The organism is Pseudomonas sp. 43A (assembly GCF_013363935.1).
Taxonomy (GTDB): domain Bacteria; phylum Pseudomonadota; class Gammaproteobacteria; order Pseudomonadales; family Pseudomonadaceae; genus Aquipseudomonas; species Aquipseudomonas crudilactis.
On record NZ_CP054880.1, the window covers coordinates 1,710,344 to 1,767,398 of the forward strand.

Below are 57,055 nucleotides of genomic sequence, written 5' to 3' on the forward strand. Positions count from 1 at the left end.
TTTCCGCAGTTCATCACGCCTGAGCACGGTTCCGTATTCATGCAAAGCATCCTCCTCGGCCTGACGCAGATCAGTGTCAGTTTCAGCGTCAACCTGCTGATCGCGTTGTTCGCGGCGGGCATAGCGTCGTGGTTCGTGCGTAACCCGACATGGCTGGCGTTGCAGCGTTACTTCATGGGCTTGGTCCTCGGCGGCCTCGCCGTACGGCTGATGCTTGAGCAACGCAGGACGGCCTGAACATGTGGATCGAACGGCTGGACGCCAGCCATGCGCTGGCCTACCGGGAACTGATGCTTGAAGCCTATGACCGTCATCCGCAGGCCTTCACCTCCAGCGTACGCGAGCGTGCGGTGATGCCGCTGAGTTGGTGGGAAGGGCGTCTGACCGGCAAGCTCGACGTGGTGCTTGGCGCGTTTGAGGCCGGCACGTTGGCCGGTATCGTTGGCCTGGCCTTCGAACCGCGTGAAAAGGCCCGCCATAAGGCCACGTTATTCGGCATGTACGTCTCGGCGGATTTTCGCCAGCACGGTATGGGCCATGAACTGGTGCAGGCGGCCATTGCCGAAGCGCAAAACCATCCGACGCTGAAACTGCTCCAGCTCACCGTCACCGCCGGCAATGACGCCGCGTTCAATCTCTACCAGCGCTGCGGCTTCATCCAGTTTGGCCTCGAACCGCTGGCGGTGCGGGTGGGCGAAGATTATTTCGACAAGATCCACATGTGGCGCGAGATCTGATATCACCCCGCCCTTGTGGGAGCGAGCTTGCTCGCGAATGCGGTAGAACATTCAACAACCAGATTGACTGAGCCGACGCCTTCGCGAGCAAGCTTGCTCCCACAGGGATCAGCGAACGGCGCTGACCCCGTCCAGGGTCGAGAACGACGTGTCCTTCGCTGTCAGCAGAAAATCCCGCATGTACGGTGCATCGAGCATGTCGGTGCGAATCGCCGCGTACAACGTTGCGAACAAGCCTTTTTCCCCCAAGCGTTTGCCCTTCACATAACCGCGCGAGCTGTATTCGTGCAGTGCCCAGTGCGGCATGCCGCAGACGCCACGGCCGCTGGCGACCAGTTGCATCATCATCACCGTCAGTTCTGAGGTGCGCACCTGCGCCGGCTCGATGTCGGCTGGTTCCAGGAAGCGCGTGAAGATGTCGAGACGGTCACGTTCCACCGGGTAGGTGATCAATGTTTCCGTCAGCAAATCTTCGGGAACGATGTACGGTTTGCTTGCCAGTGCATGCTGGTTGGCCACTGCCAGCATCGCTTCGTAGGTGAACAGCGGTACATAGGTAATGCCGGCGATTTCCAGTGGGTCGGAGGTCACCACCAGATCCAGGTCGCCACGGGCCAGGGCCGGCAGCGGTGCGAAAGAGAAACCCGAAGCGAGGTCGAGTTCAACCTCCGGCCAGGCATCGCGGAACTGGTCGATGGTTGGCATCAGCCACTGGAAACAGCTGTGGCATTCGATGGCCATGTGCAAACGACCGGCGGTGCCACCGGCCAGTCGAGCGATGTCACGCTCGGCGGCGCGCAGCAGTGGCAGTGTCGCGTCGGCCAGTTGCAACAGACGCAGACCGGCGCTGGTGAAACGTACCGGTTTGGTTTTGCGCACGAACAATTGCATGCCCATGCGCTCTTCCAGTTCCTTGAACTGGTGGGACAGCGCCGATTGGGTCAGGTGCAAACGGTCGGCAGCATCCACCAGACTGTCGGCTTCGCGCAGTGCGTGCAGGGTTTTCAGGTGACGTATTTCAAGCACCGATTGGCTCCATGAGTAAAACTTGTGATCAACACGAAAAGGTTGAGTTTGTCTCATGTTGGCTTGGCTGTCGACAATGGCGCCATCTTTTACTCAATGGAGCACATTCGACATGGCCGTGGCCCACACCCTTGGTTTCCCGCGCATTGGCGCCGACCGCGAACTGAAAAAAGCCCTCGAAGCCTTCTGGAAAGGCGATCTCGACCAGACTGCCTTGAACAAGGTCGGCCGTGATCTGCGCGCCACTCACTGGCAATTGCAAAAGGATGCGGGCATCGATTTGATGCCGGTCGGCGACTTCGCCTGGTATGACCAGGTGCTGACCCACTCGCTGACCTTCGGCGTGATCCCTGAGCGTTTCGCCAGCGTGCGCGACGAGCATGGTCAGCCGAGCCTCGACACCCTGTTCGCCATGGCTCGAGGCGCGACGACCAGCTGCTGCGGTGGCGAGCACGTCCAGACGCAATATGCGCAAGAGCTGACCAAATGGTTCGACACCAACTACCACTACCTGGTCCCGGAGTTCAGTGCTGACCAACAGTTCAAGCTGAGTTGGGAGCAGTTGTTCGACGAAGTCGAAGAAGCCAGGGCGCTGGGCCACAACGTCAAACCGGTGATCATCGGCCCGCTGACTTACCTGTGGCTGGGCAAGGCGAAAGGCGAAGATTTCGACAAACTCGATCTGCTTGAGCGCTTGCTGCCGGTCTACAACGAAATCCTTGTTCGTCTTGCCGGGCAAGGCGTGGAATGGGTGCAGATCGACGAGCCGATCCTCACTCTGGATCTGCCTCAGGCATGGAAAAATGCCTTTGAACGCGCCTATCACATCCTGCAGTACTCGCCGTTGAAAAAACTGGTAGCGACGTATTTCAGTGGCCTTGAAGACAACCTCGGCCTGGCTGTAGGTCTGCCGGTGCAGGGGCTGCATATCGACGCGGTGCGGGCGCCGGAGCAATTGGGGCAGGTGCTTGATCGTCTGCCTGCTTACAAGATTCTCTCGGTCGGTCTGGTCAATGGGCGCAACGTCTGGCGCTGCGAACTGGAGCAGGCGCTGGCGCAATTGCAACCGGCGCAAGAGCGGTTCGGCGACAACCTGTGGGTCAGCAGTTCCTGTTCGTTGCTGCACAGCCCGGTGGATGTCGAGCGTGAAGACAAACTCGATCCGGAACTGAAAAGCTGGCTGGCCTTTGCCGTGCAGAAGTGCGGCGAAATCGCCGTTCTGCGTGATGCGCTGAATGATCCGCAAGCGGCCACCGTACGCACCGCGCTGGAGGCCAGTCGCACCATTGCGCGCAACCGTGCGCAATCGCCACGCATTCATAAAGCCCAGGTGCAGGCCCGCATCAACGCAGTCAATGCCAGTGACAGTCAGCGTCATTCACCGTTTGCCACACGCATCGCCCAACAACAGGCGCGTCTGCAATTGCCGACGTTTCCGACCACAACCATTGGCTCGTTCCCGCAGACCGGTTCCATCCGTCTGGCGCGTCAGGCGTTCAGGCAGGGCAAGCTGTCGGCCAACGATTACCAGGACGCCATGCGCAGTGAAATCCGCCACGCCGTACAGGTGCAGGAACGTCTGGGGCTGGACGTGCTGGTGCATGGTGAAGCCGAGCGCAACGACATGGTCGAGTATTTCGCCGAACAGCTCGATGGTTACCTGTTCACCCGGTTCGGCTGGGTGCAAAGCTACGGTTCGCGCTGTGTCAAACCGGCAGTGATTTACGGTGACCTGAGCCGTCCGCAGGCGATGACGGTGGACTGGATCACCTACGCACAGAGCCTGACCGAGAAGGTCATGAAAGGCATGCTCACCGGCCCTGTGACCATGCTGATGTGGTCGTTCCCCCGCGAAGACGTCTCGCGCCAAGTCCAGGCGCAACAACTGGCGCTGGCCCTGCGTGACGAAGTGGTGGATCTGGAGCGCGCCGGAATCAAGATCGTGCAGATCGACGAAGCCGCGTTCCGCGAAGGCTTGCCGCTGCGCCGCGCGCAATGGCAGGAATACCTGGACTGGGCGGTCGAGGCGTTCCGCCTGACGGCATCCGGTGTCAAGGACGACACCCAGATCCACACCCACATGTGCTACAGCGAATTCAACGACGTGATCAAGGCGATTGCCGACATGGACGCCGACGTCATCACCATTGAAACCTCGCGTTCGGACATGGAGCTGCTCGATGCGTTCGAGGCGTTCGACTACCCGAACGACATCGGCCCCGGCGTCTATGACATCCACTCGCCACGGGTGCCGGACACTGCCGAGATGGTCAAGCTGATGAGCAAAGCGGTCAAACGGATTCCAGCCGGGCGACTGTGGGTCAACCCCGATTGCGGCTTGAAGACTCGGGCATGGCCGGAGACGGAGGCGGCATTGGTCAACATGGTGGCGGCGGCGCGGCAGTTGCGCAGTCAGTTGGCCTAACGCCTGCAAAAAAGCCAGCCTCACGAGTGAGGCTGGCTTTTTTAGTGGTTGATGAGGCAGGGTTTAGATCGCTTCGTTAGCCAGGATCGCCTCGAAGTGCACAAGCACCGCCGACTGCGTGCCAATATCGGCATAGGGCAGGGTGGCGTCGTCCGCGTGGGTCAGGAAGCGGTGGCCAGGCAGTTTCAAATGGGCTTTCTCGAAACCCCTGAACGTTCGGGTCGCGCTGCGGTAATGGAAGTGGGCATACCAAAGCAGCTCTGCCGGCGACAGCGTTACATCCCAGATCTCATACTCTTGCAGGTAATCAGTGCGGCCGTGGCGTTTGCCGAGGTTTTTCAGCGGACTGGTCTTACGGATCTCCACGGCCTTCTGCGTGATCAGGTCTTCGAGCATGCCATCGGTGGGTCTTTGGCTGGTCAGCGATTGGCGGGTACGCAGAGCCCGGCCGGTAAGGGTCAGTTCGCTGGCCTTGTTGCGCAACTGCGCAATGATCGGGTTTTGCGCTGCCAGCGTCTCGATGCGGGCGGCGCGCCGATTGAGCTCGGTCGCTTCGCTGTCCATCATGTGCTGAAGGTCGACCGGCAGCATGTCCTGCTCGGCGTAGGACTCGACCCTGATCTGGTAATCCGTCTGGGCATCCAGGCGCCGTTGCGCATCGACCATTAACGCGGCCAGGCTGATTGATGCGGGGGCCGGTGGCTCTGTGTTTCGCGGGTTCAACAGTCGGTAGCTGCCATCGCTGCCTTGCTCCCAGACTTCCTCGTAGCCGCCGCGCGTGGTCGAAACGTATTGATGTTTGTGCGTTGTCGGTTCCCAGCGTTCGGCACCGTGCAGCAGTTGGTTGTCGGCGGTGGTGAACACGCTTGGTACCGCCTGCCCTACCGGCACGGGCGCGGGCTCTTCGATGATGCCTTTGCGGGCCCGTTCCGCGAGCCATTCGATCCCGCTCAGCAACGCCGGCACTTCCTCCAGGTGAAAGTGTTGCGGATACGTGGAGGTCCAGATCTTCATCTCGCGAAGGAAGCGGGTGTACAGCTCAACGCAGTTCTGCAGAATCTGACTGCGCTGAACCCGGCTCGCGTTGCTGTTGCGCAGGTTGTATTGCGTGTACAGGGCCCGATCGACATTGGCACGAAGCTCGTGAGCCTGCTCCATCAGGTAAAACCAGGAAACATCGTCGGTTCGGCCATGTCGCTTGATGATTTCCAGGCGTTGCCCGGTTTTCAGATACAGCAGGTTGGCATAACTGTGCTTGGTGTTGATGTCTTCGATCAGTGCTGTTCTGGTTTCTTTGTGCGCTTTGACGCGGATGCGTTCATACCAGTAATTGGCATCGGCCTTGAGCTGTTCCATTTGATTGAGCTGACGCAGGTAATCGACACGCAATGAGCGAATGCCTTCGAGCATTTCCAACTGCTGGACGAGCGTATCGCTCGGCAGGTTGTCGAGCGCCTGCATCAGCTCGTCAATCCGGTTGATCACATCGACGCTGCTTTGGGAGAGGTGGTAGGCGCGGCGCCAGTAGCGATCGGTCAGCAACGAAGCGCACTTGCTTTGTATTTCGAGCAGGGTTCGTTTTTTGTTGCCCTTGGTCAGGGGCATCAACTCCGCCAGTTTTTCGTATTGTCGGGTAGCCAACTGGATATCGCCGGCACAGGCGGCTTCGGACGCCGGCAACCTGGCCCGCCTGTCCTGCGGCGAGGCACTGCCATAGCGGTTGATAGCGGCATCGCTCGCCACGCCCCTGGCCTGGAGCTGATCGGCCAGGTTGTCGGCTTCGCGGGTCAAGCGCAGCTGACGAGCCGTGTCACTGGCCACCAACCAGCGAGGCAATCGCTGCCGGATCGCCTGCGGCCAGAATGAATCAGCGGTATCGACCAGATACCCGGCGACATTTCCGCCACCAGGCAACCCGCCGACAGCGGTGCCGTAGACGCCGAACCAGGTATCCCACTGCCCGTTTTCATCCAGAGCAATGGGTTGTTTATAGGTCTTGGTACTTGTGCCGCGTAAACGCCATTCGTCGGCTTTGTGGTTGCGGTGAACTTCGAAGATCCGCCCGTGACTCAGGATGAAGTCGCCGTCGGCATGCCGGTAGATGCCGCGATAGGGCCCATCGGCGGCGGGTTCCTGCCCGGACAGCGAAATCGGCTTTTCGTATTCGTAGCCGGAGAAGCGCGCCGCCAGATTCTGCGCCTGACGTCGGTTGGGCACATGCAGTGCGCCGGCACTTCGTGCCAGCGTGCGCAGTTGGCGGGCACGGGTCAGCGAGCGGGCCGTTCGGGACACCGCCGAGACCGCTGCTTCGCCCGGCAGCAGGTCCATGGCCGCGTCGATCAGTGACAACAGTACGGACTCAACCTCCGCCAGGCCATCTCCTACATCGCCGCGCAAAAAAGCCGCCACGGCCTGATTGGCGCTGCTCCAGGCATCGTAAAGGGCAAACGCGGTGCCGATGAGGGGCAGTAATCCCAGCGCCATTTTCAAGTAGTTGAAGGCCCTGGGTCCCTTGAGCGCGTAGCGCTCCATGTATAGCGCATCGTTGGAGCGCGACGTGCCCCGATGCGCCTCGATCAGCCGTCCCATGTGGACGTTGAGCAGGTGCTGGGTCAATGACGTGGTTGAAGGCCACGGTATGCCGACACCAATCATGGCGTTATTTTTCTTCTCGATCGCCTGACCGAGGCGCAGTGCATGGGCGCGCACATCACCCTGCAGGGCCCGGCCGGACAGATAGCTGATCCATGAGTCTTGCTCGTACAGTCTGAACAGTCCGATGCGGGCATCTTCCAGACTGTCGTAACGACGCAAGACCTGGTCGTCGGGACCGTCCGGCAAATACAGCAAGGTTGTCCCGCTGATCTGCTCCTGGATAAAGGTTACACCGGACAACGTCACGGGACCTTGATTGGGCGTGTCGTTGCCACCGGCTCTGAGGAAGGCCGGCAACAACACAATGCGCCTGGTGCCGTTGTTCCAGGCCTGTGTGGTGTCGGCGGTAATGGCGATGTTGAATATTTGCCACTCGTGGTCGTTGATCCGCTGTTGCAGGCGTGCGCATTCGCCCTGCATCTTGAGCATCAGTTGCCATGGTTCGAGCAGGCATTCGCGGCGATGTTCGCGTACGAATGTGGCTTCGCCGGGCCCGCCCATGAAGGCGTCACGGATCGTTTGCTCGTAGGCTTTGGGCAAGTCCATATCCGGCAGGATCGTGCGCAGGTATTCATGGGTAATGCCGCTTTTCAAGGCTTCTCGTGTGTGGTCATTGGCAGCGTTGACCTCGACCTTCATGAACAGCAGGCGCAAGGACTCCGATCCCAGGCGCATGGAGGGGGTGTTGTCGATGTTCGATTGCGCCAGCTCTTCAAGGGGGATCTTGCTGCGAGTTGCGCTGGGGACCGCCACCAGTTTTTGCGGGGTGGTCATGGTGGAGCCATCGCTCAGTTGCTTTTGCAGCCTGGCTGAGTCCGGCAGATCGATCAGCACCGAGAAGGTCCCCTCAACCGAGAAGTCCTCACGCAGGCGTTGGTACAGATGCTGACGGGTGAAGTCATCACGCGGCGGCACGGCCAGCGTCAGCAACGAGTGGCTGCGGTGCATGGCAGCGATATAGGCCTGTATCTGTGCCTTCAGGTGGCTGCGCTCGTCAGTGGACATCTTGCGTTGCCAGGCCGGCAGAAGGGTAGCCAGCGTGCCGCTGCGGTGCTGCTCCAGCAGGTGGGCAAAAGCCAGGTTTCGTGCGGCGTGTAATGGCACCTGCAGCAGGCCCCTGAAGCGTGTACGCAAGGCCTGTAGTTGGCTGCTGCGCTCGGAGGACGCTGTCGACTCGGGATAGCGCACACGGATTTCGCCGGCCTGCACTTCGAACTCACTGGTCAGTTGATCCAACGCGTAGTGCAGTGGGTCACCACTGATTTTTTTCAAGCGCAGAGTCAGCGATGTGGCCGACTCGGTAATCGCGAACATCTGGCTTTCCAGCGCCCGACGATTGGCAAAGTGCTGCAGTCCTCCACCTGTGCCGGGCCAGTAAAGCAACAGGCTGTGGGGCGACGTCGGATCGAGCAACGTAGCGGCGCGGGTCAGGACAAACGGGCCGTTGAGGGTCTCGTTCATGCTGCCGTCAGCCGCTTCGGCCATTGAAAGTTCCAGGCTGGCCGCCACACAGTCGCTGCGCAGGGCGGTGGCAGGGTCGAGCAGAACCTTGAGCAGTTGGTGGTCTTCGCTGCTGATCTGTTCAAGCTCTCGTTGCAAGTCGGCTTCGGCTTGCAGGCCGGTCTTGTGCGCCTGATGCAAAGCGGTGAACTGACGATTAAACGTCAGCAGGTCAAGGGGCCGTGTGCGCCCCAACAGGGCTATTGCGGCGTTGTCTGCTGCTTGCTCGGCGGTTTCCAGCGTCAGTTGCAACGCCTCGATCGATTGCAGGGCGGCGCTGTCGCCCGATGCACCCAGTCGCGCTTCCAGGGCATCACGCTGGCGATTGAGAGCGGCCTGACGCAGGGCCAAGGGAATGTCGGCATAAAGACTGCCGAACAGCGACTGTTCAGCGTCCTCGACCATGACGGCGTCAGTAACGGCGGGAGAACCGAACACGGCAGCGGTTTGGCGCTGGCGATCTGCGCGGTCGGCGAAATCAAGGGCGTTGCTGGCGTGTTCGGCGAATCCGGACTTGCCCGCGCTACCGTTACGCAGGGCATCGACTCGGGCCTGGCGAAAGTGCGTCAGCAGGTCGCTCATGCCGGTGGACAGTGGCAAGTCTCTACGGGCGTATTCAAAGCTCAGACCGGTTTGCGGCAAACCGCTGGGAATCAGCGACTGAGCGGACATCCACGCCTCAAGGTCGCTGCGTTGGGTAAAACCTTTGAATGCTTCGGGGCGCAGCGGCAGGTACAGCCAGTGCAATGGCGGCTGGTCACCAAAGCTGATGACCCAGGCCGCAGGGAATTTCACTTTGCTGCCGTTGCTCAGCACCAGCGAAACCTGTTCACAGGTGACCGTCGCCTCATGGCTGGTCGCATCCATCAACGCGAACAGCGAAATGCGCTGTTCAGCCGTCACACGACGCTGGGCAACGGCGCTCAGGACGGTCGCCTCGAAATGCTGGCGATACAGTTGGTTGGCGCGTTCGCGCCGCGATACCGGAGTACCGGTTGCCCGCGCCTGCCAATATTGATTCCAGTCCTCGTCCAGCGCCTTGACCAGGTCCAGACCCTTGAGCCGTTCAAGCAATTGCAGTGGCGTGAGGGCAAACAGTCGATGGCTGGCGGGCAGGCCTGTCACACGGCATTGCTGGTCAAGCGTGTCCGCCGGTAACGGCTGCTGAAAAACGAAGGCACAGGCCTGCACAATCGCCATGAAATGTTCGGGACGTTGCGGGGGCGCCGCAAAGTGGAAACCGATATCAGGCTCGCCCAGATCCAGCTTCTGCTCGAGCAACCGAGTGAGGGCCTCTCGAGTGGTCGGCACCCCGGCGACCAGTTCACGCAGTGCCTGGCTACTGTCGCGCCATCGGTTCGCGGCACTCAGCGCCAGCGCGCTGTCAGGATTGCCGGGCAGATGAGCCCAGGGCGATGAGGCCGTCGGGCCGGGATCTAAGAGTTCGGACAAAAAACGGTCGGGCATGGCAACGATGGCTCGAGTTGTGAAGCGGCGGATCCGCTTCTTGGTGCCACCATTGAACTGAAAACCCGGCAACCCATGGCGGTACATAGTTATCGCCGCACGACCGCTCGGCACTCTTCATCAAACTGTCATCGAACTGTGGCAGCGCACTTGTACAAACTTCATCAGACTCGCGCTCTACTGGGGTTCTGCGTTTCGGTGTTTTTCATGGCTAAGGGTTTTTTATCGGTCGCGGCTTTGTTGGCCGCGATTTTTTTCGGATCGTCGGCATGGGCGGCGGCGCGCTGCGATGTGAATGTGCCGACCGAGCATGCCGACCTGCCACAGGTGAGCCTGGCTTACCAGAGCATCGGTCGTGCGTCGGATCCTGCGTTGTTACTGGTCATGGGCCTGGGTGGGCAGTTGATCCACTGGCCGGACGAAGTGGTGGTCGCGCTATGTCAGCAAGGCTTTCGGGTGATTCGCTATGACAACCGCGATGTCGGCCTGTCAACCTGGCGTCAGGCGCCGGTGGAAGCCAATCTGACGTTCGAAGTGCTGCGCTACAAGCTCGGTCTGCCGGTGGCGGCACCGTACAGCCTGACGGACATGGCCGACGACGCACTGGGTTTGATGGACGCGTTGCACATCGAGCAGTTCCACGTCCTGGGCGCGAGCATGGGCGGGATGATCGCCCAGCACATGGCGGCCATGGCGCCGCAGCGGGTCGAGAGCCTGACGTTGATCATGACCACCTCTGGCGCCGAAGGTTTGCCGGCACCGAGTGCGGCGCTGGTGCAGCTTTTATCGCGACGCGGCGCACCGAATCGTCAGGTGGCGCTGGAGCAACAGGCTGATCTGCTGGCGGCACTGGGCAGCCCGGCGGTTACCGATGATCGCCAGGCCTTGCTGCATCAGGCGGCGCTGTCGTATGACCGAGCGTTCAACCCGGAAGGTGTGAAGCGCCAGATCATGGCGATCCTCGCCGAGCCAAGTCGGGTGGCGTTGCTCAACCAATTGCGCGTGCCGACGCTGGTGGTGCATGGCACGGCAGATCCATTGTTGCCGGTGATGCACGGTGTGCATCTGGCGGCGCATATTCGCGGCAGCCAGTTGAAGTTGATTCCTGGCCTGGCGCATCGTTTTCAGGAAGCGTTCAAAGAGCCGTTACTGGCGGCGGTGTTGCCGTATTTGCAGGCGCATCGTGAAGACACTTCGCACTGGGCGCAGATTGAGCCGGCGGTGGGCGGGAACCTGCTGTAACCGAGGTCTTTGTGTTGTCTGAGCGGGCCTCTTCGCGAGCAGGCTCGCCCCCACAGGAGAACGCATTCCAAGGGTGGTAGCGAGCCTGCTCGCGAAGGGGCCGTTATGGTCACCAAAAAATCTGGAGCAGGTGTATCGTGCAAACTTTCCCGCACGATTTCCCCTGCGAGGTATTTGATGAGTTCCGCTCTGAAAATCGACTTTGTCAGCGACGTGTCCTGCCCTTGGTGCGTCGTCGGTTTGTATGGCTTGCTCGAAGCGTTGGAGATCCTGCGCAACGAAGTGCAGGCCGAGATCCGTTTCCAGCCGTTTGAGCTGAATCCGAAGATGGGCGCCGAAGGGCAAAACATCACCGAGCATATTCAAGAGAAATACGGCTCGACGCCGGAGCAGTCGCAGAAGAATCGCGAAGCCATTCGTGCCCGTGGTGCTGAATTGGGTTTTGCCTTTCGCACCGATGGCAACAGCCGCATCTACAACACCTTTGATGCACACCGCTTGCTGCATTGGGCGGGGCTTGAAGGTGTGCAGCTACCGTTGAAAGAGGCGCTGTTCAAGGCGTATTTCAGTGATGGCGGCAATCCGTCGGATCACCGGCAACTGGTGCAGATTGCGGAAAACGTCGGCCTGGATCGCCAGCGGGCCGAGGCCGTTCTGGCGTCCGACGAGTTTGCCGATGAGGTGCGCGAAGAAGAGCAGCAGTGGCTACAGCGTGGGGTGAGTTCGGTGCCGACGGTAGTGTTCAACGGGCAGTATGCGGTGACGGGTGGGCAACCGGTGGAAACGTTTGTCGGGGCGATTCGGCAGATTATGGCGGAGTCCAAGGGCGGTACCGTCAACTGAAGAGCAAAAGCCCCTCACCCTAGCCCTCTCCCAGAGGGAGAGGGGACTGATTGGGGGGTTGTTGGAGTGATACGCCGACCTGAGCGTGTTGTACCGAATCCATAATCGACTCGGTTTTTCAGGTCGATGTCAGACGCGAGACACTGCGGTCGGCCCCCTCTCCCTCCGGGAGAGGGCTGGGGTGAGGGTGGCTTTTGCACTTAGCTGTGGATGCGCACCCAAACAGTCACCAAAACAGTGGCAGCCATCAACCAGGCCACCGCCGCGACGGCGAGCGAAGCCTCCAGCCGCAACCGATCCACCATCACATACAACGTCGCCAGATACACAAAGTACGGAATGATCGACCACATGCCGAACACGATCGTGGTCTTCAAATCCTCAATCGAACGCCCCTTGCCGACGATGTAATGCGCAATCAGCGCAAACGTCGGAAACAGCGGCACCAGCCCGGCGATGTAATAGTTTCTGGTTTTCGACAGCGCCGCGATGATCAGTACTACCGCGGCGCCCAACAGGGCTTTGAAAAACAGATCCATCAGTGGCTCAACCCGTACTTTTTCACTTTGTCGAACAGCGTGGTCTTGGCCATGCCCAGCTCAAGACTCGCCTGAGTCAGGTTGCCACCGCTGCGTTGCAGGGCGTCGCTGAGCAGGTTGCGTTCGAACGCTTCCACCGCTTCGGCAAACGCCAGGCCTTGGCCAGCGCTGCCGGCGCCGGACTTTTTGAACGCCGGCAGACCGAGGGCAAACCGTTCGGCAACGTTGCGCAGTTCACGCACGTTGCCCGGCCAGTCGTGGCTCATCAGGTTCGACAGGGTCTGGTTGTCCAGTTCCGGCAGTGCGCGGTCGAAGCGCAGGGCTGACTGTTGGGTGAAGTGTTCGAACAGTTGCAGGATGTCTTCACGGCGCTCGCGCAGTGGCGGCAATTCCAGGGTCACCACGTTGAGGCGGTAGTACAAGTCGCTGCGAAATTCGCCGGCCTTGCTCGCTTCGTCGAGGTCGGACTTGGTCGCCGCGATCACTCGGCAATCCACCGCCACGCTCTGGTTCGAGCCGAGGCGTTCGAGGGTACGTTCCTGCAACACACGCAGCAGTTTGATCTGCAACGGCAGCGGCATGCTTTCCACTTCATCGAGGAACAATGTGCCGCCATCAGCGTGTTCGATCTTGCCGATCCGGCGTTTACCGGCGCCGGTGAAGGCGTTGGCCTCATGGCCGAAGATCTCGCTTTCGAAGAGGTTTTCCGGCAGGCCGCCGCAGTTCAGCGCAACAAATTGTTTGCTGTGGCGGCGACTGAAGTCGTGCAGGCAACGGGCGACCAGTTCCTTACCGGTGCCGGTCTCGCCTTCGATCAACACGTTGGCCGAGGTATCGGCGACGTTGGCGATCAGTTCACGCAGGTTCTGCATCGCCGACGAGCGACCGATGATCCGTCCTTCGAGGGAATCTCGTTCGGCCAGTTGGCGGCGCAGCGACGACACTTCGCGGGCGAGGCTGCGTTGCTCCAGCGCCCGACGCGCGACGTCGACCAGACGTTCCGGCGAGAACGGTTTTTCCATGAAGTCATAAGCGCCTTTCTGCATCGCGCCCACGGCCATGGAAATGTCGCCGTGGCCGGTGATCAACACCACCGGCAGGCTGCGATCGCGCTGCTTGAGGCGGGTCAGCAGTTCCAGGCCATCGATGCCCGGCAAGCGAATGTCGCTGATGACGATGCCGGCAAAATTGTCGCCGACACGCTCCAGCGCTTCCTCGGCACTGCCGACGCCGACGCAGGGAATGTCTTCCAGGGTCAGCGCCTGTTGGCAGCCGAGCAGCACATGGGGGTCGTCTTCGACGATCAGCACACTAAGGTCGTGGTTCATATTGGCTCGGCAGGAGTAGGGCTTACCAACGGTAAACTGAGGACGAAGGTGGTGCCACCGCTGGCCGGGTGTTCGACACCCAGATGCCCGCCGGTGGCGGCCGCGAGGCTGGCGGAAAGGGTCAGGCCCAGGCCCAGGCCTTGTTCGCCGGGCTTGGTGGTGAAGAACGGCTCGAACAGATGCTTGCGCGCTTCGGCGTCGATGCCGTGGCCGTTGTCGCGTACGCGCAGGCGATACTTGGCGTTGAACTCTTCGCCCTCCAGCCACAGTTCGGGCTGTGGTTGCGCCTGCATGGCGTCGAGGGCGTTGCCGATCAGGTTGACCAGAATCTGTTCGAGGCGGGTCTGGTCGATCTGCACCTGTACGTCGACGAACTGACGATGCACGTCCAGCCCCGAGGTTTCCACCCGCGCGCCGAGCACTTGCAACGCGGCATCGACCGCTTTGCCAAGACTGGCCTGGCCCTGATCGTCCCCACGGCGGGCGAACGAGCGCAGGCTGGCGGTGATCCGGCCCATGCGGTCGATCAGGTCATTGATAGTCTTCAGGTTGGTGCTGGCGACGTCGAGCTGACCGCGTTCGAGGAAGCGTATGGTGTTGCCCGACAGCGTGCGCATCGCGGCCAGCGGCTGGTTCAATTCATGGGCAATGCTGGTCGACATCTGCCCGATGGCTGCGAGTTTTCCGGCCTGGACCAGTTCATCCTGGGCACGACGCAAGGTCTCTTCGGCCTGACGGCGCTCGCGTATCTGACTTTTCAACCGATCATTACTGGCGCGCAGATCAGTGGTGCGTTCGGTAATCCGACGCTCCAGTTGATTGTTGGCTTCCTGCAAGGCTTCGCGGGCGGCGAGGCGAGTGGCGATGACCTTGCGCCGCTCGTTCCAGGCGATCAGCAGGAAGGCCACCAACGCGAATGCGACGGCGACGAGAATTCCCTGGTTGATCGCTTCGCGGCGCAGGTCCTGCAATGGTGTGAGCAGAGTGAAATTCCACGGTGTGTCGCTCAGCGGTCGGGTCTGCGCCAGATAGCTGATGTCATCCTCGCCGGACTGCACTTCGCTGTTGGCCGGGAAGGTGAGTTTCTCCACGCCTTCGGACAAGGTTTCGCGAGCCAACGGTTGCAGTTCGTTGAGCGGGAACCAGTAGTACTGCAGGCTGCGGGCGAGTTTTTCCTTGGTGGCTTCACTCAAGGGAATCACTGCTTTCAGGCGCCGGGCCGGATCGCTGGAGAGAATGATGATGCCGTTTTCATCGCTGACGAAGGCTTCCAGACGCGCCCGTTGCCAGCGTTCTTCCATGGCTTCCAGGCGCACTTTGACCACGGCGACGCCAATGATCTTGCCATGCTCTTCGAGCCCATGAGCGAGGTAGTAACCGGGTTCGCCGTTGGTGCTGCCGATGCCGTAGAAACGCCCGGGTTCGCCGCGTACGGCTTTCTGGAAATAGGCGCGGAAGGACAGGTCTTCACCGAGGTAACTGTCGACATCGCGCCAGTTGCTGGTGGCCATGACGCGGCCGGTGGTGTCCATGACGTAGATGGCCCGACTGCGACTGCGCCGGTTCAGGCCTTCGAGGTAAGCGTTGACCGTTTCCCGGTATTCCGGAGTCGGGTCGGCCAGCAACTGCGACACACTCGTTTCGAGTTCCAGCAGGCTAGGCAGGTAGGTGTATTTGCTGATCTCGCTTTCGACCGCGCGGGCATGCAGTTCCAGCTGACGCTGGCCGTTTTCGCCGAGGCTGCGAATGCCGAAATGCTCACTGGTCCAGAAGCCGATAAAACCCAAGCCGATCATCAGGATGATGACCAGCGGCGGCAGGAACAAATGACGAATCAGACGAGGCTTCACGGCAAGTGATGGCGGCGCGGCGCGATAGAGATTGGGGTCGCATTTCATCACAGTTGCCTTGGGTCAACCACCACACTTGCAGGCTCACCGCTGCCCCTGTGGGAGCGAGCTTGCTCGCGAAGAGGTTGGATCAGTCAACATTGATGTTGAATGTCAGTCCGCTTTCGCGAGCAAGCTCGCTCCCACAGGGATCAGTGTGATGGCGCAAGTACTCGGTTTTAGTGCTGCAGGATTTTCTCGAGGAAGTGCTGCGCGCGTTCGGAGCGGGCGCTGATATCGCCGAAGAATTCCTCTTTCGGGCAGTCTTCGATGATCTTGCCGGCGTCCATGAAGATTACGCGGTCGGCCACTTTGCGGGCGAAGCCCATTTCGTGGGTCACGCACATCATGGTCATGCCTTCGTGGGCCAGTTGCACCATCACGTCGAGCACTTCGTTGACCATCTCCGGGTCAAGCGCCGAAGTCGGTTCGTCGAACAGCATGACGATCGGGTCCATCGCCAGCGCCCGGGCAATCGCCACACGCTGTTGCTGGCCACCGGAGAGTTGCCCCGGATGCTTGTGGGCGTGCGCCGACAGACCGACGCGCTCGAGCAGTTGCAGACCTTTCTTGGTCGCCTCTTCCTTGCTGCGGCCCAACACCTTGATCTGCGCGATGGTCAGGTTTTCGGTGATGGTCAGGTGCGGGAACAGTTCGAAGTGCTGGAATACCATGCCGACGCGCGAACGCAGTTTCGGCAGGTTGGTCTTCGAGTCGGCAATCGAGGTGCCGTCGACGACGATGTCGCCTTTCTGGAACGGCTCCAGCGCGTTGACGCATTTGATCAGGGTCGATTTGCCGGAACCCGAGGGGCCGCAGACCACGATCACTTCACCTTTTTTGACCTCGGTGCTGCAATCAGTCAGCACCTGGAAGTCCCCATACCACTTGTTGATGTTCTTGATAGAGATCATACGGCGAACCTTTTTTGCAGACGCTTGACCAGCAGCGAGGCGGAAAAGCTGATGATGAAGTAGACGACACCGGCGAAGATCAGGAACTCGTTGGAACGACCGATGATGTCGCCGCTGGAGCGGGCGGAGTTGAGGAAGTCCACCAGGCCCACGGTGTAAACCAGCGAGGTGTCCTGGAACAGGATGATCGACTGTTGCAGCAGCAACGGCGTCATCTTGCGGAACGCCTGGGGCAGGATGATCAGGCGCATGGTCTGGCCATAGGTCATGCCCATCGCCTGTGCGGCGGCCATCTGACCTTTGGGGATCGACTGCACACCGGCGCGGACGATTTCGCAGAAGTACGCCGCCTCGAACATCATGAACGCCACGACGCAGGAGGTGAACGCACCGATCGGCGTGTCTTCGCCGGTGATCCAGCGCAGCACGAACGGCACCGCCAGATAGAACCAGGTGATCACCAGCAGCAGCGGGATCGAACGGAAGTAGTTCACATAGGCGCCGGCCACCCGCGACAGCAGTTTGCTCGACGACAGGCGCATCAGCGCGAGGATCGTCCCCAGCACGATGCCGCCGACCACACCCATGACCATCAACTGCAAGGTCATGACCATGCCGTTCCACAGTCCCGGGATGGCGGGGATGATGCCGCTGAAATCGAAGTCCATTATTTACCCCCCACGGAGATCAGGCCGGGCACCGCGACTTTCTTCTCGACCATGCGCATCAGCAACATCAGGCTCATGTTCAGGGTGAAGTAGATCAGCGTGGCCAGGGTGAAGGCTTCAAACAGGTTGGCCGAGAACTCAGCGGTCTGTTTGGTCTGCGCCAGCAATTCCATCAAACCGATCAAGGACGCCACGGAGGAGTTCTTGAAGACGTTGAGGAATTCCGAGGTGAGCGGTGGAATGATGATGCGGTAGGCCTGGGGCAGCAGCACGTTCCAGTAGATCTGCGGCAGCTTGAAACCCATGGCGCGAGCGGCGGATTCCTGGCCGCGTGGCAACGCCTGGATGCCGGTGCGCACTTGTTCGCAAACGCGGGCGGCGGTGAACAGGCCCAGGCAGACGACAACGCTCAGGTAAGCCGAGGTGGTCGGGTTGAGGTCCTGTTTGTACCAGTCCTGCAGGTTTTGCGGCAGCAGGTCGGGTACCAGGAAGTACCAGATGAACAGCTGAACCAGCAGCGGCACGTTGCGAAACAGTTCCACGTAGCAGGTGGCGATGCCCGATACGATGCGGTTCGGCACCGTGCGCATGACCCCCAGAATGGAGCCCAGCAGCAAAGCGATGATCCAGGCCACGATGGCGATGGCAATGGTCCAGCCCAAACCGGTGACGTACCAGTCGAGATAAGTCTCGCTGCCGACGCCGGTGGACTTGAAGAACACGCCCCAGTCCCAGTTGTAATTCATTAGGGTCTCCCCTCGAGATCGATCGATGTACAAGCACCCGCTTGGGGAAGATCCTTTCCCGCCTGACGTTGAACGTCAGGCACACGCGATCGGCTCGAAAACCGCCAGGTCGAGTGTTCCACAGTAAAGCCCGCAGGTAGTAACAGACGCCTGAGGGAGGGTCGCCCCCTCAGGCAGTAAGGTTAGTCAGGAATCAGATTTTTACGTCAGGCGCCGGCTTGTCGCTCGGGGTGGCGATCAGATCTTTTACCTTGTCGCTCATCGGGAAGTTCAGGTTCAGGCCTTTTGGTGGAATCGGGCTCTCGAACCACTTGCTGTAGATCTTGTTGATCTCGCCAGACTTGTACAGGGCGACGATGGCGTCATCGACAGCCTTCTTGAAGGCTGGATCGTCTTTGCGAACCATGCACGCGTAGGCTTCGAACGACTGTGGCGTACCGGTGATGATCCAGTCAGTCGGCTTTTTGGCCTTGGCTTCTTCGCCGGCCAGCAGGGCGTCGTCCATCATGAAGGCAACGGCGCGACCGCTTTCCAGCATGTTGAAGGATTCGCCGTGGTCTTTGGCGGAGATGATGTTCATGCCCATCTGCTTGTCGGCGTTCATCGCTTTGATGATGCGCTCGGACGTGGTGCCAGCGGTGGTCACGACGTTTTTGCCTTTCAGGTCGGCAAAGTCAGCGTAGGACGGCTTGCCATCCTTGTCTTTCTTGACCAGCAGACGGGTGCCGATTTCGAAGATGTTGACGGTGAAGTCGACTTGCTGGGCGCGTTCGGCGTTGTTGGTGGTCGAGCCGCACTCGATATCCGCGGTGCCGTTCTGGATCAGCGGGATACGGGTTTGCGAGGTCACCAGGTTGTATTTGACCTGCAGGTCTGGCTTGTTCAGGTCTTTTTTCAGGGCTTCAACGATGGCCACTTGAATGTCGTGGGAGTAGCCCACTGGCTTGCCGGAAGCATCGGCAATGTAGGAAAACGGAATGGAGCTGTCGCGGTGAGCGAGCGTGATGGTGCCCGAATCGTTGATCTTCTTCAGGGTGCCGGTGAGTTCGGCGGCGAAAACTGGCGTGCTGATCAGAGCGGCCGCAATGGCTGCGCCCAGGATATGGGGAACGATGCGCATCAAATTTTCCTCGAATTGTTTTTTTTATGGAGCCAGTTCGTCGGCCCTTTTGTGCTTCGAATGCCTGACGGCTCCTGAAGTGTTGGCACAACAGGCATTCGTCGAGAGAGTGTAGAGCATGAGTCGTGCCAGACCAGTCGCTGATAGCTAACCTGATGATTTATAACGTTATTAAAGTTTTGTGGCGGTATTTTCCTCCCTGATTGATCCGGTTAACCGAATCGACCGTGAAGTCGCATTCGGAAAACCGAACACGATGCTTCAGCGCCACACCGGCAAACAATCAAATACGAACAATAAATGGGACACCGCGCAAAGCACTCCGAAAAACAGCACCAGCGCGATCATCGGCGTGCCGCCCCACACGCGATAGCGCGGGCTGCCAAAGCGTTTGCGCGAAGCGCGTGCCAGCAGCGCCGGGGTGATCACCGCCCACAACGTCGCCGCCAGACCGGCAAAGCCGATGGCATGCAGAAAGCCTTCCGGCCAGAGAAAGCCGCAAAGCATCGGCGGCACGAAGGTCACGACGGCGGTTTGCAAGCGACCGAGGGGGCTGTCATCGAAACCCAGCACATCGGCCAGGTAATCGAACAGGCCAAGGGTCACCCCGAGAAACGAACAGGCTACTGCGAAATTGGAGAAAAACGTCAGCAGCAGATCGACGTTGGCGCTGTTGAGTCGTGAACCCAGCGCGCTGATCAGCACATCGATGTTGCCACCGCGCTGAGCGATGTCCTTGAACGTGTCGCGGGGAATATTGCCCATGCTGCACAGCATCCATACCAGGTACAGAGCCAGCGCAAGCAGGGTGCCACCGAGCAGACAGGCACGGATCCGCTGCGGGTCCTTGCCGTAATGCTTCATCAGGCTCGGCACGTTGCCGTGAAAACCGAACGAGGTCAGGCAGAAGGGTAGGGTCACCAGCAGATAAGGCCAGTAATGGCTGTCCGCGGCATCAAGGTTGAACAGTGTGGGGCCTTGCACATGCCCGAGCAGGCCGCCGAAGGTCAGAAAGAACGCGAGGATTTTTGCCCCGAACACCAGCGTGGTCATGCGGCTCACCGCCGTGGTGCTGAGCCAGACGATGAACGCCACCACCAGGGTGAAATACAAACCGCCGGCTCGCGACGACAGTGCAAATCCGAGTGATTGTGCTGTGTGATGAATCACCGAACCGCTGGCCGAAATGTACGCGTAGGTCAGGATGTAGAGCACGAACACGATGCTCAAGCCATTGATCCGGCTCCAGTGACGGCCGAGCAGATCCCGGGTGATGGTGGAAAAACTCGCGCCTTCACGGTAGTTCAGATTGGCTTCGAGGATCATCAGGCCCGAGTGCAAGGTGCAGAACCAGGCGAACAGCAGCACGGCGACCGAGCCGTAGAACCACAGCCCGGACATGACCACTGGCAGCGAGAACATGCCGGCACCGACGATGGTACCGCCGATGATCATGGCGCCGCCGAGGATCGACGGCGAGCGTTCGACCGCGGGAATGGAGGATATTGAGGTGACGCGCATGGCAAGGCCTGCAATCTGAATTGTTGTAGGTGCATCGACTCAGAGCCCTTGTGAGAGCGAGTCTGCTCGCGATAGCGGTGTGGCAGACAAAGCTGATGTCGACTGACACGACGCCTTCGCGAGCAGGCTCGCTCCCACAGGGATCGTGGTTAACCGATGTTGAGCAGGTGCGTCAGATGCCGCACATTCGCCAGCAAAAAGCTGTCCTGCCCGGGCAACGCATCGAACGACAAGCCCACTGGCAACTCACCCGCCGCAGCCACCGGAACGCTGATGCTCGGCGCCGCCAGGTTGCTCGCCGGGTCGGTATTGCGCACGAAGGTTTCAAAGTTGCTCTCATCCGCGCAAGCGCTGAGCAGTGGCGCGCTGCAAGTCACTGTCGGGTAAGCCAGCAGATCCAGTTGATGGTGGCTGAAGAGGGCGCGGTATTCCTTCTCCAGACGCAGTTTGCTCATCAATGCCTGCACGTAATCCGTGTAGGAAATCGCCGGACTTTCCAGTTGCGCAGTGAGGATTTTCTTGATCGCCGGATCGCGAATTTGCGCGAGGATGTCGAGGAACTGCTCGCCACGTCCTGCTTTCATCAGGAAGCGTGGAAAGTCGATAAAGAACTCATAGATCGGCAGCGGAAACTGGATGCTCTCGTTGATCTCGCCAATCATTGCATCGTCGACCGGCACAATGATCATTCCGCGATCGGCCAGGCCATCGACGGCCGCGCGGCAATCTCGCTGCACATTGTCGGCGAGGTCGGCCCAGAGAAAACGCTCGGGAATGCCAATGCGCAACGGCCTGGTTTCAGGCTGATGCAGGATGCCGGTCAGTTGCGCGTGAACGAACTGACAATCTTCCACGGTGCGGGTCAGCAGGCCCGGGGTGTCTTTGGTTTGTGACACCGGGACGATGCCATCGGCGGGGTACACGCCCGTGGTCGGACGAAACCCGACGATGCCGCAGAACGCCGCCGGTATCCGCACCGAACCACCGGTGTCGGTGCCGACTGCGCAGGGCACCAGCCCGGCGGCGACGGCCGCTGCGCAACCACCGCTGCTGCCGCCGGCACTGTAGCGTTCGTTGGCGGGGTTGATCACGGCGCCATGAGAATGGTTGGCCGAGGTCACGCCGAACGACAATTCGTGCATGTTGTTCTTGCCGACAATCTGCGCGCCCAATTGCCGAAAGCGCTCGACGATGCCGGCATCGAACTGCGGCACATAGTCGGCCAGGCCGGGGGTGCCGGCGGTGGTCGGCATGCCGCTGACGTTGATGTTGTCCTTGAACGACACCGGCAGGCCATACAGCGCGCTCTCGCGTTCGGCGGCATTTGCCTTGAACGCTGACGGGTCGAAAGTGATGAAACTGTTCAGGTGCTGCATCTGCACATGACGCTCGCACAGGGCGTGCTGCCAGGTGTCCGGGCAGTGTTGACCACTGCGAAAGCCGTTGACGAGCTGTTCAATTGAAAGCTGGCTGTACATGGATGATTCTCGGCGTGGAAAGGGACTGGGTCAGCAGTAGCGGTACTGCGAGTGCAGGTCGTCGAGCGGGTTGCCGGCAATCAGGTCGCCGCCCAGACTGCTGATCACCGCGCACGCACCATTCAGCGCGGTTTGAATCGCGCCTTCGGCCCAGCCGCCAGTGAACGAGGCGCCGCAACCGGCCAGGTATAAACCGGTGTCCTGTTTCGGGTCGAGTGCGGTGCGGAACTGATAGAACAGGCGCTCGGAGTAAATATCGTCGCCGGGGAAATTCAGCTTGAAAGCGCCCAACGCATGCTTGTCGGTCAGCCAGTCGTATTCCAGAACGTAGCGCTGGTAGTCGCCGTCCAGCGGCAGCAGATGGCTGGCAAATTCCGGGGCGCTCATTGCCAGTTCGTCGACCAGCCGCAGGCAGCGCTGCACCTTGTCGGTCATCGAAACCATCTTGTGCGAGTCGTCTTCCCAGGTGTAACTGATCAGCACCACGCCCCAGGAATCCGCATCGTGCGGTGCGTAGTCGAGGCAATACACACCCTTGACCAGGGTGTCGGTCTGGATGTTTTGCGCCAGGCCATGTTTGAGCCAGAACTTGTCCTTGGTCAGGATGAACAGCTTGGATGAGCCGACCATGTGCGTTTCATTGATCGCCCGCGCGACGTCGCGATTGACGAAGGCCTGGTTCTGCGTGAGCTTGAGGTTCACTTGCAGGGCGCGGGTCGTGGTGGTGGTGATCACCCGGTCGCAGGCGTAGGTTTCGCCATTGCTGCCAGCGAGCAGAATCTCGCCCTTCGCCCCTTTGTTGATCGATTCGATGCGCGTGCGGCAAATCATGTCGCGCACCTGAATACCGTTGAACTCGGTCTCGGCAATCCGTTCGGCCAGCGAGGAAATACCGTTGGGCACCAGACGCTGATTGACCTCCAGCGCATTCACCACCAGGCGCAGGATCTCGGTGAACGAGGCGCGGTACACCGACTGGAAACCACCCGAGCCAATGCCCAACGAGCCAAACAGGTGGAAGTCTTCGGGCTTGCGCCACGGTTTGCCACCCGGCGGTTTTTTGCCGGTGAAGATGCGCACCATCGCCGAGTAAAACGAGCTGTCACCGAAGCAGTCCAGATAGCGTTGCCACTCGGGCTGCACTTCGCAGTAATTGTGCTGCTTGAGCAATTCGGTGATCAGCAGTGGCGGTGCCAGGCATGTGCCGTCATCAAGGGTCACGCCTTCGCTGAGAAAGGCGATCCAGCCCTGGTGCACGGTGCTGAACAACGCCGGTGGCGGCTGCATGGCTGCCCAGTGATGGGCCTCGCCACGGTAGTGGATTTCGGTGTCGACGACGCCCGGGTCGGGAAATGCTTCGGTGGTCTGGATGCCGAAACGATTGAGGTAGTGAAACAGCCCAACCTCACTCGGCGGAAAGCGCATGGCGCCCATTTCGGCAATGAATTGCGGCTGCTCTTCGTCAAAACATTGGGTCAGCAGGCGCCCGCCGACATGCTCAGGTTCGGCTTCAAACAACGTCACGCGACGCGCACCGGCGCGCAGCAATTCGTAAGCGGCGACCAGCCCGCTGAGGCCGGCGCCAACGATGCCGATGTGTTTCTCGGCGGTTTCCGCCGGCAGGTAACCGATGGCTTCATCGGCACTGCGCAGGAACTGGCCGTAGTCATACAGCAGATCGACGTAGGGAAAAGACAGGCACGCGGACGCCTGACTGCAATCAAGGGAAATAGGCTTCACAGGGGGGAATTCTCGATCGATCAGATAATGAGCTGCAGGCTTTCAAGGGCGCGTGCGGGGTTGAGCAACAGGATCTTCTTGCCGTGGATTTTCCACGTGCCATCGATGTTGATCAGTTGATGTTCGACGGTCACCGGGTAGTGCCATTCGTTGTCGCCGCGCGCTTCGCAATAGAGCATGTTGGAGCTGGCGAAGGCGCTGAACGAGGCTGCGTCGAGGGTGATGCGCGGGCGCTGGGCGATGTGCAGGCCGCGACTTTTGGGCTGCTGGGAAAAGTTGCGTGCGTTGGCCAGCCGGTTGATCCGCAGCGTGGTCAGAAAGCGGTCTTCATACACCAGCGACGATTCGTGCAACGGGCTGACCTGCTCCCGGGTCCTGGGAATCCAGTAGTGGTAGTCATCGCTGAGCAGCTGTTGCCAGGCGTCGAAATCCTGCTGGTCGAGCAAGTGCAGTTCGGTCTCGATCAGTTGCTCGATGGCGTGGTGATTAGATTGGTCGTGTTGCATGGTCGTCCCGCATCAAGTGCTGCCAACTGTTATAGAAATTACGCATGGCCATTTCGCTGGTGCCGGACACCACTTGGGTCTGCGCATAGGATTCGTTCGGGCTGAACAGGCGGGCGACGTTGATCCATTCGTTGGCGTCGCTGCCCAGGCCTTCCATGGCCCGTTCGTACATTTCCACGTCGTCGTGGGCGACCATCGAGCACGGCGAGTTGATCAGGTTGTTGTACTGCACGGTTCTTTCCAGCAACTGCACGGGGGCGCCCTGCAGTTCGAAGATCCACGACTCGACGATGGTTTCGCGGGCGCTGACCGGTTTGATCACACGCAAGGTCTGGATCGGCCCCTTGACCATCAGGTTGGGGAAATACACGGTGTTGTGGCGGGTGTCGTCGAGGATCGCCCGGGCCTGCTCTTCACCGTAGCTTTCGACCATCAAGTCCCAGTAACCGGGGATGTCGGTGTAGGCCTTGTGGATCGAATTGCTGACCCCGGTGTGCCCGTGGCCATTGGGCCAGACCCGAATGCCCATGCCGGCGAAAAACTCGTAGGAGGCCATGAACGGCGAGAACAGTTCGACCGCCATCGGTGGCTTGCCCTGAGCGCCGGTTTCCTGCCACAGGCGTATGGCTTCGCCGGCCGAAGACTCGTGGGCGATCATCGGGTGGCAGGTGTCGGTCTGGTTGTCGACGACCATTTTCCAGTTGCAGCGATGGCGGTGCAGCAGTGGCTGGCCGATCACTTTCAGCTGGCCTTGCGGCGAGCGCATGACCATGTTGTCAAGGGTCGACAGCGACTCACCAAAAAACGCCTCGAAGCCGATGCCTTCTTCCGTCAAACGAACAAAGACGAAGCCGCGATAGTTGTGCACCGCGTTCACCGGGCGCATGCCTTTGTGCGCAGAACAACTGCTGAGGTCGCAGTCGTCGTATTCCTTTTTCACCGGAATGCTCAGCAGTTCGCCGTCAGTCTTGAACGTCCAGGCGTGATACGGGCAACGCATGAAGCGGCCGACATTGCCGCGGGCTTCGGCCAGCACTTTCACGCCTTTGTGCGGGCAGCGGTTGTGCAGGACGACGATGGCGCCATTCTTCTGCCGCACCATCGCCAGCGGCTGTTGGGCGAGGGTGGTGGTGAAGTAGTCACCGGTCTCGGGGATCAGGCTGTCATGACCCAGGTAGCACCAGCTCGCGGCAAATACGCGCTGCTGTTCCTGTTCGAAAAGCGCCTGATCAAGGAACAGAGATTTATGCACTTCTCTGCCATTGAAATAGTTGTCCAACGGGGTGTCCTCTCTCAGATCGCCAGTTTCAGGCGCGGGCTTTTCGCCCGTGAAACGCAGGGGTAGATTCGTGCGCTGCAGGCAGCTTCCTGTTCGCTCATGATGAAATCGCGGTGGTCGACTTCGCCTTCCAGTACGTCCAGCGCACAGACTCCGCATTCACCGCGACGGCAGTCGTAGAGGGGGTCGAGTCCGGCCGCTTCGAGGGCTTCGAGCAGCGATTGCTCAGCGCTGACGGTGACGCTGACGCCAGAGTCGGCTGCCTCGATGACAAAGCCTTGCGCGGCGTCATCGCGGGCAACGTTGAACACTTCCAGATGGATCTGCTCCCGCGCCAGGCCAACGCTTTCGGCGTGGCTGAGTACCGCGCTGAGCATCGCCGCCGGGCCACAGACATACAGACGGTCATCCACGCTCAGGTCGGCAAGCACTTCGCTGATTGTCGGGCGACTGCCGGAGAGGTGCAGTTGCAGGCGTTCTTGCAGCTGTTCTTGCAGGTGCCGGGCGTAGACCGCGTCGTCGGCGCTCTTGGCGAAGTAATGCAGGTGCGCAGGGCGGTTCAACGCGTCGAGGTGGCGCAGGATGCCGGTCAGCGGCGTGATGCCGATGCCACCGGCAATCGCGATATCACGTCCGCTGTCCGCGTCGAGCGGGTAGTTGAAGGTGTTCAGCGGGCCTTCGAGTTCCACGCTGTCATTGACCGCCAAGGTGCGGATGTACTGGCTGCTGACGGAGTCTGGCGAGAGGCGGATAGCGAAGGTGAACCGGCCATCCGCAATCTCGTCCACGTGCACCGTCGAGTAATGCCGACAGTCGTCCAGCCCCGGAATCAGCCATTTGAAGTGCGCACCGGCATGGGTCATGTCCGACAGGGAGGCCGGACCGCTGACGGTGACTTCCTTGATCGATGCCGAGAGCATCCGGCAGTGGGTGACGGTGAATTTCATGCAGGTTTTTCCTGGCTCAACGGTGTTTCGTGCAGGTACAACCACTGGACGTCGTGGTGCTGGACGCGAAGGATCGCCACCGACAGGCGCGAGGTTTCGCTCTGATTCAGGCGATGGGTTTCCTTGTAGCGCAGGGCCACGGTCGAGCCTTCGTGCCAGACCGTGTGCAGGTCGCTGATCAGAATCTCCAGACCTTTGCGGGCACCGACAGCGCCGCTGAACAGTTGCTCGACTTGTGCCCGACCGACCACGGCGGCCGACGTGGTGACCATGCTGAAGTGTTCGGCGAACACCGCCATCAGCGGGGCGATGGCGTCTGCGCCGGCACCGTCGGCATCGGTGAAGACGCGGTGAATCAGTTCGTGCACGTGGTGAATACTGTGTTGCGCTCGTTCAACCAGGTTGTTGTTCATGGCATTCCTTTGGAGGGTTCAATTGACTCATCTGAAACAGCGGGAACAGCCCGACCAGTGCCGCAATCGCGAACGTCGCGTGGTAGGCCTGCGTGGTGTCGAACTGCTTGAGCAGCACATTGAAGATCATCAGAAACAACGCGGCACCGAGGCTGAACGACATCTGCCGATTGATGTTCCAGATCACGCTGGCCTTGTGCGTATCGCCACCGGCGAAATCCATCAGCGAGGTGGTTTGCGCGGTGTTGGCGCCGATGCCTCCGCCGATGCCCATCAAGCTGTAGGCGATGACGATCACCCACAGGTCAGTCGGCGCGTTGACCAGCATCAGCGTGGCGATGCCGGCGCTGTGCAGCAGCATGCCGAGGGTGAACAGGCGTTTGGCGCCGACGCGGTTGTAGACCCGGCCGCATATCGTCATCGCAATGAACGCGCCGATGGCGTAGAGGATCATGAACATCCCGGTCAGCCGGGCGCTGAAGTGCAGGGTGTTCTGCAGGAAGAAAATGCTCATCAGGTTGACCCCGGTGAACACGCCGGGAATCGCGTAATAGATGAGGATCGAGGTGCTGAGCTTTTTGCTTTTGAGCAGGCTCAATTCGATGATCGCGTTGCTGCAGCGGCGGTAGTGCCGCAGGTACAGCACGATGAACAGCAAGCCCGCCGCGACACAGCTCAACGCGGCCAGCGCCGGGTAGTCGCCGCCGTACAGCGACATGCCCATCAGCAGGCTGGCGAGTGCGGCACTGACCAGCAACAAGCCTTTGATGTCCGGACGTGGCAGGTCCGCTGGTTTGCTTTCCTTGATCCACAACCACGACAGCCCGGCGGCGATCAGCGAGAACGGAATGTTGCTGTAGAACACCCAGCGCCAGGAACTGCTGTCGACGATGATGCCGCCGACCGTCGGCGAAATGGCCGGGGCAATCAGCGCGACCGCCATCACCAGTGTGGAGATCTTGGCCCGTTGCTCGCCCTGAAACAGATTGAAGGTCAGCGCCTGACCGACCGGAATCAGCAGTCCGCCACCGACGCCTTGAACGAACCGCCAGATCACCAGTTCGTGGAAACTGTCGGCCATGCCGCACATCCACACCGAGCCGGTGAACACCAGCATCGAAGCGGTGAGAATCTCGCGACTGCCAAAACGCCCGGCCAGCCAGGTGCTGACCGGAATAATCAGGGTCAGGCCAAGAATATAAGCATTGGCGACCCACGCCACCGATGAAGTACTGACCTGCAAAGTTGCCGATATACTCGGCAAAGCCACAGCCGACATAAATATATTTATACAGTCAATAAAAAAGCCGATCAGAAAGATCAGCGCGATCTTATAGCGATAGTTCATGTTGTATCCCCTTTGCCGCGCAGCATAGGGGCGATGGACTTGAAGTGTCGATACGACTATGCTTAAAACAATGTTTGACAGGATTTAACAGTGAGCCACAGCGCCATGCATTCTCATCTTAATCGGGTTCAGACGTTCCTTGCGGTGGTGGATTTTGGTTCTTACACCAAGGCTGCGAATTATCTGAGTATCAGCAAAGCCATGGCCAGCCTGCATGTCAAGGCACTGGAAGAAGTTTTGTCGGCGACGCTGTTGATCCGCAATACCCGTAATATATCGCTGACCGAAATAGGTCAGGAGTTTTATGAAGAGTTCAAGGGTATTGTCGCGGACATCGACAATGCCTTTGATAATGTCCTCAAGGGTAATAATCGGGTATCCGGAAAGTTACGAATTAGTTCAACCAGTGAATACGGTGAAAAGTATATTCTGCCGTTGATTCCACTGTTCTCCGAGCGTTATCCGGAAATTCGCCTGTGCTACAACTTCAACTCTTCATTGAATGATCTGGTGGCGGAGAAGCTTGATTTGGTGATTCGTCTGGGCAACTTGGCGGATTCGGCATTCAAGAGCCGCAAGTTGGCCGATTATGAAATCGTGCTGGTCGCCAGCAAGGCCTTTCTCGCCCGGCATCCGGTGCGGGAACCGCAGGATCTGAACAGCGTGCCGTGGATCGCCAACAGCAATTTGCAGGCGCCGACCCAGTGGACATTGCGCCTTGGGCAAGGGCAGGGCGTTGAGGTCGGCGGCACCAGCCACTTCGAATCGAACTCGTCGACGGCCATTCGCTCGATGACGTTGTCGTCGCTGGGCGTGTCGGTTCTGCCTGCATGGGTGGTGGCCGATGACATTGCCGCCGGGCGTCTGGTGCGCTTGCTGCCGGAGTATTCGCTGCCTTCGCAGTCGATCAATGTGGTATTTCCCAACACCCCGCATCTACCGCACAAGTCGCGGGCGTTCATTGATTTTCTGTTGTTGCACCTGGCGCAGTGATGCCGGCCCAAAAGCCCCTCACCCTAGCCCTCTCCCGGAGGGAGAGGGGAATTGATCGCGTGGTCCTTGCGAGTGACGCCGACCTGAAATATCGAGTCGAGCTCAGAGTTTGAACAGCCCCGGATCAGCTCTCCCTTTCCCTGCGCGGTATTTGAACGCCCCCCGATCTGCTCCCTCGCCCCCCTTGGGGGGAGAGGCCTGGGGTGAGGGGGCTGGATTTCATTGGCACAACAAAAAGCCCCTGAATCTCACAATTCAGGGGCTTTCGTTTAAGCGTTGATCCGAAGATCAGGCCGCTTCGATCTTGCGGTTCTGTTCAACCTTACCCAGATAAGCCGCCAGTTTTTCCTGCTCGACCGGGGTGGTGAACAAGCCCAGTTTGCTGCGGCGCCACAGAATGTCGTGCGCCGTGGTCGCCCACTCTTCGCTGCACAGGTAATCAACCTCACGGGTGTAAAGCCCGCCGCCCAGGTGTTCGCCCATGTCGGCCAGGGTTTCCACGCCTTCAAGCATGCGCCAGGTGCGGCTGCCGTAGGTGGTGGCCCAGCGGCGCGCGATTTCCGTCGGCACGAAATCGAACTTGTCGCGAATCTGCGCGCACAAGGCTTGTGGGGTGGTCATGTCTTCGCCACCGGGCAGCGTGGCCGTAGCTGTCCAGCTCGGGCGCATCTGCGTGAAGAACGGCATCAGTTGCGCCATCGCCGATTCAGCCAGTTTGCGGTAGGTAGTCAGCTTGCCGCCGAACACTGACAGCAATGGCGCTTCTTCGCCGCCAGCCGACAACGCCAGGGTGTAATCGCGGGTCACCGCCGAAGGATTGTCGGATTCGTCGTTGCACAGCGGACGCACACCGGAATAGCTGTGCTGGATGTCGTCGCGACTGATCTGCTTTTTGAAGTGAGCATTGACCACTTTCAACAGGTAATCGGTTTCGCCTTCAGTGATGGCGACTTTCGCCGGATCGCCGGTGTACTCGCGGTCGGTGGTGCCGATCAGGGTGAAGTGATTCAGGTACGGAATGGTGAAAACGATGCGCTGATCTTCGTTTTGCAGAATGTGCGCATGATCACCTTCGTACAGCTTCGGCACGATGATGTGGCTACCCTGAATCAAACGGATGCCGTATGGCGATTCCATCTTCAGGTCGTCACGGATGAACTTGGCCACCCATGGGCCGGCGGCGTTCACCAGTGCTTTGGCGGTGATCGAAAACAGGCTGCCGTCGGCGCGCTCCAGATTCAGGTGCCACAAGCCTTTGGCACGACGGGCGCTGACGCAACGGGTCTGGGTGTGCACGTGGGCGCCTTTTTCGCGGGCGGCCATGGCGTTGAGCACCACGAGGCGGGCGTCGTCGACCCAGCAGTCGGAGTATTCGAAGCCATTCTTTATTTCGCTTTTCAGCGCGCTGTCGGCGCCGAACTTCAGACTTTTCGAGCCTGGCAGTTTTTCGCGTTTGCCGAGGTTGTCATAGAGGAACAGGCCTGCGCGGATCATCCACGCCGGACGCAGGTGCGGACGGTGCGGCAGCACGAAGCGCATCGGTTTGACGATGTGCGGCGCCTTGGCCAGCAGTACTTCGCGTTCTGCCAGCGCTTCACGCACCAGACGGAACTCGTAATGCTCGAGGTAGCGCAGGCCGCCGTGGATCAGTTTGCTGCTGGCCGACGAGGTGTGGCTGGCCAGATCGTCTTTTTCACAAAGGAACACCGAAAGCCCGCGACCGGCGGCATCCGCTGCGATCCCCACGCCATTGATCCCGCCGCCAATAACGGCGAGGTCGTAGATCTCGGAGAGAGGGGGCGTACGCAAGGTAGAGGTGGACATCGGCTGGCCTCGGGTTCTTTTGATTTTCTATATTGGAAATCGAACATGAATGTTCATTTGCGAAAATGGTAGCCCATAAAGACGCGCACAGCCAGTCACGTTCGATTGAAAAAACTCATCGAAGGGCAGAGAAAGGAAAATTTTCGAACATTACAAGCAAAAGATCGCAGCCTTCGGCAGCTCCTACAGGTCAGATGAACCCATGTAGGAGCTGCTGAAGGTTGCGATCTTTTGATGTTTGGGGGGTTAAACGACTTCCAGGCGAATCTTGTGCTGACTCAACAACTGCGCCAGCGCCGGCACCGGCTGCTGATCGGTCACCAGGCAATCAATCAGACTGATCGGCCCCAACCGAATCATGGCGTTACGCCCGAACTTGCTCGAGTCCGCCGCCAGAATCACTTGCCGCGCATTGGCAATGATCGCCTGCGAAACCCGCACTTCCTGATAATCAAAATCCAGCAAACTGCCGTCTTCATCGATGCCGCTGATCCCGACGAGGGCGAAATCAACCTTGAACTGATTGATGAAATCCACACTGGCCTGACCGACCACACCGCCATCACGACGCACGTTGCCACCGGTTAGCAGCACATCGAAATCATCCTTGGCACTGAGCATCGACGCTACGTGCAGGTTGTTGGTGATGATCTTCAGATGATTGTGATTGAGCAGGGCGCGGGCAATCGATTCGGTCGTGGTACCGATATTGATAAACAGCGAGGCGTGATCGGGAATCTGTGCGGCGATGGCTTCACCGATGCGTTGTTTTTCATCGCGCATCTGATCGGCGCGCATCGCATAGGCAGTGTTTTCGACGCTGGAATCGTAGGCAGCACCGCCATGGTAGCGACGCAGCAGATTGGCTTCCGCGAGCTGATTGATATCGCGGCGGATGGTTTGCGGGGTAACAACGAACAGCGTGGCCATTTCCTCGATGCTCACATAGCCGCGTTCGCGGACCAGTTCGAGGATTTGCTGCTGACGGGGAGGCAGATTCATGGGGCTTCCTTTGGGCTGCCGTGCAAAATTTGCCCATGATGCCGCAGGAATCCGCTCCCGACCAGTTAGATGCCTATCTGGATCTGAAGGTTGGCTTATTCAGCGTCTTCACGCGCCCAGTCACGAGTGCGGCTGACGGCTTTTTTCCAGCCTTTGTACAGCTTCTCTTTCTCCACTTCGTCCAGGCTCGGTTCGAACTCGCGCTCGATCACCGCTTTACCGCGCAGTTCGTCCAGGCTGCCCCAGAAACCGCACGCCAGACCGGCCAGATACGCCGCGCCGAGTGCGGTGGTTTCGCGCATTTGCGGACGCTCGACCTGCGTGCCAAGGATGTCGGCCTGGAACTGCATGAGGAAGTTGTTCGCCACCGCACCGCCGTCCACGCGCAGAGCCTTGAGGCGTTCGCCGGAGTCCTGCTGCATGGCGTCGAGTACGTCGCGGGTCTGGTAGGCGATCGATTCCAGCGCGGCGCGGATGATGTGATCCACGCGCACGCCGCGCGTCAGGCCGAACAGCGCGCCACGGGCATACGGGTCCCAGTACGGAGCACCGAGACCGGTGAATGCCGGCACCAGGTATACGCCGTTGCTGTCCTTCACTTTATTGGCGAAGTACTCGGTGTCGTGGGCGTCGTTGATGATCTTCAGTTCATCACGCAGCCATTGCACGGTGGAACCGCCGTTGAACACCGCGCCTTCCAGTGCATAAGCGACTTCGCCGCGCGGGCCGCAAGCGATGGTGGTGAGCATGCCGTGCTGGGATTTCACCGCTTTGTCGCCGGTGTTCATCAGCAGGAAGCAGCCAGTGCCGTAAGTGTTTTTCGCCTGGCCCGGCTCGACGCACATCTGCCCGAACAACGCCGCTTGCTGGTCGCCGGCAATACCGCCGATGGCGATGCCGCTCTTGGTGCGACCGTAGATTTCCGAAGAAGCTTTGACTTCCGGGAGCATCTCGCGCGGGATGTCGAGGATCTCGAGCATCTTCGAATCCCACTCCAGCGAGTGGATGTTGAAGAGCATGGTGCGCGAGGCGTTGGTGTAGTCGGTGACGTGTACTTTGCCGCCGGTGAATTTCCAGATCAGCCAGCTATCGACGGTGCCGAACAGCAGTTCGCCGTTTCGCGCACGCTCGCGGCTGCCTTCGACGTTGTCGAGGATCCACTTGAGTTTGGTGCCGGAGAAGTACGGGTCGGTAACCAGACCGGTGTTGTCGCGGATGTAGTCTTCGTGGCCATCACGCTTGAGCTGCTGGCAGATCTCGGTGCTGCGGCGGCACTGCCAGACGATGGCGTTGTACACCGGACGGCCGGTGGTCTTGTCCCAGACCACGGTGGTTTCGCGCTGGTTGGTGATGCCGATGGCGGCAACCTGGTCGTGATGCAGACCGGCCTGGGCCAGGGCTTCAACCATCACCGCGCTCTGGGTGGCGAAGATTTCCATCGGATCGTGTTCGACCCAACCGGCCTGTGGGTAATGCTGGGCGAATTCGCGCTGCGCGGTGCAGACCACGTTCGCATCGCGGTCGAAAATGATCGCGCGGGAGCTGGTCGTACCCTGATCAAGGGCAATGATGTAGTTCTTATTCTGAATGTCGGTCATGTCGATTGCCTTGGACGAAATAAGGGAGAGTGGGCCGTGGCGCAGGCTCTAAAGGGCAGGAACCCGCGCCGACTGTTTCAAGAAGTTCTTGGTTTGCCGTCAATGGCCGGTTCTGCATCCTTTGTAGCAGGTGTGGCGCCGGTCAGGTGACGGGCAATGAGCCCGCGATACCCGGCAGCGCCGAGGCAGGCACCGACAATCGGTGCAAAAATCGGAATCAGGAAGTACGGAATATCGCGGCCGCCAGTGAAGGAAATTTCACCCCAGCCGGCGAAGAAAGTCATCAGTTTCGGACCGAAGTCACGCGCCGGGTTCATCGCAAAACCGGTCAACGGCCCCATCGAGCTGCCAATCACCGCGATCAGCAAACCGATCAACAGTGGTGCCAGCGGGCCTTTCGGCAGGCCGTTATTGTCGTCGGTCAGCGACATGATCACGCCCATCAGGATCGCGGTAATGATCATCTCGACCAGGAACGCCTGCGCGGTCGACAGTACCGGGTTCGGGAAGGTCGAGAACACCGAGGCCAACTCAAGGCTGGCGGCTGAGCCACGAACCATTTGATGAGTTTGTTCGTAATCGAAGAAAAGATTGCTGTACAGCGTGTAAACCAGCAGCGCTCCGCAGAAGGCGCCGGCGATCTGGGCAAGAATATAGAACGGCAGTTTGCGCTTTTCGAAGTCGGCGAAGATCGCCAACGCGATGCTCACGGCCGGGTTCAGGTGCGCGCCGGAAACCCCGGCAGTGAGGTAGATCGCCATGCTCACGCCGACGCCCCAGATGATGCTGATTTCCCACAGGCCGAAGCTGGCGCCCGCGACTTTGAGCGCGGCGACACAACCGGTGCCGAAAAAAATCAGGAGGGCAGTACCCAGAAACTCGGCCATGCATTGGCTTGAGAGCGTTGGTTGCTGTAAAGCAGTTGTCATTGAAAACCTCGGTTTTTGTTGTTGTCTGGCGCGCTGCCGTCAGGGCAGGGCGCGATTTTCCCCGATTAGGAATCCCCATTCCGGTCTCGGTTTACTGCTGGGTGCTGCGATGATGATAATTCTTACATTATTCAGATTCGAAAAAATATAGACAAGAAACAAACCTGTCAAAGGTCGAAAGTGAACCGTCGGTCACAATAAAACTATTCGCTGTGTGAATGATCCTTCGCGGTTCTCGCAGACTGGATCGCTTGAAACGGCTGTAAGCCACGGCAATCGCGGCTTGGACTAGAGCCTTTTGAGATGTGATCGCCTAGAATCCGACGCAGTGTTTTTCTGTCACAGCCGAGCCTGGAGCTGCCATGACCCCTGCGTTGGACTTGTTGAAAAAAGTTCGTGCCGAACATCGCGTGCACAGTTACGAACATGACCCAAAGGCCGCGTCGTATGGGCTGGAGGCCGCAGAGAAACTGGCACTGGAACCGGCGCAGGTGTTTAAAACCCTGCTGGCGGCCAGTGAAAAAGGCGAGTTGCTGGTGGCGGTGGTGCCGGTCGTCGGAAGCCTCGACCTCAAAGGTCTGGCGCATGCGGCAGCCGTGAAAAAAGTCGAGATGGCTGACCCGGCGGCCGCACAGCGCTCCACCGGTTATCTGTTGGGTGGTATCAGTCCGTTGGGGCAGAAGAAGCGCCTGCGCACCTTCATCGATAACTCGGCTCAGGGTTTTGCGACTATTTATGTCAGCGCCGGCCGGCGAGGCCTTGAGGTGGAACTGGCACCCGCCGTGCTCGCCGAACACACCCAGGCGAAATTTGCCGATATTGGCCGTGCGTAATCGTTATCGCTGTATGCAGAAAATTGCCCGGTTCTGTCACTGGCGCTGATCGTGTCGTGGCGGCATGCTCTGCCGACTGACTTAGGGAGAAGGTTATGCAGCTCGAGTTTCATCAGGTCGACGCGTTCAGTGATCGGCCGTTCAGTGGCAATCCGGCAATGGTTTATCGGCTGGATGCGTGGCTTGCGGATGAGCTGATGCAGAAGATTGCCGCCGAGCACAATCTGGCGGAAACCGCGTTTCTGGTGCGCGAGGGTCAGGCCTGGCATATCCGCTGGTTTACGCCGACCACTGAAGTACCGTTGTGCGGACACGCCACGTTAGCCAGCGCTTATGTACTGTTCGACATCTACAAGGAAAGCGCTGAGCGTATCGACTTCACTTGTAAGTCCGGCGCGCTGAGCGTCACTCGAGAAGGTGATCGGTTGTGGCTGGATTTCCCGTCGATCGTACCGTCAGAGATTGGTGTGACGCTGGACGTCGAGCGGGCGCTGGGTGTTGAGGCGGTGGATGTGCTCGGCTCAAATGAACTGTTCGTGGTGCTGGAATCAGAACAGGCGGTGCTCGATTGCAAGCCGGACATGGTCGCGTTGGCCAAGCTGCCGTGGCTCGGTGCGATCGTTACGGCGCGGGGCAATCAGCACGATTTCGTTTCGCGCTATTTCGCTCCGGCGATTGGCATCAATGAGGATCCGGTCACCGGGTCGACGCATTGCAGCCTGATTCCGTATTGGTCGAAACGACTGGGCAAGACGAGCCTGACCGCTTGCCAGCGCTCGGCACGGGGTGGGGAGTTGTTTTGTCGGTTGGAGGGTGAGCGAGTGAAGATTGGCGGCAATGCGACGCTGGTTGCGAGCGGTACATTGTTGTTGGGCTAGCCCAAAAACACTGTGGGAGCGAGCCTGCTCGCGAATACGGTCGGTCAGTCAAATCATCTGTGACTGATACATTGCATTCGCGAGCAGGCTCGCTCCCACAGTTTTGATCCAGAGCGGATCAGAGGGCGGCGCTGTAACGGCGCACGCCGCTTTCCACTGCCGGGATCTGTGCGGCGGTGCTGCCGGAGGCCTGGAAAAGTACCAAGTGTTCGGCAACTACACGAATCCCCACTTCCGCACCGACCTGATGATCCGCATGGCTTGGGAAGATCGATTCCAGCTGCGCCCCCGTCGGCAATTGCAGACGATACAGCGTCGACGCGCCCAGGAACGTCTTGCCGACAATCCGTGCTTTCAAGCCACTGTCCGGTGCATAAACGATGTCATCCGGGCGCAGCAATACATCCACGGCGCCGCCAATCGGCCATGTATAAGCACGATTGCCACGCAACTCGCCCAGCTCGGTCTGCACCGATTCCGGGCTGCCGAGTTGGCCGCGAATGAAATAACCCTGGCCGATGAAGCTGGCCACATACGGCGTTGCGGGTTCGTGATACAGGTTGTACGGCGTGTCCCACTGCTCCAGTCGACCTTCCTTGAACACGCCGACGTGATCGCTGACGGCGAAGGCTTCTTCCTGGTCGTGGGTCACCAGAATCGCGCTGGTGCCACGGGCCTTGAGGATGTCGCGCACTTCATGGCTGAGCTTGCGCCGCAGTTCGCCATCAAGGTTGGAGAACGGCTCGTCGAGCAGCAGCAATTGCGGTTCCGGCGCCAAGGCGCGGGCGAGGGCGACACGTTGCTGCTGGCCGCCGGACAACTCGTGGGGGAAACGCTTGCCGAGATTTTTCAGGTTGACCAGTTCGAGCAGCTCTTCGGTGACGCGCTCCTTGTTCGGATGCTTGCGGATACCGAAGGCAATATTGTCGGCGACGCTCAGGTGCGGGAACAACGCGTAATCCTGGAACACCATGCCGATCCGGCGTTTTTCCGGCGCCAGGGTGAAGCCGGCGCTGGAAATGGTCTCACCGCCGAGGGTGATCTCTCCTTCATGCACCGGTTCGAAACCGGCGATGGCGCGCAGGGTGGTGGTCTTGCCGCAGCCGGACGAGCCGAGCAGGCAGCCGATGTCACCGGCGTTGAGGTGCAGATTGAGGTTCTGCACCACGCGTTGATCTTGATAGCCGCAAGCGAGGTTGCGCAGGTTCAGCAGTAATTCATGGCTCATGCGTGGTGATATGCCGGTTCAACGAGGAACTCGAGCAGGGCCTTCTGTGCGTGGAGACGGTTTTCTGCCTGATCCCAGGCGACGGAGCGCGGGTCATCAAGCAGGTCGAGGCTGATTTCTTCGCCACGGTGCGCCGGCAGGCAATGCATGAACAGCACGTCCTCGGCAGCGAGGTCGAGCAGGGCACGGTTGACCTGGAACGGCGCGAACAGCTTGAGGCGCTTGGCAGTTTCCTCTTCCTGGCCCATCGAAGTCCAGACATCGGTGCTCACCAGGTGCGCGCCGCGCACGGCGTCCAGCGGGTCGCGAACGATGGTCACGCGATCACCGGCCTTGGCGACGAATTCAGGGTTTGGCTCGTAGCCTTCCGGGCAGGCAACGCGCAACTGGAAGTCGAACTGCATCGCCGCTTCTATATAGCTGTTGCACATGTTGTTGCCGTCACCGATCCAGGCCACGGTCTTGCCCTGAATCGAGCCACGGTGCTCAAGGAACGTCTGCATGTCGGCCAGCAACTGGCACGGGTGCAGGTCATCGGACAGGCCGTTGATCACCGGCACGCGCGAGTTGGCGGCGAATTCGGTCAGGGTGCTGTGGGCAAAGGTACGGATCATCACCGCATCGAGCATGCTCGACATGACGATGGCGCAGTCGCCGATCGGCTCGCCACGGCCCAGCTGGGTGTCGCGTGGCGACAGAAAGATCGCCTGGCCGCCGAGCTGGATCATGCCGGCCTCGAAGGAGATCCTCGTGCGGGTCGAGGACTTTTCGAAGATCATGCCCAGCACGCGGTTTTTCAGAGGCTCGAACAGTACGCCGCGGTTACGCAGGTCCTTGAGCTCAACGCCTCGACGGATCACGCTGACCAGCTCTTCGGGCGTGCAATCCATCAGGGAGAGAAAGTGCCTTGCGCTCATCATTGACTACCTTTTTGCTACAAACCGCAGATGCTCAAAGCCTTGTTTAACGGAACAACGGGCGAGACCTGCGGCGTAAGCCGCACGGGGCGACGAAATAGGGGAAGGCGCGATATTGACATTAAATGTCGCGTTTTTCCAATAGGCTACGGTTTTTGTGGGATTCGGAGGACGCACTGGCGTTGCAGTCGCGTATTTGAAGCCGGGTTCAGGACAGCAGCGAGCCTCTTTGTACACTGGCCTCGCAGGGGTTGGCAATGCGGCGTGGCGGGGATCGCATCGCTTGGGTCGGTTTACCACCGTGGCGCCATGCCATCACTTGGTCGGATGCTCAGGCTGAAACATTTGCTAAAGCAAAGTGCTGGGTTATAAATAAGTTTCGAGCGACGCAGGAAGCCTCCGCATGGAATCGAAAGAAAAACTGTTAATGGAATTGCTGGGCCACACGGCTCGCTCTCTGACTCACCTCACTGCATCGGTCACCTCAATGTCCTTCGAACTGCTGCGCAGCGAAGACGAAGTGGTGAAGAGCGCTGGCCGCCACATGATCGACCGCATGGCGACCATCAGCGCCGGGCTCGATGAGCATTGGCGTCTCATCGGTGAACTCACCGGCGTGCACGTCGCCCACGAGCAGATCGAAACCATCCAGGAAATTCAGCTGGCCGCGCCGCCGCAGTTGCCGTCGAACTGATCATGGCGGTTTATCGGCTCGCCTGATAACCGTCGATTCACAAGACGAACGTCGCTGGCGCCTGACCTGCGCCGGGGCCATAGTTTTGTTCCCGCGGGCCTGATTGCCTGCCCAGAACAAGACAGAGACTGGCCATGACCAAGACTCTCCATCACCGTGCCTGCCACCTGTGTGAAGCCATCTGCGGTCTGACCATCGAAACCACTGAAACGGATGGCAATGTCGCGATCACCTCAATCAAGGGCGATGCGCTCGACACCTTCAGTCGTGGCCACATCTGCCCCAAGGCTGTGGCCCTGCAAGATATCCAGAACGATCCGGATCGCCTGCGCCAGCCAATGCGCCGTGTGGGCAGTGAATGGCTGCCGATCGAGTGGGACGAAGCGTTTGCGCTGGTTGCCGAGAAGCTGGCGGCGATTCAGGAGCGTCATGGCCAGAACGCCGTCGCGGTCTATCAGGGCAACCCGAGTGTGCATAACTACGGGCTGATGACCCACAGCAATTATTTCCTCGGTTTGCTGAAGACGCGCAATCGCTTCTCGGCGACCTCGGTCGATCAGTTGCCGCATCACCTGAGCAGTTATCTGATGTACGGCCATGGTTTGCTGCTGCCGATCCCGGACATCGATCACACCGACTTCATGCTGATCCTCGGCGGCAATCCGCTGGCCTCCAACGGCAGCATCATGACCGTGCCGGATGTCGAAAAACGTTTAAAAGCTATTCAGGCTCGCGGTGGTAAGGTCGTGGTGGTCGATCCACGGCGCAGCGAAACGGCGGCCATGGCTGACCAGCACCTGTTCGTTCGTCCCGGTGGCGATGCAGCCCTGTTGTTTGGCATGCTCAACACGTTGTTCAGTGAAGGCCTGACCCGCGACAGTCATCTGCCGGTCGATGGTCTGGACGAAGTGCGCGCGGCAGTCGCCGCGTTTACCGCTGAAACCATGAGTCCGTTGTGCGCCGTGCCTGCCGAGCAGATCCGCCAACTGGCGCGAGACTTCGCCGCAGCGCCAAGTGCGGTTTGCTATGGTCGGATGGGCGTTTCAACCCAGGCCTTCGGTACCCTTTGCCACTGGGTGGTGCAGTTGATCAATCTGGTCACCGGCAACCTTGACCGGGTTGGCGGCGCGCTGTGCACCGAACCTGCGGTAGATCTGGTGGCGTCGACCTCGGGCGGGCATTTCAACAAATGGCAGAGCCGTGTCTCGGGACGTCCTGAATACGGCGGCGAGTTACCGGTCTCGGCGCTGGCCGAAGAGATGCTTACTGAAGGTGAGGGCCAGATCCGTGCACTGATCACCGTCGCAGGCAACCCGGTGCTGTCGACGCCGAACGGGCGGCAACTGGAGCAGGCGCTGGACGGTCTCGAGTTCATGGTCAGCATCGACCTGTACATCAACGAAACCACGCGCTATGCCGACCTGATCCTGCCGTCGACCTCGGCGCTGGAGAATGATCACTACGACACCACATTCAATCTGTTCGCGGTGCGTAACGTCACCCGCTTCAACCGCGCGATCCTCGCCAAGCCAGAGGGCGCCTTGCATGACTGGGAGATCTTCGTGGGCCTGGCCAAGGCCTTTGCCGAAAAGACCGGCAAGGAGCTGAAACCGACCATGCCACCGGCGAAAATGATCGACATGGGCCTGCGCATGGGCATGTACGGTGATGCTTCCGAGCAGAAACTCTCCTTGGCGACGTTGTTCGATCATCCGCACGGGATCGATCTGGGCGCGTTGAAGCCTAACCTGGCTGCGCGTCTGAAAACACCGAATCAGCGTGTGCAGGCCGCTCCGTCAGAGATCCTTGCTGACCTCGCACGCTTCGCTGCATTGCAGGCGCCGGCCGCCGACGAGTTGCTGATGATTGGCCGCCGCCACGTGCGCAGCAACAATTCCTGGATGCACAACTATCACCGTCTGGTGAAAGGCAAGCCTCGCCACCAGTTGTTGATGCACCCGGATGACCTTGCCAGTCGTGGTCTCAACGATGGTCAGTTGGTGCGCGTCAGTTCGCGGGTCGGGCAGATTGAAGTCGAGGTAATCGGCAGTCTGGACATGATGAAAGGCGTGGTCAGCCTGCCGCACGGCTGGGGCCATGCGCGCCCGGGCGTGCAGATGGCAATTGCCAGTGGCCAGCCGGGTTCGAGCGCCAATGACCTGACCGATGAATGCCAGCTCGACGAGTTGTCCGGTAACGCGGCGCTGAATGGTGTGCCGGTGACGGTGGCGGCGGCTTGATCTAGTCTGTCGGGGAGACCGAGCATGGCGCTCGGGATTCCGTTACAATGCGCCACCGTGCCGACCGATGAGTCGGAAAGTTCAGCCGAGGTGCTCCATGGATATCATCGAAACGATTAAAGAGCAGATTGCCAACAACACCATTCTGCTTTACATGAAAGGTTCGCCGAATGCCCCACAGTGTGGCTTCTCCGCGAAAGCTGCGCAGGCTGTGATGGCTTGTGGCGAAAAGTTTGCGTACGTGGACATCCTGCAGAACCCGGAAATCCGCGCCAACCTGCCGAAGTACGCCAACTGGCCGACCTTCCCGCAACTGTGGGTCGGCGGTGAGCTGGTCGGCGGTAGCGACATCATGACCGAGATGGCTGCAGACGGTTCGCTGCAAAGCACCATCAAGGCAGCTGTTGAAGCAGCAGCGACGAACAAGTCCGAAGCCTGATCCGCTTTTGTGGGAGAGAGCTTGCTCGCTCCCACATGGGTTTCAGCAGTGACTGAAATCCGGGCAATAAAAAGCCCCGCGCCTCGAAAGAGGGCGGGGCTTTTTAGTGTCTCGAGTTCAGCGGGCGCTAACTTACTCTTCGCCCATCTGTGATTGCAGATAGTTCTCAAGACCGACTTTATCGATCAGGCCCAGTTGGGTTTCCAGCCAGTCGATGTGTTCTTCTTCGGATTCGAGAATGTCTTCGAGCAGTTCACGGCTGCCGAAGTCGCCAACGGTTTCGCAATGCGCGATCGCGGTCTTCAGGTCAGCGTGGCCGGTCTTCTCGATACGCAGGTCGCACTCCAGCATTTCCTGGGTGTGCTCGCCAATGTGCAGCTTGCCCAGATCCTGCACGTTCGGCAGGCCTTCGAGGAACAGGATGCGCTTGATCAGCTTGTCCGCGTGCTTCATCTCGTCGATGGATTCTTTGTATTCGTGCTTGCCGAGCTTGTTCAGACCCCAATCTTCATACATGCGCGCATGCAGGAAGTACTGATTGATCGCGACCAGCTCATTGGCAAGGATCTTGTTGAGATGCTGGATGACTGTAATGTCGCCTTTCATGATCGGAGTCCTGCCCTGTATTCGCTGTATATACGCCAGAGTTTGAGCTTCGCACTTATAAGTGTCAAACCTAAGTTATTGAATAATATATGAAAATTAATCGGAATAAGAATGTTTGTGTTCCGCGTCTGGAGCCTAAGCAATTGATTTACAGGCATAAAAAAACCGGACATAAGTCCGGTTCTTTGAAATGGGGTGTTATTACGCAGCAGTAAATTCTACCGGATAGGGGATCGCGGCCTGGGCGGTTTGCAGCTTGGTCAGGGTTTCGCGGACCACTTCCTTGGCAAGGCAGGCACATTTGCCGCATTGGCTGGCGACGCCGGTGGCCTGGCGGACTTCTTTATAGCTGCAGCAACCTTCATAGATCGCTTCGCGGATCTGTCCGTCGGTGACGCCAGTGCAGAGACAAACATACATAAGTGAGAACCGTCGCTGGTTGTGACTCAATTGCGATGGATCTTAATGTTAACGAGAATGATTGTCAAAGTGCTTTCGGAAGGCTTCAGCTGATTATCAGCCATGACTGACGAACGGTATTTGCTGGCGATTTGCCTGGCCCCGTAAATGCAGCGCCGTTCTGCGACTGCTTTGAAAAACCGTTAAGGACAGGCCAAATTCGCAGTGTATGATGGTCGGCCCTTGCGAAGGGGGTTCGTGTCACAGGGCTGTCGCCTGAGGGTGGCAGGCTGGCGCGGACCCTGAACTTCAAGTTTTTACACCAGGAGATATCAATGAGCGTACTCGTAGGCAAACAAGCCCCTGACTTCACCGTCCCGGCCGTACTCGGCAATGGCGAGATCGTTGACAGCTTCACCCTGTCCTCGGCCATCAAAGGCAAATACGGCCTGGTGTTCTTCTACCCACTGGACTTCACTTTCGTCTGCCCGTCCGAGCTGATCGCTCTGGACAACCGCATGGCCGACTTCAAGGCACGCAACGTTGAAGTGATCGCTGTGTCGATCGACTCGCACTTCACTCACAACGCATGGCGCAACACTCCAGTGAACAATGGCGGCATCGGCCAGGTGAAATACACCATGGCTGCCGACATGAAGCACGACATCGCCAAGGCTTACGACGTTGAGTCTGAAGGCGGCGTGGCTTTCCGTGGCGCGTTCCTGATCGACGACAAAGGCGTTGTCCGCTCGCAGATCATCAACGACCTGCCGCTGGGCCGTAACATGGAAGAGCTGATCCGTCTGGTTGACGCTCTGCAATTCCACGAAGAGCACGGCGAAGTCTGCCCTGCCAACTGGAAAAAAGGCGACAAAGGCATGAACGCTTCGCCAGAAGGCGTTGCGGCTTACCTGACCGAGAACGCTGCTGCCCTGTAAGGCGCAACGTCGAGGTACAAAAAAACCGGCCCACGTGGCCGGTTTTTTTATGCGCGGGATTTACCCGACGACGATCAATCAGTCGTCGAAGTCTTCCCAGCCGCCCATCTGCTTCCAGCGATTGACGATGCCGCAGAACAGCTCAGCGGTTTTCTCGGTGTCGTAACGCGCGGAGTGCGCTTCACGGCCGTCGAAATCGATGTCGGCGGCTTGGCAGGCTTTCGCCAGTACGGTTTGACCGTACGCCAGACCGGCCAGTGTCGCGGTGTCGAAGCTGGAGAACGGGTGGAACGGGTTGCGCTTCATGTCCAGTCGCGCGACGGCGGCGTTGAGGAAGCCGAGGTCGAAGCTGCTGTTGTGACCGACCAGAATCGCGCGCTTGCAGCCGTTGGCCTTCAGTGCCTTGCGGATGCCGCGGAAGATGTCGGTCAGCGCGGTTTCTTCGCTAACGGCCATGCGCAGCGGGTGATCGAGTTTGATTCCGGTGAACTCCAGCGCTGCTGCTTCAACGTTGGCGCCTTCGAAGGGCTCAACGCGGAAGAAGTAGGTGTGATCGGGGTAAACGAAACCCTTTTCATCCATGGCGATGGTGGTCGCCGCAATCTCCAGCAACGCATCGGTGGCCGAGTTGAAGCCGCCGGTTTCTACGTCGACGACAACCGGCAGGTAGCCGCGAAAGCGTGCTGCCATCGGGTGACGGGAACCGCCACCGCCACTTTGACCGTCCAGTTCGTCGTCGAAATGGTCTTCACTCACGCGTGTTCCTCCAGCAGGCGCCAGCGCAGTTTTTCACCGGCGCGCAGCGGGATAACGGTCAGCTCGCCAAACGGCAGGCTGGTCGGGGCGGTCCATTCTTCACGGACCAGGGTGATGCGATCGGTGTTCGCCGGCAGGCCGTAAAAACGCGGGCCGTTGAGGCTGGCGAAGGCTTCGAGCTTGTCCAGCGCGTTACGCTGTTCGAAGGCTTCGGCGTACATCTCGATGGCGGCGTACGCGGTGTAGCAGCCGGCGCAACCGCAAGCGGCTTCCTTGGCGTGCTGAGCGTGCGGTGCCGAATCGGTGCCGAGGAAGAACTTCGCGCTGCCACTGGTGGCGGCGTCGAGCAGGGCTTCCTGGTGCGTATTGCGCTTGAGGATCGGCAGGCAATAGAAGTGCGGCCGAATCCCGCCCACCAGCATGTGGTTGCGGTTGTAGAGCAGGTGATGCGCGGTGATGGTCGCGCCTACGTTGGCCGAGGCCTCGTTGACGAACTGCACGGCGTCGCCGGTGGTGATGTGTTCGAACACCACTTTCAGCGTCGGGAAGCGCTCCACCACGCGGCGCATGTGCTCATCGATGAAAATCTTTTCGCGGTCGAACACGTCGACATCACCACGGGTGACTTCACCGTGGATCAGCAGCGGCATGCCGACTTCGGCCATGGCTTCGATCGCCGGCAGAATCTTGTCGATGCTGGTCACCCCGGAATCGGAGTTGGTCGTGGCGCCGGCCGGGTACAGCTTGGCAGCGTGCACAAAACCGCTGGCCTTGGCCTCACGAATTTCTTCGGGCTGGGTGCGGTCGGTGAGGTACAGCACCATCAGCGGCTCAAAGCGACTGCCGGCCGGGCGAGCAGCGAGAATCCGCTGGCGATAGCCGTCGGCTTCAGCGGCGTTGCGCACCGGAGGTACCAGGTTGGGCATGATGATGGCGCGGCCAAACGTGCGCGCAACATCGGCAACGGTATTGGTCAACACGGCACCATCGCGAAGATGAATGTGCCAGTCGTCGGGACGCAGCAGGGTCAGGCGGTCGGACATGAGGGGATTCCAGGCGGGTCAAACTGAGGCGAATGCTACCGGAAAAGACTCTTGCAGGCACTCGCTATCAAGTTTTGCAGGAACCTTCCGATATCCCGTAGGTATGCCGTAAACATAGTGTGAATCGGTCTTTGTGTTTCAGAAGCCAATGGAGCCTCCCGTGCGCCAGCGTTATTTAGCCTTGCTCAGTGTGTTTGCCAGCCTTCCGGCGATGGCGCTCACGTACCAGACCCGTCTGGAGAACATTGAGTGGACGGTCGCCGGCGACAAGTTCGAATGTCGTCTGACCCAGCCGATCACCGATTTCGGCTCGGGCGAGTTCGTGCGCAAGGCGGGCGAGCAGGCGATCTTCCGTCTGAATGCCTACAACGCCATGCTTGGCGGTGGTTCGGCGACGTTGCTCGCGGCGGCTGCACCTTGGCAGCCGGGTCGTGGTGACATCAATCTGGGCTCCGTGAGGCTCGGCAGTGGCAACGTGCTGTTCAGCAGCTCACAGTCGCAGGCCGGCGGTCTGATCAGTGGTTTGCTGGACGGTCGCAGCCCGGTTGTACGTCGCGCGTCTGGCGATGGCCGCGTGTCGGAAGTGCGTTTATTGCCGGTGAAATTCAGCAAGGCGTTTAACGACTATCAGACTTGTGTAGCGAAATTGCTGCCGCAGAATTTTGACCAGATCAAGCAGTCGCAGATCGGTTTCCCTGGCGAAGGCGTTGATCTGGACGCCGCCGCCAAGGCCAAGCTGCAAGTGATGCTCGAATTCATGAAGGCCGATCCGACGGTCAATCACATCGAACTCGATGGCCATTCCGACAACAGCGGTAATCGCCTGACCAACCGTGAACTGTCGCGGCGCAGGGCGCTGGCAGTGGTCGACTTCTTCAAGGCCAATGGCATTCAGGAATCGCAGATCACCGTGCGTTTCCATGGTGAGCAATATCCGATCGTGCCAAACACCAATGCGGCCAATCGTGCGAAGAACCGTAGGGTCAATGTCAAACTGGCGCGCGTGGCGCCGGTCAGCCCAGCACCTGCGCCTCAAGCGAGCACGCCAGCCAGCACTGCAGCGACTTCCTGACCCGCCGGTCATCGTCGCGCTCTCGACAGATTCTGTCGCTTTGTCGTCTTAAGCTGTCGCGCCTCTGTAAATTATCGCGTTTGAGCGGTAGACTCCTCGGCTTTCCGTAGAACCCCGTGGAGTGATGGCATGGCGGACGTAAACAAGGTCGTTCTGGCGTATTCCGGCGGCCTGGACACTTCGGTGATCCTCAAGTGGCTGCAGGATACTTATAACTGTGAAGTGGTGACTTTCACCGCTGATCTCGGTCAAGGCGAAGAGGTCGAGCCGGCCCGCGCCAAGGCTCAGGCCATGGGCGTCAAAGAAATCTACATCGACGATCTGCGCGAAGAGTTCGTGCGTGATTTCGTGTACCCGATGTTCCGCGCCAACACCGTTTACGAGGGCGAGTACCTGCTGGGTACTTCCATCGCACGTCCGCTGATCGCCAAACGTCTGATTGAAATCGCCAACGAAACCGGCGCTGACGCCATTTCCCATGGCGCCACCGGCAAGGGCAACGACCAGGTGCGTTTCGAACTGGGTGCCTACGCGCTCAAGCCAGGCGTAAAAGTGATCGCGCCTTGGCGTGAGTGGGACCTGCTGTCCCGCGAGAAGCTGATGGACTACGCCGAGAAGCACGCGATCCCGATCGAGCGTCACGGCAAGAAGAAGTCCCCGTACTCGATGGACGCCAACCTGCTGCACATCTCCTATGAAGGCGGCGTGCTGGAAGACACCTGGACCGAGCACGAAGAAGATATGTGGAAATGGACCGTCTCCCCGGAGAACGCTCCTGACAAACCACAGTACCTGGAACTGACCTACCGCAACGGCGACATCGTTGCACTGGACGGCGTCGAAATGACCCCGGCCACCGTGCTGGCGACGCTGAACAAGATCGGTGGTGCTCACGGTATCGGCCGTCTCGATATCGTTGAAAACCGTTACGTCGGCATGAAGTCCCGTGGTTGCTACGAAACCCCGGGCGGCACCATCATGCTGCGCGCGCACCGCGCCATCGAGTCGATCACCCTGGACCGCGAAGTCGCTCACCTCAAAGACGAGCTGATGCCGAAGTACGCCAGCCTGATCTACACCGGTTACTGGTGGAGCCCTGAGCGTCTGATGCTGCAACAGATGATCGACGCTTCGCAGGTCAACGTGAACGGCGTTGTGCGCCTGAAGCTGTACAAAGGCAACGTCATCGTCACTGGCCGCAAGTCCGACGATTCGCTGTTCGATGCCAACATCGCGACCTTCGAAGAAGACGGCGGAGCTTACAACCAGGCCGACGCGGCGGGCTTCATCAAGCTCAACGCGCTGCGCATGCGCATTGCTGCCAACAAGGGCCGCAAGCTGTTCTGAGATTTTTCAGACTGACGCGCAATGAAAGGGCGGCCTTGTCTTCGAGACAAGGCCGCCCTTTTTTTAATTCTTTGTCAGTTTGTTGTCGAGTGATGCCAGTGCCTGGCTGCATGTGCGGCAAGGACAGACCGTTCAATTTCGACCCAGCAGCATCACCGTTTGTGAGCACAGGTTGTAAACGATGCAAAGCGTTGTGCTCGTACCTTTCTTTGCGTGTTTGATCTGCAGAAGTGCATTTTTAGTCAGTGAAGCGTCCGACACATGATTGGAAAGAAATACGATGACCCGATCGGTGTTTTTGTCGGAGTTTCGGATTTTTTCCAGAATCGTGGCGAACTCTCTCGACGCCCCAATATTGCGAGCATCAACAATATGAAGATTACTGATGCATGCGGGTAAGCGAATATTGTGTTGAACAGTAAGGTTTTGGTTAGTACCGACGCGCGGCGGAGGATCGGGGGCGTTATGGATTTTGCACGAATCCTTGCACAGTGCAGTCGCGTTCTCGCAGGGCACGATGTAGCTTGATATTTCAAACGTATCGAGTGTGCCTGGTTCTTGCGCTAACGTGTTTCGTTTGTTGTCATGATCATTGCTGTCCATTGCTTTTAAAAAACTCTCGTCTTTACCGAAGTCGGAAGGCGAATAGAGGGAACGGTAGTTGAAGTTGAGAGTTATAAAAAAAAGAAATAACAAGTAAAACGGAAAGCTGATCAAAAACCACACGTATACGGCCCGGTCCTCATTGTTGAGGAATGGTAAAGAAATAGCGGCCGAGGCCTCGGAGAGTCCAGCGAATATTGCGATGACTGTCATTGGATTATTGATCTTGTTTTTTATCCTTAACATGGTCTTGTTCTTCTGTTTTGGTTTTCTCATTTGATAGGGTCGTTTTGTTTGGTTGTTAGTAAAGTGGTTGATTGGAGTTTGTATTTATAGCAAAAAGTATTTGTCTGGAAGTAAATATCTTGTTTCAGTGTTTATGGACTAGTGGGGCGAGTATTGATCCGGTCCGTACGCTTGTCATGCGGTTGCGATGGGCTTTGGTAGGCTTTTCGGTCTTTGCAGGCGCACGCAGTTACAAAGCAGCAACGCACAGGCTGCGCAGTATCTAAAGCGGTATGTCGTCGGATTTTTAGGAGGACAGTGATTTTTTGTAGGAATTATCCTCAATCATTGTAGGGGATGTCCTTCGATGCGAGTCCATGAAAGGCTTGGCATACTAAGGAGCAAGTGACTGGGCTATTGTGCGTGTTCTAAAAACTCGAACAGCGAAACTGGACTTGCCCATGAATAAAGTGCTGATCGTGGATGACCACCCCGTCATTCGTCTCGCGGTACGTATGCTGATGGAACGTCATGGCTACGAAGTCATTGCAGAAACTGATAATGGTGTAGATGCACTACAACTTGCTCGTGATCAAATGCCGGATATAGTCATTCTGGATATTGGAATACCGAAACTTGATGGGCTTGAGGTTATTGCGCGCCTGACGTCGACAACCATGCCTATTAAAGTCCTGGTATTGACTTCCCAGGCCCCAGGGCACTTTTCGATGCGCTGCATGCAATCAGGGGCGGCGGGTTATGTCTGTAAACAGCAGGATCTCACCGAGTTGTTGAGTGCGATCAAGGCGGTTTTATCCGGATACAGTTACTTTCCCAATCAGGCACTCCACACAGTGCGGACCAGTTTGGGCAACGCCAGTGAAGCCGATATGGTGGATCGCCTTTCCGGTCGCGAAATGATGGTGTTGCAGCAGTTGGCGCGGGGCAAGACGAACAAGGAAATCGCCGATGGCATGTTCCTGAGCAACAAGACCGTGAGCACTTACAAGACCCGCTTGTTGCTGAAACTCAATGCGCGCTCTTTGGTAGATCTGATCGAGTTGGCTCAGCGCAATGGGCTCGTCTGAATCTTTCAGTCGCTGACGGGGTCATGGGCCGATCGAATTCAGTGAGTCGCAGAAAGTAAAAAGCCTCCGGTTCGGGAGGCTTTCAAGGTTCATAGATCAAAATCGTAATCGGCCAACTGCTTTAGCAGTCGGCGCTCCTCAAGCAGGTTGTCGATAGTGCGGCGCTTGCTCAGATTGGTCTTGGCAACTTCAACCGCCGGTTCGGCGTCATCTGCCTCCGTGGTGTCGTCATCCAGCTCCAGTTCTTCTTTGTCAGTACTCATAAATCACTCCCACACTAAGACTGCCTTTGGCGCTCCTTATATCGACATTCCCGCGGCGGGTAAAAAAGATTTTTTCAATCGACCATTCAATAATTCCAATAGCCGGTCAATCGTCCGATGTTTTGTGTTTGTACTCGCACAGGTCTTCAATTCGGCAGCTACCGCATCGCGGCTTGCGGGCCAGGCACACATAGCGCCCATGGAGAATCAGCCAGTGATGAGAATCGAGCAGAAATTGTCTGGGTACAAACTTCATCAGCTTGTTTTCCACTTCGACCACGTTCTTGCCGGGAGCGATGCCGGTCCGGTTGCTGACGCGGAAGATGTGCGTGTCGACGGCCATGGTCAACTGGCGAAAGGCTGTATTGAGTACCACATTGGCAGTTTTGCGACCGACGCCAGGCAAGGCCTCAAGCTCTTCACGCGTTTGTGGCACTGCACCGCCGTGACGTTCGACCAGCAAGCGGCAGGTCTCGATGACGTTCTTGGCCTTGCTGTTGTAGAGGCCGATGGTCTTGATGTACTCGGACAGCCCTTCGACGCCCAGCGCATGGATCGCTGAAGGCGTGTTGGCGACCGGAAACAGCTTCGCTGTCGCTTTGTTGACACCGACGTCGGTCGATTGCGCTGAAAGAATCACCGCAATCAGCAGTTCGAAAGGCGAGGTATAGGCCAGTTCGGTTTTCGGCTCGGGGTTGTCCTCGTGCAGTCGACGAAAAATCTCAAGACGTTTTGCGGCATTCATGGGCGATGCGTTTCCTTGAAAATAGAGTTCGAACCGGTCCACGCCTGACGAGCTGCGAGCAGCAGCCCCAACAAAATCAAAGCGCCGGGAACCAGGGCTGCCAAATGCAGTCCGTCACTGAAAAAGACCAGACCTTGCCAGTGTTCAAACAGGCCTTGCCCGAGTGTTCCCCGGCCCGCGAGTTCTCGTAGCCCGGCAAGTATCAGCATCAAAACGCCAAATCCGGCGCCGAGTCTGAGGCGCTCGGTCAGCGTCTGGCGGAAAAATCCATGGTGCTCCAGCACCATGCACTGCAGCCCGATCAGGCCAGCGTATAGACCAAACGCCTGGTGCCATGGCAAGAACCAGCGTTGCACGAAGATCTCTGCACAACTGGTCAACGTGGCCGCGAGCAACAAACTCGCCAGCAATGTACTTGCCCTCGAGGCGTGCCCTCGCAACGGTGCCATGCAAAAGCCATATGCACCGGCCACAGTGATGAACATCAAAGCGGCTACCAGCGCACCCGCCAGTGAGCTGGTTGTGCCCAGCAGGATTACCAGCGTCAATGAGTGCGACAGGTTTGCCATCCGCTTCATGGTTCGCTCCCCAGCAACGCCGTTCGATGGGCATCGAAGTAGCGCAACGCGTCATGGATCGCGTTGATCGCCGCGCGGGACGTAATCGTCGCCCCGGCTATCTGATCGAATTGGCCTTGATCCTTTTTCAGAGCCCAACCGGTATCCGTCGGCTCATTACTGGATTTGCCGGTGAATGCCCCAAGCCAGGCATTCGGCCAGTCACCCAGATGTCCGCCGAGCGCTGGTGTTTCATTTTGCTTGAGGGGCTTTACACCCAGCAGTCTTCCCTGGGCATCAATGGCGATCAGTAACTCGACAGTACCCGCATAACCTTGGGACTGGCTACGCAGCAACACAGCTACCGGTTGCCCAGCCTGGGTCGCGCGATAGCCACCGGTCAGCGTGCTATGGGGCAAGGCAATATCCGCCAATGCCAGCGGCTGCTCCAGCGGTTGATTGTCGTAACTATTGATTGCGAGCACATCGAGCAGTTTGTCGCTGTCGATCAGGCGTTGCTCGGCGGCAATCTGCGGGGCATTGCTGCGTTGTACCAGATACGTCGTACCGGTGCCGACAATGGTCAGCAGCAGCAGGGTGAGTGTACTCGTCAATCGGTTCATGGCGTCGTCCGTGCTTGCCGGCTCACGGCAAAACGTTCCAGTGCCGGTACGCAGAGATTCATCAGCAATACCGCAAACGCAACACCGTCCGGGTAACCACCCCACGTACGAATCAGATAAGTCAGCAAACCGACGCCAACACCGAAAAGCAGCCGGGCGAGCGCGCTTCTGGCGCCGGACACTGGTTCAGTGATGATGAAAAATGCGCCGAGCATGGTTGCGCCGCTCAGCAGGTGAAACACTGGCGAGCCGTGAGAGTCGGAGCCTGAGCCATTCCAGCACAGCAGACTGACCACCAACAGGCTGGCGAGCATACCGACCGGCGCGTGCCAGCCGAACACTCGCCGTTGCAGCAAAAACAGCCCGCCAACCAGAAACGCCAGATTCGCCCATTCCACGCCATGTCCGCCGAATTGGCCGAAGGCCGGGTTGGCGGCGAAGAGTTCATCGATGGTCAGGCTTTTGTTGATGCGCAGGGTGTCCAGCGCCGTGGCCTGCACCCAGGCATCCGGGGCCTGCCGTGGGTTGAATACCTGCTGGACGGCGTCGAGCAGATTCATTCCGTGGGCAGGCCATTGCGTCATCGGCTGCGAGAACATCACGATCGCCAGGGCAAAACCGAGCATGGCCGGGTTGAACGGATTTTTGCCTACGCCGCCGTACAGGTGTTTGCCAAACAGCAGGCCCGAAGCGATCGCGACCACTGTCAGCCACCAAGGGCAATATGGCGGCAAGGCTGCGGCAAGCAGCGTTGCACTGACCAGCGCGCTGCCGTCGCTCAGGGTGGGCCGCAACGGTTGCCGGCGCAGGCGGGTGATACCGGCCTCGACCACCAACGCAGTACTGGCGGACAGGATCAGATTGATCAACAAGCCCCAACCGTAAAACCAGAACAGCGCCAGCAGCCCCGGCAACGTCGCCAGCAGTACCAGCTTCATCGCCTGTTGCAGGCGATCGTCCGGCGCCTCAAGGGGCGACATGATCTTGCACCTGGCGCTCGGCGTCTTGCAGGCGGGCGCGGGCCTTGTCGAGCATTTCTGTGGGCGTGTCGGCGCGACGTTCAAGTTTGTTGAGGTCCGCGCGGGCGTAGGCCAATTCGGTTTTCAACTGGCGAAGCTGGCTGTCGATCGGACGTTTTTCGACACGCACCAGGTCAGGCAACGGCTGATCGCTTGTTGCTTCGGCGGCGTGCAGGGCCTGCTCGGCATCGCTTAATGCTCGTTCCAGCGCGGCGATCTGCTCCGGCGCCGCTTCGGCGGTTTGGGCTTTTTTCAGTTCGGCGCGGCGCATGGCCAACTGGATCTTCGCCCGTTTCAGATCGGCGTCTTTGGCAGGGGCAGGCACTGTGGGTGCTGGCGGAGCGCTGCTTTCAACGGCCGCCAAAGCCCGCTCGGCCGCTTCGAATTGCTGCTGCAACACGATTAATTGCGCCTGCTGCTCGAAGGTCGGCGGATGGCCGAAGGCCTTCAGCGATTTGTGCAGTTGCGCACGGCTCATGGCCACATCGATCTTGGCTTTCTTCAGCGCCGCATCCGCAGTCGCCGCTTTCTGTGCACGCACCCGCTCGAGCGCAGCCTGCACCGGATTGCTTGCAGTCACTTCAGGTTGCGCCGCCCGTTTCGCTCGGGTTTCACGCTCAGCCTGTTTCTGTTGTTCTTCGCGTTGAAGACGGTCATTGCGTCGCTCAAAGCGTTGACGTGCGTGATCACGTTTAACGGCGCGAGCGCGTTGCTCGTCGAGATTGAAGGCCAGACCTCCCACCACCGGCAATGTGCCGAGCGGCAGCGGGTGCATTTCAATGCAGTCCACCGGGCACGGCGCAACACACAGGTCGCAACCGGTGCACTCGTCAATGATCACCGTGTGCATCAGTTTCGCCGCGCCGACAATTGCGTCGATCGGGCAGGCCTGAATGCACTTGGTGCAGCCGATGCATTCGGCTTCGCGGATGAACGCCACTTGCGGCGGCGCTACGCCGCGACTGATGTCCAGTTCCAGCACCGGCACTTTCAACAGTTCAGCCAGGGCGGCGATGGTTTCGTCACCGCCCGGCGGGCACTTGTTGATCGGCTCGCCTGCGACGATGCCCTGCGCATACGGCTTGCATCCGGGATGGCCGCATTTGCCGCACTGGGTCTGCGGCAGAAGGGCATCGATGCGTTGAATCAGACTCATGTTTTGATCAGTCCACTGAATCCGAGAAAAATCACTGCAATCAGTCCGGCGCTGATCAAATCGACCGGCAAGCCACGGAAGGGCAGGGGAATATCGTTGTCGGCCGTACGTTCACGCAAATCCAGGAACAGGCTCAGTACCAACCAGAAACCCAACCCGGCACCGAGGCTCAAAGCGGTCGCGTGGAGCAGGCCCCGATCGTTTTGCGCGTTGATCAGTGCCAGCCCGAGCACACCGGCGTTGCCCAGCAACAATGGCCATAGACCGTCGAACGGCAGACCCGGCAGCCAGCGTGTCAACAGTTTCAGCAGCGGCGCAATCAGCAAGACGCTCAACGGCAGAAACACAAACAGGCGCAGCGCCTCAATTTGCAACGGCACCAACAGCCAATGCCAGATCGCATAACCAGCCACACCGACAACCAGCATCAGGCACAACGTCGCCAGCCCCAGCGCATGCACCTGTCGACGACTGCCCGCCAACAGCGGATCGACGCCCAGCGGCCAGTGCAACACGAAGTTGTTGAGCAGCGCAGCACTGACAAGCGTTAGCACGAGTTCGGTCATGGTTCTGCCGGTGAAACGGGTGGGTGTCTCATAAGGTTAGGCATTATCCGGCCAGATATGAAAAATCCCACAGGCATGCCGGGCACGCCTGTGGGATCAATTGACCGCCAGCTGTTACTTGATGCGCTGACCCGGCTTGGCGCCGCTGTCCGGGCTCAACAGGTAGATTTCTTCACCTCCAGGACCGGCCGCCATCACCATGCCTTCGGAGATACCAAACTTCATTTTCCGTGGCTTGAGGTTGGCGATCATCATGGTCAGGCGACCGTCGAGCTTGGACGGATCCGGGTAGGCGCTCTTGATGCCCGAGAACACGTTGCGTTGCTCGTCACCGATATCCAGTGTCAGGCGCAGCAGCTTGTCAGCACCTTCGACATGTTCGGCCTTGACGATCAGCGCGACGCGCAGGTCGATTGCGGCAAAGGCGTCGAAGTCGATTTCCGGCGACAGCGGATCCTTGGCCAGTTCGCCATTGCCGGCCGGAGCAGCGGCACCGGTGTCGGTCTGGCTGGCGGTGAGGTCTTCTTTCGAGGCGTCGCTCATGGCTTGCACTTTTACCGGGTCGATGCGGGTCATCAACGGCTTGAATTCGTTCAACTGGTGGTTGGCCAGCAGCGTGGTGTGGTCGTTCCAGGTCAGCGGGGCGACGTTGAGGAACGCCTCGGCATCGGCGGCCAGCAGCGGCAGCACCGGTTTGAGGAAGATCACCAGTTGGCGGAACAGGTTGATGGCGGTGGCGCAGATCGCCTGGACTTCATCCTGCTTGCCTTCCTGCTTGTTCAACGACCATGGCGCCTTGTCGGCGATCCAGGCGTTGGCGCGGTCGGCGAGGGCCATGGTTTCACGCATGGCGCGGGCGAAGTCGCGGGCTTCATAGGCGTCGGCAATGCTTGGCGCGGCGGCGATGAACGCCTCGGTCAGCTCTGGCGCGGCATTGGTGTCGACCAGCAGGCCGGCGTTGCCTTTTTGAATGAAACCGGCGCAACGGCTGGCGATGTTGACCACTTTGCCGACCAGGTCGGAGTTGACCTTCTGCACGAAGTCTTCGAGGTTCAGGTCGAGGTCATCAACGCCACGACCGAGTTTGGCCGCGTAGTAGTAGCGCAGGTATTCCGGCGACAGGTGATCCAGATACGTACGCGCCTTGATAAAGGTGCCGCGCGACTTGGACATCTTCTGGCCGTTGACGGTCAGGTAGCCATGTACGTTGATGCCGGTCGGCTTGCGGTAGCCCGCGCCTTCGAGCATCGCTGGCCAGAACAGCGCGTGGAAGTTGACGATGTCCTTGCCGATGAAGTGGTACAGCTCGGCGGTGGAGTCCTTGCCCCAGAACGCGTCGAAGTCCAGCTCCGGCGTGCGATCGCAAAGGTTCTTGAAGCTGGCCATGTAGCCGATCGGCGCATCCAGCCACACGTAGAAATACTTGCCCGGCTCGCCCGGAATCTCGAAACCGAAGTACGGCGCATCGCGGGAGATGTCCCACTGCTGCAGGCCGGCATCCAGCCATTCGGCGATCTTGTTGGCGACCGCGTCCTGCAGGGTGCCGCTACGGGTCCAGGCTTGCAGCATTTGCTGGAAGTCCGGCAGTTTGAAGAAGAAGTGCTGGGAATCCTTGAGCACCGGGGTGGCGCCAGAGATCGCCGACTTCGGATCCTTCAGATCAGTCGGGGCGTAGGTCGCACCGCATTTTTCGCAGTTGTCGCCGTACTGGTCTTCAGTGCCACATTTCGGGCAGGTGCCCTTGATGAAGCGGTCGGCCAGGAACATTTTCTTTTCCGGGTCGAAATACTGGGTGATCGAGCGTTGAGCGATGTGCCCGGCGTCACGCAGCTTGAGGTAGATCTGGCTCGACAGCTCACGGTTTTCTTCGGCGTGAGTGGAGTGGAAGTTGTCGAAATCAACGAGGAACTCGGCAAAGTCGGCGCTGTGTTCAGCCTGCACATTGGCGATCAGTTGTTCCGGGGTGATGCCTTCCTTTTCCGCGCGCAGCATGATCGCCGAACCGTGGGCGTCGTCGGCGCAGACATAAATGCATTGATTGCCGCGATGCTTCTGGAAGCGCACCCACATATCGGTCTGGATATATTCCAGCATATGGCCAAGGTGAATCGAACCGTTGGCGTAGGGCAGGGCGCTGGTGACG

Annotated in this window: 51 protein-coding genes (2 of these 51 cut by a window edge); 15 read left to right on the top strand and 36 right to left on the bottom strand. The window is 59.2% G+C overall.

From position 1 onward, the window contains the following. Together HUW52_RS07570 and HUW52_RS07575 are read left to right on the top strand one after the other, a co-directional pair. Positions 1-237, top strand: the end of a protein-coding gene (locus HUW52_RS07570) for a LysE family translocator (protein ID WP_175553307.1). 402 nt of this gene lie to the left of the window's left edge; only the last 237 of its 639 coding nucleotides appear in the window; its start codon lies off the left edge, out of view; it ends in the stop codon at positions 235-237. A gap of 2 nt (positions 238-239) precedes the next feature. Further along, entirely contained in the window at positions 240-737 is a 498-nt protein-coding gene (locus HUW52_RS07575) for a GNAT family N-acetyltransferase (protein ID WP_175553308.1), read from the top strand. Positions 738-845: 108 nt separating this feature from the next. Here HUW52_RS07575 and metR read toward each other — a convergent pair whose 3' ends face one another. Further along, complete coding sequence (metR, locus tag HUW52_RS07580; protein WP_016984735.1) at positions 846-1,763, bottom strand: transcriptional regulator MetR; 918 nt, start codon at positions 1,761-1,763, stop codon at positions 846-848. Between the two features lie 112 nt (positions 1,764-1,875). Between metR and metE the strand changes: the two genes are divergently transcribed. Continuing rightward, on the top strand, positions 1,876-4,188 hold the full coding sequence (metE, locus tag HUW52_RS07585; protein ID WP_175553309.1) for a 5-methyltetrahydropteroyltriglutamate--homocysteine S-methyltransferase: 2,313 nt from the start codon (positions 1,876-1,878) through the stop codon (positions 4,186-4,188). Between the two features lie 63 nt (positions 4,189-4,251). Here the strand turns inward: metE and HUW52_RS07590 are convergent, their stop codons facing one another. Further along, positions 4,252-9,810 carry a hypothetical protein gene (locus HUW52_RS07590; RefSeq protein WP_256667962.1) on the bottom strand — a complete coding sequence of 1,853 codons (5,559 nt, stop codon included), beginning with the start codon at positions 9,808-9,810 and terminating at the stop codon, positions 4,252-4,254. 207 nt (positions 9,811-10,017) lie between these two features. On the opposite strand from HUW52_RS07590, the gene HUW52_RS07595 reads away from it, so the two are divergent. Then, positions 10,018-11,052, top strand: coding sequence for an alpha/beta fold hydrolase (locus HUW52_RS07595; protein WP_175553311.1), 1,035 nt, complete (start codon positions 10,018-10,020; stop codon positions 11,050-11,052). 177 nt (positions 11,053-11,229) lie between these two features. Beyond that, positions 11,230-11,895: a DsbA family oxidoreductase gene (locus tag HUW52_RS07600; protein ID WP_016986626.1), complete on the top strand. Its 666-nt coding sequence runs from the start codon at positions 11,230-11,232 to the stop codon at positions 11,893-11,895. Positions 11,896-12,095: 200 nt separating this feature from the next. On the opposite strand, the gene HUW52_RS07605 is transcribed toward HUW52_RS07600, so the two are convergent. The 15 genes from HUW52_RS07605 to HUW52_RS07675 form a co-directional block, all read right to left on the bottom strand. Next, positions 12,096-12,434, bottom strand: a complete 339-nt coding sequence (locus HUW52_RS07605) for a GlpM family protein (RefSeq protein ID WP_016986627.1) — start codon at positions 12,432-12,434, stop codon at positions 12,096-12,098. Beyond that, the gene (locus HUW52_RS07610) at positions 12,434-13,762 is read right to left on the bottom strand and encodes a sigma-54 dependent transcriptional regulator (protein ID WP_175553312.1); all 1,329 of its coding nucleotides are present in this window, start codon (positions 13,760-13,762) and stop codon (positions 12,434-12,436) included. The genes HUW52_RS07605 and HUW52_RS07610 overlap by 1 nt, the downstream gene beginning before the upstream one ends. Beyond that, on the bottom strand, positions 13,759-15,660 hold the full coding sequence (locus HUW52_RS07615; protein ID WP_016986629.1) for a sensor histidine kinase: 1,902 nt from the start codon (positions 15,658-15,660) through the stop codon (positions 13,759-13,761). Before HUW52_RS07615 ends, HUW52_RS07610 begins: the two co-directional genes overlap by 4 nt. A 170-nt stretch (positions 15,661-15,830) precedes the next feature. Continuing rightward, the gene (locus HUW52_RS07620; protein ID WP_007963947.1) at positions 15,831-16,565 is read right to left on the bottom strand and encodes an amino acid ABC transporter ATP-binding protein; all 735 of its coding nucleotides are present in this window, start codon (positions 16,563-16,565) and stop codon (positions 15,831-15,833) included. Continuing rightward, positions 16,562-17,233, bottom strand: coding sequence for an amino acid ABC transporter permease (locus HUW52_RS07625; RefSeq protein ID WP_003227756.1), 672 nt, complete (start codon positions 17,231-17,233; stop codon positions 16,562-16,564). The genes HUW52_RS07620 and HUW52_RS07625 overlap by 4 nt, the downstream gene beginning before the upstream one ends. After that, entirely contained in the window at positions 17,233-17,979 is a 747-nt protein-coding gene (locus HUW52_RS07630) for an amino acid ABC transporter permease (protein ID WP_016986630.1), read from the bottom strand. Before HUW52_RS07630 ends, HUW52_RS07625 begins: the two co-directional genes overlap by 1 nt. A 193-nt stretch (positions 17,980-18,172) precedes the next feature. Continuing rightward, complete coding sequence (locus HUW52_RS07635; RefSeq protein WP_016986631.1) at positions 18,173-19,099, bottom strand: glutamate/aspartate ABC transporter substrate-binding protein; 927 nt, start codon at positions 19,097-19,099, stop codon at positions 18,173-18,175. A 261-nt stretch (positions 19,100-19,360) separates the two neighbouring features. After that, positions 19,361-20,620, bottom strand: coding sequence for a tryptophan permease (gene mtr, locus HUW52_RS07640; protein WP_175553313.1), 1,260 nt, complete (start codon positions 20,618-20,620; stop codon positions 19,361-19,363). A gap of 149 nt (positions 20,621-20,769) precedes the next feature. Continuing rightward, positions 20,770-22,098: an amidase family protein gene (locus HUW52_RS07645; RefSeq protein ID WP_175553314.1), complete on the bottom strand. Its 1,329-nt coding sequence runs from the start codon at positions 22,096-22,098 to the stop codon at positions 20,770-20,772. A gap of 30 nt (positions 22,099-22,128) precedes the next feature. Continuing rightward, positions 22,129-23,838, bottom strand: a complete 1,710-nt coding sequence (locus HUW52_RS07650; RefSeq protein ID WP_175553315.1) for an NAD(P)/FAD-dependent oxidoreductase — start codon at positions 23,836-23,838, stop codon at positions 22,129-22,131. Between the two features lie 20 nt (positions 23,839-23,858). After that, on the bottom strand, positions 23,859-24,344 hold the full coding sequence (locus tag HUW52_RS07655; protein ID WP_175553316.1) for an aromatic-ring-hydroxylating dioxygenase subunit beta: 486 nt from the start codon (positions 24,342-24,344) through the stop codon (positions 23,859-23,861). After that, positions 24,325-25,623, bottom strand: a complete 1,299-nt coding sequence (locus HUW52_RS07660; RefSeq protein WP_175553317.1) for a Rieske 2Fe-2S domain-containing protein — start codon at positions 25,621-25,623, stop codon at positions 24,325-24,327. The genes HUW52_RS07655 and HUW52_RS07660 overlap by 20 nt, the downstream gene beginning before the upstream one ends. A gap of 14 nt (positions 25,624-25,637) precedes the next feature. Next, complete coding sequence (locus tag HUW52_RS07665) at positions 25,638-26,570, bottom strand: flavin reductase family protein (protein WP_175553318.1); 933 nt, start codon at positions 26,568-26,570, stop codon at positions 25,638-25,640. Continuing rightward, the gene (locus HUW52_RS07670) at positions 26,567-26,983 is read right to left on the bottom strand and encodes a hypothetical protein (protein ID WP_016986638.1); all 417 of its coding nucleotides are present in this window, start codon (positions 26,981-26,983) and stop codon (positions 26,567-26,569) included. The genes HUW52_RS07665 and HUW52_RS07670 overlap by 4 nt, the downstream gene beginning before the upstream one ends. Further along, positions 26,964-28,331, bottom strand: coding sequence for an MFS transporter (locus HUW52_RS07675; protein WP_175553319.1), 1,368 nt, complete (start codon positions 28,329-28,331; stop codon positions 26,964-26,966). Before HUW52_RS07675 ends, HUW52_RS07670 begins: the two co-directional genes overlap by 20 nt. 105 nt (positions 28,332-28,436) lie before the next feature. On the opposite strand from HUW52_RS07675, the gene HUW52_RS07680 reads away from it, so the two are divergent. Then, positions 28,437-29,324 (top strand): LysR family transcriptional regulator, encoded by an 888-nt coding sequence (locus HUW52_RS07680; protein WP_026000712.1) that lies wholly within the window; start codon positions 28,437-28,439, stop codon positions 29,322-29,324. Positions 29,325-29,612: 288 nt separating this feature from the next. Here HUW52_RS07680 and glpD read toward each other — a convergent pair whose 3' ends face one another. The 4 genes from glpD to HUW52_RS07700 all read right to left on the bottom strand — a co-directional run bounded on the left by glpD (position 29,613) and on the right by HUW52_RS07700 (position 34,677). Next, the gene (gene glpD / locus HUW52_RS07685) at positions 29,613-31,148 is read right to left on the bottom strand and encodes a glycerol-3-phosphate dehydrogenase (protein WP_175553320.1); all 1,536 of its coding nucleotides are present in this window, start codon (positions 31,146-31,148) and stop codon (positions 29,613-29,615) included. A gap of 246 nt (positions 31,149-31,394) precedes the next feature. Next, positions 31,395-32,150, bottom strand: a complete 756-nt coding sequence (locus HUW52_RS07690; RefSeq protein WP_007916700.1) for a DeoR/GlpR family transcriptional regulator — start codon at positions 32,148-32,150, stop codon at positions 31,395-31,397. Positions 32,151-32,245: 95 nt separating this feature from the next. Beyond that, a complete protein-coding gene (gene glpK, locus HUW52_RS07695; RefSeq protein ID WP_016986644.1) occupies positions 32,246-33,748 on the bottom strand; it encodes a glycerol kinase GlpK in 1,503 nt (500 codons plus the stop codon). A gap of 77 nt (positions 33,749-33,825) precedes the next feature. Next, positions 33,826-34,677: an MIP/aquaporin family protein gene (locus tag HUW52_RS07700; protein WP_016986645.1), complete on the bottom strand. Its 852-nt coding sequence runs from the start codon at positions 34,675-34,677 to the stop codon at positions 33,826-33,828. Between the two features lie 362 nt (positions 34,678-35,039). Here HUW52_RS07700 and ybaK point away from each other — a divergent pair, with 362 nt between their 5' ends. Both ybaK and HUW52_RS07710 read left to right on the top strand, forming a co-directional pair. Continuing rightward, positions 35,040-35,510: a Cys-tRNA(Pro) deacylase gene (gene ybaK, locus HUW52_RS07705; protein ID WP_175553321.1), complete on the top strand. Its 471-nt coding sequence runs from the start codon at positions 35,040-35,042 to the stop codon at positions 35,508-35,510. Positions 35,511-35,605: 95 nt separating this feature from the next. Next, positions 35,606-36,388 (top strand): PhzF family phenazine biosynthesis protein, encoded by a 783-nt coding sequence (locus HUW52_RS07710; protein ID WP_016986647.1) that lies wholly within the window; start codon positions 35,606-35,608, stop codon positions 36,386-36,388. Positions 36,389-36,506: 118 nt separating this feature from the next. On the opposite strand, the gene HUW52_RS07715 is transcribed toward HUW52_RS07710, so the two are convergent. Then, a complete protein-coding gene (locus HUW52_RS07715; protein ID WP_016986648.1) occupies positions 36,507-37,616 on the bottom strand; it encodes an ABC transporter ATP-binding protein in 1,110 nt (369 codons plus the stop codon). Continuing rightward, positions 37,613-38,533, bottom strand: coding sequence for an ornithine carbamoyltransferase (argF, locus tag HUW52_RS07720; RefSeq protein ID WP_026000713.1), 921 nt, complete (start codon positions 38,531-38,533; stop codon positions 37,613-37,615). The genes HUW52_RS07715 and argF overlap by 4 nt, the downstream gene beginning before the upstream one ends. A 403-nt stretch (positions 38,534-38,936) precedes the next feature. On the opposite strand from argF, the gene HUW52_RS07725 reads away from it, so the two are divergent. From HUW52_RS07725 to grxD, 3 genes are all read left to right on the top strand, one after another. Continuing rightward, a complete protein-coding gene (locus tag HUW52_RS07725) occupies positions 38,937-39,227 on the top strand; it encodes a hypothetical protein (RefSeq protein ID WP_016986650.1) in 291 nt (96 codons plus the stop codon). A gap of 134 nt (positions 39,228-39,361) precedes the next feature. Further along, positions 39,362-41,467 (top strand): molybdopterin oxidoreductase family protein, encoded by a 2,106-nt coding sequence (locus tag HUW52_RS07730; protein WP_175553322.1) that lies wholly within the window; start codon positions 39,362-39,364, stop codon positions 41,465-41,467. 97 nt (positions 41,468-41,564) lie between these two features. Continuing rightward, a complete protein-coding gene (gene grxD / locus HUW52_RS07735) occupies positions 41,565-41,906 on the top strand; it encodes a Grx4 family monothiol glutaredoxin (RefSeq protein ID WP_016986652.1) in 342 nt (113 codons plus the stop codon). Between the two features lie 132 nt (positions 41,907-42,038). On the opposite strand, the gene bfr is transcribed toward grxD, so the two are convergent. Both bfr and HUW52_RS07745 read right to left on the bottom strand, forming a co-directional pair. Beyond that, positions 42,039-42,512, bottom strand: a complete 474-nt coding sequence (gene bfr, locus HUW52_RS07740; protein ID WP_016986653.1) for a bacterioferritin — start codon at positions 42,510-42,512, stop codon at positions 42,039-42,041. A gap of 201 nt (positions 42,513-42,713) precedes the next feature. Further along, positions 42,714-42,932 carry a bacterioferritin-associated ferredoxin gene (locus tag HUW52_RS07745; RefSeq protein ID WP_003227725.1) on the bottom strand — a complete coding sequence of 73 codons (219 nt, stop codon included), beginning with the start codon at positions 42,930-42,932 and terminating at the stop codon, positions 42,714-42,716. A 314-nt stretch (positions 42,933-43,246) separates the two neighbouring features. Here HUW52_RS07745 and HUW52_RS07750 point away from each other — a divergent pair, with 314 nt between their 5' ends. Beyond that, entirely contained in the window at positions 43,247-43,849 is a 603-nt protein-coding gene (locus HUW52_RS07750; protein WP_003227723.1) for a peroxiredoxin, read from the top strand. 78 nt (positions 43,850-43,927) lie between these two features. On the opposite strand, the gene rnt is transcribed toward HUW52_RS07750, so the two are convergent. Then, a complete protein-coding gene (gene rnt / locus HUW52_RS07755) occupies positions 43,928-44,605 on the bottom strand; it encodes a ribonuclease T (RefSeq protein ID WP_016986654.1) in 678 nt (225 codons plus the stop codon). After that, on the bottom strand, positions 44,602-45,648 hold the full coding sequence (pyrC, locus tag HUW52_RS07760) for a dihydroorotase (RefSeq protein WP_175553323.1): 1,047 nt from the start codon (positions 45,646-45,648) through the stop codon (positions 44,602-44,604). Before pyrC ends, rnt begins: the two co-directional genes overlap by 4 nt. A 160-nt stretch (positions 45,649-45,808) precedes the next feature. On the opposite strand from pyrC, the gene HUW52_RS07765 reads away from it, so the two are divergent. Both HUW52_RS07765 and HUW52_RS07770 read left to right on the top strand, forming a co-directional pair. Continuing rightward, on the top strand, positions 45,809-46,720 hold the full coding sequence (locus HUW52_RS07765; protein ID WP_175553324.1) for an OmpA family protein: 912 nt from the start codon (positions 45,809-45,811) through the stop codon (positions 46,718-46,720). Positions 46,721-46,849: 129 nt separating this feature from the next. Then, a complete protein-coding gene (locus HUW52_RS07770; protein ID WP_016986656.1) occupies positions 46,850-48,067 on the top strand; it encodes an argininosuccinate synthase in 1,218 nt (405 codons plus the stop codon). A gap of 132 nt (positions 48,068-48,199) precedes the next feature. Here the strand turns inward: HUW52_RS07770 and HUW52_RS07775 are convergent, their stop codons facing one another. Further along, positions 48,200-48,946: a hypothetical protein gene (locus HUW52_RS07775; protein WP_371929240.1), complete on the bottom strand. Its 747-nt coding sequence runs from the start codon at positions 48,944-48,946 to the stop codon at positions 48,200-48,202. A gap of 410 nt (positions 48,947-49,356) precedes the next feature. Here HUW52_RS07775 and HUW52_RS07780 point away from each other — a divergent pair, with 410 nt between their 5' ends. Next, positions 49,357-49,983 (top strand): response regulator transcription factor, encoded by a 627-nt coding sequence (locus tag HUW52_RS07780; RefSeq protein ID WP_016986658.1) that lies wholly within the window; start codon positions 49,357-49,359, stop codon positions 49,981-49,983. An 89-nt stretch (positions 49,984-50,072) separates the two neighbouring features. On the opposite strand, the gene HUW52_RS07785 is transcribed toward HUW52_RS07780, so the two are convergent. The 8 genes from HUW52_RS07785 to metG all read right to left on the bottom strand — a co-directional run. Further along, positions 50,073-50,246: a PA3496 family putative envelope integrity protein gene (locus tag HUW52_RS07785; protein ID WP_175553325.1), complete on the bottom strand. Its 174-nt coding sequence runs from the start codon at positions 50,244-50,246 to the stop codon at positions 50,073-50,075. Positions 50,247-50,352: 106 nt separating this feature from the next. Further along, on the bottom strand, positions 50,353-50,991 hold the full coding sequence (nth, locus tag HUW52_RS07790; protein WP_016986660.1) for an endonuclease III: 639 nt from the start codon (positions 50,989-50,991) through the stop codon (positions 50,353-50,355). Then, a complete protein-coding gene (locus HUW52_RS07795; RefSeq protein ID WP_175553326.1) occupies positions 50,988-51,569 on the bottom strand; it encodes an Rnf-Nqr domain containing protein in 582 nt (193 codons plus the stop codon). The genes nth and HUW52_RS07795 overlap by 4 nt, the downstream gene beginning before the upstream one ends. Then, entirely contained in the window at positions 51,566-52,171 is a 606-nt protein-coding gene (locus HUW52_RS07800; protein WP_175553327.1) for an RnfABCDGE type electron transport complex subunit G, read from the bottom strand. The genes HUW52_RS07795 and HUW52_RS07800 overlap by 4 nt, the downstream gene beginning before the upstream one ends. Beyond that, positions 52,168-53,151 carry an RnfABCDGE type electron transport complex subunit D gene (locus HUW52_RS07805; RefSeq protein ID WP_175553328.1) on the bottom strand — a complete coding sequence of 328 codons (984 nt, stop codon included), beginning with the start codon at positions 53,149-53,151 and terminating at the stop codon, positions 52,168-52,170. Before HUW52_RS07805 ends, HUW52_RS07800 begins: the two co-directional genes overlap by 4 nt. Further along, entirely contained in the window at positions 53,138-54,346 is a 1,209-nt protein-coding gene (rsxB, locus tag HUW52_RS07810; protein WP_175553329.1) for an electron transport complex subunit RsxB, read from the bottom strand. Before rsxB ends, HUW52_RS07805 begins: the two co-directional genes overlap by 14 nt. Beyond that, a complete protein-coding gene (locus tag HUW52_RS07815; RefSeq protein ID WP_175553330.1) occupies positions 54,343-54,912 on the bottom strand; it encodes an Rnf-Nqr domain containing protein in 570 nt (189 codons plus the stop codon). Before HUW52_RS07815 ends, rsxB begins: the two co-directional genes overlap by 4 nt. Before the next feature lie 114 nt (positions 54,913-55,026). After that, a protein-coding gene (gene metG, locus HUW52_RS07820; protein ID WP_175553331.1) for a methionine--tRNA ligase crosses the window boundary here: on the bottom strand, positions 55,027-57,055 show its 3' portion. The gene runs 23 nt beyond the window's last position; only the last 2,029 of its 2,052 coding nucleotides appear in the window; the start codon falls outside the window, past its right edge; its stop codon occupies positions 55,027-55,029.

What these genes read in the sequence shown, in the direction of transcription:
- HUW52_RS07575 (WP_175553308.1), top strand. Translation starts at nt 240, where the DNA reads ATGTGGATCGAACGGCTGGACGCCAGCCATGCGCTGGCCTACCGGGAA.
- metE (WP_175553309.1), top strand. Translation starts at nt 1,876, where the DNA reads ATGGCCGTGGCCCACACCCTTGGTTTCCCGCGCATTGGCGCCGACCGC.
- HUW52_RS07590 (WP_256667962.1), bottom strand. Translation starts at nt 9,810, where the DNA reads ATGCCCGACCGTTTTTTGTCCGAACTCTTAGATCCCGGCCCGACGGCC.
- HUW52_RS07595 (WP_175553311.1), top strand. Translation starts at nt 10,018, where the DNA reads ATGGCTAAGGGTTTTTTATCGGTCGCGGCTTTGTTGGCCGCGATTTTT.
- HUW52_RS07600 (WP_016986626.1), top strand. Translation starts at nt 11,230, where the DNA reads ATGAGTTCCGCTCTGAAAATCGACTTTGTCAGCGACGTGTCCTGCCCT.
- HUW52_RS07605 (WP_016986627.1), bottom strand. Translation starts at nt 12,434, where the DNA reads ATGGATCTGTTTTTCAAAGCCCTGTTGGGCGCCGCGGTAGTACTGATC.
- HUW52_RS07610 (WP_175553312.1), bottom strand. Translation starts at nt 13,762, where the DNA reads ATGAACCACGACCTTAGTGTGCTGATCGTCGAAGACGACCCCCATGTG.
- HUW52_RS07615 (WP_016986629.1), bottom strand. Translation starts at nt 15,660, where the DNA reads ATGAAATGCGACCCCAATCTCTATCGCGCCGCGCCGCCATCACTTGCC.
- HUW52_RS07620 (WP_007963947.1), bottom strand. Translation starts at nt 16,565, where the DNA reads ATGATCTCTATCAAGAACATCAACAAGTGGTATGGGGACTTCCAGGTG.
- HUW52_RS07625 (WP_003227756.1), bottom strand. Translation starts at nt 17,233, where the DNA reads ATGGACTTCGATTTCAGCGGCATCATCCCCGCCATCCCGGGACTGTGG.
- HUW52_RS07630 (WP_016986630.1), bottom strand. Translation starts at nt 17,979, where the DNA reads ATGAATTACAACTGGGACTGGGGCGTGTTCTTCAAGTCCACCGGCGTC.
- HUW52_RS07635 (WP_016986631.1), bottom strand. Translation starts at nt 19,099, where the DNA reads ATGCGCATCGTTCCCCATATCCTGGGCGCAGCCATTGCGGCCGCTCTG.
- mtr (WP_175553313.1), bottom strand. Translation starts at nt 20,620, where the DNA reads ATGCGCGTCACCTCAATATCCTCCATTCCCGCGGTCGAACGCTCGCCG.
- HUW52_RS07645 (WP_175553314.1), bottom strand. Translation starts at nt 22,098, where the DNA reads ATGTACAGCCAGCTTTCAATTGAACAGCTCGTCAACGGCTTTCGCAGT.
- HUW52_RS07655 (WP_175553316.1), bottom strand. Translation starts at nt 24,344, where the DNA reads ATGCAACACGACCAATCTAATCACCACGCCATCGAGCAACTGATCGAG.
- HUW52_RS07665 (WP_175553318.1), bottom strand. Translation starts at nt 26,570, where the DNA reads ATGAAATTCACCGTCACCCACTGCCGGATGCTCTCGGCATCGATCAAG.
- HUW52_RS07670 (WP_016986638.1), bottom strand. Translation starts at nt 26,983, where the DNA reads ATGAACAACAACCTGGTTGAACGAGCGCAACACAGTATTCACCACGTG.
- HUW52_RS07675 (WP_175553319.1), bottom strand. Translation starts at nt 28,331, where the DNA reads ATGAACTATCGCTATAAGATCGCGCTGATCTTTCTGATCGGCTTTTTT.
- HUW52_RS07680 (WP_026000712.1), top strand. Translation starts at nt 28,437, where the DNA reads ATGCATTCTCATCTTAATCGGGTTCAGACGTTCCTTGCGGTGGTGGAT.
- glpD (WP_175553320.1), bottom strand. Translation starts at nt 31,148, where the DNA reads ATGTCCACCTCTACCTTGCGTACGCCCCCTCTCTCCGAGATCTACGAC.
- HUW52_RS07690 (WP_007916700.1), bottom strand. Translation starts at nt 32,150, where the DNA reads ATGAATCTGCCTCCCCGTCAGCAGCAAATCCTCGAACTGGTCCGCGAA.
- glpK (WP_016986644.1), bottom strand. Translation starts at nt 33,748, where the DNA reads ATGACCGACATTCAGAATAAGAACTACATCATTGCCCTTGATCAGGGT.
- HUW52_RS07700 (WP_016986645.1), bottom strand. Translation starts at nt 34,677, where the DNA reads ATGACAACTGCTTTACAGCAACCAACGCTCTCAAGCCAATGCATGGCC.
- ybaK (WP_175553321.1), top strand. Translation starts at nt 35,040, where the DNA reads ATGACCCCTGCGTTGGACTTGTTGAAAAAAGTTCGTGCCGAACATCGC.
- HUW52_RS07710 (WP_016986647.1), top strand. Translation starts at nt 35,606, where the DNA reads ATGCAGCTCGAGTTTCATCAGGTCGACGCGTTCAGTGATCGGCCGTTC.
- HUW52_RS07715 (WP_016986648.1), bottom strand. Translation starts at nt 37,616, where the DNA reads ATGAGCCATGAATTACTGCTGAACCTGCGCAACCTCGCTTGCGGCTAT.
- argF (WP_026000713.1), bottom strand. Translation starts at nt 38,533, where the DNA reads ATGAGCGCAAGGCACTTTCTCTCCCTGATGGATTGCACGCCCGAAGAG.
- HUW52_RS07725 (WP_016986650.1), top strand. Translation starts at nt 38,937, where the DNA reads ATGGAATCGAAAGAAAAACTGTTAATGGAATTGCTGGGCCACACGGCT.
- HUW52_RS07730 (WP_175553322.1), top strand. Translation starts at nt 39,362, where the DNA reads ATGACCAAGACTCTCCATCACCGTGCCTGCCACCTGTGTGAAGCCATC.
- grxD (WP_016986652.1), top strand. Translation starts at nt 41,565, where the DNA reads ATGGATATCATCGAAACGATTAAAGAGCAGATTGCCAACAACACCATT.
- bfr (WP_016986653.1), bottom strand. Translation starts at nt 42,512, where the DNA reads ATGAAAGGCGACATTACAGTCATCCAGCATCTCAACAAGATCCTTGCC.
- HUW52_RS07745 (WP_003227725.1), bottom strand. Translation starts at nt 42,932, where the DNA reads ATGTATGTTTGTCTCTGCACTGGCGTCACCGACGGACAGATCCGCGAA.
- HUW52_RS07750 (WP_003227723.1), top strand. Translation starts at nt 43,247, where the DNA reads ATGAGCGTACTCGTAGGCAAACAAGCCCCTGACTTCACCGTCCCGGCC.
- pyrC (WP_175553323.1), bottom strand. Translation starts at nt 45,648, where the DNA reads ATGTCCGACCGCCTGACCCTGCTGCGTCCCGACGACTGGCACATTCAT.
- HUW52_RS07770 (WP_016986656.1), top strand. Translation starts at nt 46,850, where the DNA reads ATGGCGGACGTAAACAAGGTCGTTCTGGCGTATTCCGGCGGCCTGGAC.
- HUW52_RS07775 (WP_371929240.1), bottom strand. Translation starts at nt 48,946, where the DNA reads ATGAGAAAACCAAAACAGAAGAACAAGACCATGTTAAGGATAAAAAAC.
- HUW52_RS07780 (WP_016986658.1), top strand. Translation starts at nt 49,357, where the DNA reads ATGAATAAAGTGCTGATCGTGGATGACCACCCCGTCATTCGTCTCGCG.
- HUW52_RS07785 (WP_175553325.1), bottom strand. Translation starts at nt 50,246, where the DNA reads ATGAGTACTGACAAAGAAGAACTGGAGCTGGATGACGACACCACGGAG.
- nth (WP_016986660.1), bottom strand. Translation starts at nt 50,991, where the DNA reads ATGAATGCCGCAAAACGTCTTGAGATTTTTCGTCGACTGCACGAGGAC.
- HUW52_RS07795 (WP_175553326.1), bottom strand. Translation starts at nt 51,569, where the DNA reads ATGAAGCGGATGGCAAACCTGTCGCACTCATTGACGCTGGTAATCCTG.
- HUW52_RS07800 (WP_175553327.1), bottom strand. Translation starts at nt 52,171, where the DNA reads ATGAACCGATTGACGAGTACACTCACCCTGCTGCTGCTGACCATTGTC.
- HUW52_RS07805 (WP_175553328.1), bottom strand. Translation starts at nt 53,151, where the DNA reads ATGTCGCCCCTTGAGGCGCCGGACGATCGCCTGCAACAGGCGATGAAG.
- rsxB (WP_175553329.1), bottom strand. Translation starts at nt 54,346, where the DNA reads ATGAGTCTGATTCAACGCATCGATGCCCTTCTGCCGCAGACCCAGTGC.
- HUW52_RS07815 (WP_175553330.1), bottom strand. Translation starts at nt 54,912, where the DNA reads ATGACCGAACTCGTGCTAACGCTTGTCAGTGCTGCGCTGCTCAACAAC.